Origin of the sequence: Pseudomonas sp. P20, from assembly GCF_016463925.1 — a bacterium.
Classification (GTDB): domain Bacteria; phylum Pseudomonadota; class Gammaproteobacteria; order Pseudomonadales; family Pseudomonadaceae; genus Pseudomonas; species Pseudomonas aeruginosa.
The window spans coordinates 56596-108084 of the sequence record NZ_JAEMVM010000025.1 but is presented as its reverse complement, the minus strand read 5'-3'; the positions used below and the strand labels follow the sequence as shown (position 1 = coordinate 108084).

The following is a 51489-nucleotide window of genomic DNA, read 5'->3' as shown; positions in this document are numbered from 1 at the left end:
CCAAGGGCAAGGAGTACCTCTTCCGTGTGGTTCCCCCGAGCCTCTACCTGGCCCTGGCAATGACCGAGAACGAAGAAAAGAACCAGCGCTACAACATCATGCAAGCCACCGGCTGCGACGAGCTCGAGGCGGCCTTGCAGGTCGCAGCGGATCTCGACAAGGCGCGCGGCCTGCCACCCTTCCCCATTGTTTTCCCAGACCAACCGGCAGTGGAGTGCCAGGACGAATGAGAGCTCTGAATTCGCTGACCCAGAACCTGATCGACAACCTGACCCAGATCCTGCAGAACCCCGAAGAAGATGCCCTGCAGACGCTCAGGATATGCGCTCCTGTACTGATCGAGGAGCTGCAGCAGATTCAACTGAGGGCGGTCGATCGCCGGGACATTGTCCCGCAGATAAAGCAGCTCCTGGATGAATGGCTGCAACAGCATCCACAGCCTGATACGGCCCAACAGGCGCTCATCGAGGCCGTGGACCGTGCGGAGATCCTACAGCGGAGGCAAGCGTGAGACTGTTGAAGGGCGGCTGGGCAGCGAAACGATTTCAAGGTCCCGCCCTGCCCTGGGCGGGGCTGCTGCTGATCTTGCTGGCTGCATCCGCCATAGGGGTAGAGCTTCTGGTGAAGGGGCTGCCAGCCAACCACAGCCTCTACGGCGATGCGAAAGCGCGCTGGACGATCAATGAATACGCTGACCTGGAGTGCCCCTTCTGCAAGGTCTACACCCCACGACTGAAGCGCTGGGTAGACAGCCATCCGGACGTGAACCTGGTTTGGCGGCATCTTCCCCTGCAGATGCATGGCGAGGCGGCCCGCCACCAGGCTCGCCTGGTGGAGTGCGCGGGGATCCAAGGCGGCGCCAAAGCCTTCTGGAGCGCTATCGATGCGATCTTCGCTCAGTCGGCCGGCAACGGGGGCGGACTGCCTGGCGGCACATTGGACTTTCCTGAACTGGACCAGTCTCGACTGGAGAAATGTGCGAAAGACAACGAGCTGGTTGACTCATCCATCAAGTCGGACATCGACATTGCACGGTCGAAGGGCATTACAGCGACCCCGACCCTCGTCATCCAAGACAACCAGACGAAACGAAGCGTGAAGCTGGAGGGCATGGCCGACGAAACCACCTTGCTGTCGGCGATAGACTGGCTAGCGACCTTAGAAGCGAAGAGTGACTGAAGCGAAACACGGATGCCGGACCATGTTGGCTGGTAAGCCTGATGCATCACGAAGCCTACGTACACTAGTACCGGAGCCAGCCCGGAGCGTGAAGCACGTGCATCCCGTAGGCGAAGTACGTATGCTACGCGCCAGGATGATTTAGGAACCACAGGATGCGACGAGTAAGATATCCCGCCTTCATTGCTGGCTCACAACGAAGAAAGAAAAAAAACTTTAATTTTGTCAGCTTATTTTCTGGTGCTGGCATAGGAGATTACGGCCTACACCTTGCAGGCGGAGTGTGTTTGGCTGCCTGCGAGATAGACACCCAAAGAGCTGCCGTACATACTGCCAACTTCAAAAAGCATGTATGGGGTGACATCCGCAAAGAAAAAGTCAAGATAGTAGAAAGTCTTAAAGATAAAAACATAGACCTAATTATTGCGACCCCTCCCTGTCAAAGTTTCAGCACTGCAAACTCCAGAAGGGGACTTAGAGATGATGCAGAGCATGCAAAAGGAGATGAGAGAAACAGCCTTTTTTTCGAAGCACTTTATATAATAAGAGAACTAAACCCCTCGTTCGTTCTATTTGAGAACGTACCAAATTTTCTAATGAAGAAAATAAAATGCGAAGAGGAAAAAGTAACAAGCAGAGTTCATGAATTCATCGAAGCCTCGTTGCAAGACTATCAATCTTGGCAAGGTAATATTTGCTTTTCAAAATTTGGCGTTCCGCAAACACGAAAAAGATCACTTGCATTCTTCGCTAGACGAGACTTGAAAATCAACAAGGACCAGCTCGCACCGAACAACTGGCTTGCTAAAATAGATGGAGCCCCAAGCTGTATTCTGGAAGCAATAAGTGACCTCTCGCCTCTTGACGGGATTTCTCCAACTGTGGCGAGGGATGAGTCTGACCCTTTGCACCAAGTACCTGTATACTCGCACAAACACTACTCATGGATAGCAGGCATACCGGCGGGAAGTGGAAAGTCTGCTTGGGAGAATAACTGCTTAAACTGCGGCTTTAGTGCAGCACCTATATTCACAGTTCATTGCCCTTCCTGTCTTGAACCTATGAAAAATAGGCCACACGTAGAAAGTAAAAACGGCGAGATACGGGCTATCAAGGGTTTCAAGACAAGTTACAAGCGAATGAAGCCAAATGAGCTTGCAAACACTATTACCACATCCAGCGGCACATTCAGCAGCGACGTAAAACTTCATCCACTTCAGAATCGTGTATTAAGTGTAAGAGAGTGCGCCAGGCTCCAGACTATACCCGACAGTTTTAAATGGCCACAAGTCTTAGAGTACCGAAAGGCTCACCTTTTTCGAGAGATGATAGGTGAGGCAGTACCACCACTCGTCACCTATCAACTTGGCCTTACGCTGCAAAGCTTAATTTCACTTAAGACTTCTTGACCGCCTTTACAATCTCGTCAAGCTCAGGGGATGTTTTGGCCATTTGAGCAAGAAAACCAGTAACGCTATGTCCACCAAGGTCACAGACTTGTCTGACTCGAACATCGTTCGGGTCAGCATCTGCCCCTGCAAGCAACCCTCCGAGCAACTGCATGTGGTCTCGACGCGAGAGTTTTAATACATCCTGCCACTTCACATATTCCATGGCATTACTTTTTTGCTCTTGAATTCCAGGGTCAAACTCTCTGGCCAATAATACGCCACGAACTTTTTTAGAAGAATCTCTAGATTGTAAGTATGTCATATATGAGTGGAGCTGCTCGAACTCTGGCCAGCTAGCTACAGCATCCGGACCTTTCAGCTCAACAACCAAGATATGAGTATCTGCAGAGTCCACAAAAAACACAAAATCAGGCTTAGTATAGTCAGCAGGGGAAGCAACATGTACGGGCCTCGCAGTAAAAATCCCCTGCTGCTGCGCCTCCTCACAAATAGTTTTCAGCGCCCGCCGTGGAATGTAGCTTTCGTACTTCTTATCAAGAATCCATGGAAACTGTTCTATTAGAAATTGTAGCTGAGTTTCTTGACCACGCATTATATGGCCTTCAAGCTGCGTCAAAGCGAACACTCGTTGCGAAAAAACCACAGCAAGAGAAAGGCTCTCTGGCACCAACTGCTCGACAAGCCTGTCCATAATTAGGCTAAACTTCTCAGCATCAAATAGCGCAGCTTCCTCCCAAAGCTTCTTAATAAGTCTACGAGCTGGCTCATGCACCCAAGCCTTAACAGTTGCCTCTACTAAACGCTCTTGACTTTCGCCATCTCCTTGCATCCTTGGTGTAATCTCACTCAATAGGTCAACCAAGTGTTCTTTTTCAGAAGGTCTAACGTATAAGCTTTTATCCACAACCACCTTATCTATTAATTTACCACCCTCTTCCTTAGCTGAAAGCTTTAGAGCCTTCTGATACTCTTTAACCCAATCCTTAACGCTACTCGCTCCCCAACTATAGAACCCTTCGAAATTTGGATCATCCCAATTAATGGATGTTCGATCAGTCGAAATTGCATCATACTCTAACTCATCTATCCAATCCGCCTCCACTACGGCATACATATATCTTGAAAATATCTCACTTCCTTTAACTCCAAAGAAAAAAGCTCTGTCCTGAGCAATTTTACCGTGAGCATATACTCCTACACCCGCCTGCTCCTGAGGCCAAGAAGCCTCTTTCACAAAGCCTACCCAATAACTAACTTCTCTACTTCCGTCAGGGGTTTGAACTACTGCTGTTTTTGAACCGCTCTCTGGTATACGTAAATACCAGGCAGGGAAAGCATGACTTTCCTGTAGCTCCTCACCATTAACCCATACTTTAAAATCCGGCCTACATAACGTAACAGTGAAACGTCGACCGAGAGATTCCATTAGATCAGCAGCCAGTATAGCCCTCCGCAGAGTAAGGTCTCCTGCAAGTATTAATGTACCCGATCCATCATCCCCCAGACGCCTCTTAAACGACTCAACGTATTTAGCCCCCTCTCCAGCCAGCGATGAGTCTACCGACGCCAACGGTACATTACTAGCCAAAATATCAGGCTTATATTCTGAGAAGGACTTGTAATCCCCTTCAGACTTAAGCATTCCTTCGTAATTGAACGTAAGCCAAGTCGCCATCCCCTCGGACACCGTTATGAGGCTAACAAGGCGAGCAACTCCAAAAGGAGCAAGTTTTCCAATACCTTTTCGCCCCATCGGCTTACGTTCAGCGAAACCTTCCCTTACACCCTTATTAACTTCACCCTCGTCTCTTTTTGGCTTTCCAACAACTAGGTAGTTATCCCTCAACGATGTGTGTGTCATTCCATGACCGTCGTCGGCTACGGCTATTAGTCTTGGCGCCCCTCCGGAGGTATTGGAAATGTCAATCCATACATTATTTGCGTAAGCATCCCATGAGTTAGAAACCAACTCAGCCAGAACATTCGTAGGCTTATTCTGATAGAGCTTTAAACCTAAATGCTCTAATACATTATGGGAGAATCGGAGTACCAACTCCTCTTGCAAGTCACCTTCAAAAGCTGTCATGGCTTCCCTCCATGAAGATTAAATAGATATCCAACCAAATCTGTTCGAAGAACATGCTCACGAAATAGAGCGTCGCAATCCGCCGATGCCAAGTGGCCACCCGCACGCTGGATTATGCCCTCCGCTACTAAGCTAGTCACCAGAGCGTTCACCTCACATTTTGCGAGTTGAAAAAATACTCTGTCGGCAGGATGATGATTTCCTGCTGCCCCATCGCAAGCGATCCTGTCTCCTGTCTGTACCTTCCTCGAACCGGTACAGACCCATGCCTCTTCATCACTCTCCCCCTGGCTGGCGGCCACAAACGCTGGTCGTTGGCTTACTACTGGTACTGCTGAGCGGCGCGAGCCAGGCCGAAACCTGGGTCATCACCGACAAGGCTCATCCGGTCACCGCCACCGGATCATCGCGAGTCCTGCTCCTGGATGCCCAGCAGCACCTTGAGGAGCAGCTGACTGACGCTCTACCCAAGGATCCTCAACAAGCTCAGGCAGCATTTCAGCAGTTACTACAAAGCCCTGCGGGGCGACGCCTGCAGGCAGAACTGGTTAAGGCACAACAAGACGTCGCCGATGCGTGGAGTCTCGGTGTCGAGAAGATCCCTGCCGTGGTAGTCGACAGGCAGTACGTGGTCTACGGCGAGCCGGATGTACCGCGCGCGCTTGAGCTGATCGCCAAGGCCAGGAGGTCGCGCTGATGACCAGCCACAACCTCCGCCGCCTGGCAGCGGCGGCCGCCACCTTCAGCCTCTCGTTCACGGCCTCGGCCGCGATCAACAGCGCGGCCATCGTCTCCTCCACCCTTTCCCCTCAGTGCCTCGAATACAAGGTCGTCGGGATCTGTTACTGGCTGCTATGCGGCCCGCATGGCTGCAAAGTGAAGACGTCGGTCAAGGTCCGCCACTACGTGCCTGACGCAGTCGTCTCCAGCTACGCGAATACAGGGAGCAACCCCTGGACCGAGGTGTCGGCGCTGGGTACACCGAATCCACTCGCCCAGGCCGGCAATGACGCGACCACCAACTACAAGGCCGAGAACAGCATCGGCCGCTTCAAGGAAGCGGATGTGATCGGCCATCCTGGCGGGGCCACGTTCAGCCGGTTCGCCAGCGCCTCTGGGTACGTTTGCCCTGGTGCCACCTTCCCGCTGGTGCCGTACTTCCTCAGCACACTGGACGCCATTGGCTGGCGGCATGGAATTCCCGAGCAGGTGTACCCCGAAGCGTTGGTCCCAGGGCTGCGCGAGGTGGGGGGAGTCTTCTCCGGCGACATGTGGGGGAACCTCTATCCGCGCAGCGGATTCCTGCACCAGACCGACGACTACAAGACGGCAGCCGTCATCGCCCAGCGCGCCGGCGACATCACCACGCGAGTCGGCCAACTCCACGTCTACCTTCCCATGCGCGCAGCCCCCAAGGACGGCTACTGGCCGGCGGGCGAGCTGAAAGAGGGCGATGCCTCGACCGGGAAATGGCAGGAGCTGACCCCGTCCCTGAGCCTCAACTGCGCGGTGTTTCCCAACTCAGGGCCGAAGACGCAAGCCGTCGACGGCGATTACGCCTGGGCGCTCTGGCGTCCCTACTCCTGCTGCCAGCGCAAGGGGCAGATCTTCCTCGGCAGTACCGACTTCCAATAAGGACACGGAGACGAATCATGCGAATGAACATCACCTCGGTCGCGCTGACGTGCCTGCTCGCAGCGCAACTTGCCCAGGCCGACGACCCGATCAATGTGTCCAAGACCGGCACGGTTCTCAGCGACGAGGTCCTCTACAGCATTGGCGGCGGCAGTGCGGTGAGCATGGGCAGCGCCGGCCAGATGGACTCGATCGGCGTCGGCTTCGGCTGGAACAACGACCTTATGTGCGGAAACATGAACCTGAGCACCACCCTGGAGAACCAGCTCAACGGTGCCACACAGGGTTTCCAGAACATCATGGGCTCAGTCATCCAGAACGCGACCGGCGCAGTCATGTCGCTGCCGGCGTTGATCATCCAGCGCGCGAACCCTCAGCTCTACAACCTGATCACCAATGGCATCCTGCAGGCGCGGATCGACTACGACCGCTCGAAAGGGACTTGCAGAGCGATCGCCGAGAAGATGGCTGACATCGCTGGCGAGCAGACCGGCTGGGGGAAAATCGCCGAAGGCCAGGCCCTGGGTGCCACACTGGCCTCTGGCGGGAAAGACGCCGTATCCGCCCTCGAAGCAGTGGAGAAGAAGGGCGGCAACGATGGCATAACCTGGGTCGGTGGAGACAAGGCCGGCGGCTCCGGCCAGAAGCCCATTCGCATCGTCAACGACGTGACCCGGGCGGGCTACAACCTGTTGACCAGCCGCTCAGTGAATGACTCGTCGAGCGTGCCTTCCGCCACTTGCAACAACGGCCTGGTCTGCAACACCTGGTCCTCCCCCCAGGAAGCCGCCGCGTTCGCCACCCGGGTTCTGGGCGAACAACAGCAACAGACCTGCGAAGGCTGCCAGAAGACGGTGACGGCTGCTGGCGTCGGCCTCACCCCGCTGATCCAGGAAACCTACGACAAGAAGCTCCAGTCGCTGCAGGAGCTGCTGTCGAAGAGCAAACCACTGACTGCAGAGAACCTGGCTGCGGCCGGGACCGATGCTCTGCCAATTACCCGCGGCGTCATCGAGGCGCTGCGCGACGAGCGTGACCAGGACGTCCTGGCGCGCCGCCTGGCGTCCGATGTCTCCCTGATGGACGTGCTCAGCAAGGCACTGCTACTGCAGCGCCTGATGTTCGCCGGCGCCAAGGAGCCCAACGTCGCCGCCAACGGCCTGGCCACCCAAGCCGTCGATCAGCAGACCAGCCTCCTGCAGCAGGAGATCTCCAATCTCAAGACCGAACTGGAACTCCGTCGCGAGTTGGCCAGCAATTCCCCCATGCGGGTCATCGAGCGCGGGCAACAACGCGCCTCAGGATCCAGTGGCGTGTTCGAGTCGGCGCCCGATGCTGATCGCCTCGATCGCCTGCAGGCCCCCTCTGCCGCCGGCGGCAAGTCGGGAGGGAGACCGTGATGGCAGATACGCTCACCACCCGAAAGCTTCTCGGCCAACTGCTGGTCGGAGTGCTGATGGTCATCGGCCTGGCAGTGGTCGGTACGCTGCTCAGCCTCTTCGCCCTGAACCACTTCGGTGGCATCCAGGGCCTGGAGGCCTGGCGGCAAAGCAACTACTGGAGCTTGTTCGCCTGGCGGGCGCTGCTGTACTGCGCCCTGGCCATCGCCTGGTTCCGGCTCAAGCAGCGCAAGGAACTGAGCGCGCATGAGCGGCAGCGCATTCGGCGGATCGAGATCCTGGTGCTGTTGCTGGTCCTGCTCATCGAATTCAGCAAAGCCTACTTCCGCACGGGAGGCGCAGCATGACCTTCATGACCAATGACTACCTGGAGTATTACCTCACCCTCCTCGGCTGGATCATCAACAACGGGATCTGGAACATGATCTCGGACACGGGCCTGTTCGCGGTGCCCTTCGCTGCCATCGTGATGCGCGAATGGCTGAAAGTTCGCGGGGAAGGCGCCGACGAGGGCAACAAGGGAGTGTTGTCTCTGGCCCGCATCGAGACGCATATCTACGTCGGCTACATCGTGGTCGCCCTGGCGGGGATCCCGGTCGTCAACGTGAGCTTCGACACCATCGAGTTCGACCAGGCCCGCGCCCAGCAGTGCCAATACAATCTGCCGGCACCGGCGGACACCGGCTGGTCGAGCTCCTTCAGCAGCCTGGCTGGCAAGAGTGCGCAGATGCCGCTCTGGTGGGCGATGATGCATGCCCTGTCCAAGGGCTTCACCAGCGGCGCCATCGCGGCCATTCCGTGCGGCACGGATCTGCGGCAGATGCGAATGGAAGTGGACAACACGCGCGTGAACAACCCGCTGCTAGCACAGGAAATCGCTGATTTCTCCAGGGACTGCTACGGGCCCTCCCGTGCGCGGCTGTTCATGCGGCAACCCGACCTGGGCTCCGTCGCCGAGGACAACAAGGCGTTGCAAGACCTGAACTGGATCGGCTCCCGATTCCTGTTGAACACCCCGGGGTACTACGACACCGACTACTCGAAGAGTCCCCGTCAGTCGTGGCCCTACAACGCCACCCGCGATGCCGGCCTGCCTCAGGTGGGCGGTGGTGGCGGCTACCCAACCTGCAAGCAGTGGTGGGCTGACTCAGGGATCGGCTTGCGTGATCGGATCAAGGACCAGGTGGATCCGGACCTGATGACCAGCTTCCTCAAGTGGGCGAAATGGCTGAACCAGGACGAGGTAACCGAGGCAGTCATTCGCCAGGTGATCTCCCCCTCCAGCCAGGTCAAGGGCAACGTCTATACCGATTACGGCGGGCAGGTTGGCGGCACCGTCTGGAACGGCATCGCGAGAACCGCAGGAACCTTCGGCGTTGCCCTGGGCAGCCTGGCCTATTTCCCGGCGATGGATATGGTCCGCCAAGCGCTGCCGATGGTGATGTCGTTCCTCAAGATGGCCATGGTCATCTGCATTCCGATGGTCCTGGTCATCGGCACCTATCAACTGAAAGTTGCCATGACGATGACGGTCGTCTTCTTTGCGATGATGTTCGTCGATTTCTGGTTTCAGTTAGCCAGATATATCGATAGCACGATACTTGATGCCTTCTATGGTTCGGGATCACCGCATCTTTCATTTGACCCAGTCATGGGCCTCAATACGGCGACTCAAGATGCAATATTGAACTTCGTTATGGGTTCTATGTTTATTGCACTACCTGTGTTTTGGATAGCGGCGCTTAGTTGGGCAGGCATCAGTGCTGGCAAGGTGCTGGAGGGGCTAACTAGTGGCACAAGGGCGATCGAAAAGGCAGGCGAAAAAGGAGGTCAATTTACTGAAGGAGGGATTAAGAGCATAGGCAACAGCACTATAAAGCCATAACATTACCGCATTGAGCTGGTAGACCCGCGTAGGTCTACCAGCGATGGTGAGGCTCTTCATCTTCAAAAAGGCTATCTACGCGCACTCCATCCACGTAGTAACCATAACCAAAGTCACCGTCTCGATAGCCGCGACTACCAAGGAAATTATTATTTTCCCTGGTGATTCCACTATTTGAGTGGTTTGAGCCACCCTTCACTAGCAGCAATCCAAACAACCCAAACGACATCAAAGTCATGAAAGCGCTGGCCAACCAGGTAAAGTTCTGAGCAAAGATAACGAACAGCACCACGACCAAGCAGGTTCGCTTGACCCAGCGCACGACAGGCCGACGATCATGCAAGCAGAAGCGCACAAGCATACCCAGAGCATAACCGACCCGGGAAGCAAAACCTTTGTTGGCGTGTGCGTTCATCATCAACCTCCTCGCCCCAGAAAAGGGCATACTGCCATCATCTATACGCCGAAACAGCTGAATTGGCAACCTGTGCCCAAAGCATCGAGTAGCCTCGTTGCGACAGACCAGGTGCTCGAGGTGGTTCGCGTGCTTCACGACTCCATGGATCTGGATCAATACCTGCCCCATCGGTGAGCAGCTGTAGCAGGAGCAAATGGCCCAAAGGGGAAATGGGCTTGAAGGGCGAAGGGAATGGTCCACAAGGGTAAAAGCCCTACCCGAAAGGGCCTGCCGGAAGGCAGAAAGGGCTGCGTTCGCGCCGGCGAACACGAAAAGGCTACGGGTGAACATCCACCAGCAGGTGCCCATGGTTGAGCCTGACCCAGTTCCTCCCAGGCAAAGCACAAGACCAAGATGGCACATTGCCAACAAAATACCCTTCCCCGCTACCGTTGTTTTATCGTTGTTGCCAGCCCTGATCTGGCGGAAAAGCCCGCTCCATGAATCGTCATGGAGCCTCCCATGTTTCAACTCCTTTCCTGGATCTCCAGGAAGCCGTCCCCCAGCCAACTAACCAAAGCTGCCCCAGGGGGATTCCTCCCTCCTCTGAGCAGTATGGAGCTGCTCGGCACACCTCGGCGCCGGCAGCTACTGGAGAACATCTGGCAGCGCGCCTCGCTATCCAAGCAGCAATTCGAGGAGATCTACCGGCGGCCACTGGCCAACTATGCCGAGCTGGTCCAGCAGCTCCCTGCTTCGGAAAACCATCACCATGCCCATCCAGGCGGGATGATCGATCACGGCCTGGAGATCGTGGCCTACGCACTCAAGGTACGGCAGACCTACCTGCTCCCGATCGGCGCAGCGCCGGAGTCACAGTCAGCCCAGGCTGAAGCCTGGTCGGCCGCCGCGGCGTATGGCGCCCTGGCTCACGACATAGGCAAGATCGTCGTCGACCTGCAGGTTGAGCTACAGGACGGCAGCACCTGGCACCCTTGGAACGGACCGATCAACCAGCCATACCGCTTCAAGTACGTGAAGCCCCGCGAGTACCAGCTCCACAGCGCTGCCTCAGCACTCCTCATCCACCAACTGCTACCGCGCACTGCACTCGATTGGCTCAGTCGCTTTCCAGAGTTGTGGGCTCAATTGATCTACCTGTTCGCTGGGCAGTACGAGCACGCCGGGATCCTCGGCGAGATCATAGTGAAGGCAGACCAGGCGTCTGTGGCGCAGGAGCTCGGGGGGAATCCTGATCGAGCACTGGCCGCACCGAAGCAGTCGCTGCAGCGGCAACTGGCGGATGGTCTTCGCTTCCTGGTGAAGGACAAGTTCAAGCTGAATCAGCCTGGCGGCCCCTCGGATGGATGGCTGACCCAGGATGCGCTCTGGCTGGTGAGCAAGCCTGCGTCCGACCAGTTGAGGGCCTATCTCCTGGCCCAGGGCATCGAAGGCGTGCCCACCTCAAACGCGACGTTCTTCAACATGCTCCAGGACCAGGCCGTCATCCAGACCAACGCCGAGGACAAAGCCATCTGGACGGCCACGGTGGACAACGGAGCCGGCTGGAGGACCAAGCTCACCTTGCTCAAGATTGCTCCGGCCTTGATCTGGACAGACCCTGCCGAGCGGCCAGCCCCCTACTCCGGCTCGATACAAATCGAGCTGGAGGAAACCTCTTCGGCAGAGGCGGAAACGACTTGCGCTGTGCCCGACGACCCTGCCGTAACGCCCTCGATGCCAGTTTCGCAAGCGAAACTTCGGCAACCCGCGCCAATCGCCGCGAAACCGTCAACGAATCGGCAGGAGGACGTAGACGATTTGTACGCGCTTCTTGGTAATATCACTTCGCCACTAGAAGAGCTAGACACTAGCCACGACTCATCGGCTGCTTCTCCTACGAACACTCGCGGGGAGGAGAACCCACAGCAGCCATTAGGAACCGCGGAGCCAGCAGATTGCGCTCCCGAAACAGTTGAAGACGCTTATATGCCTAGCAGAAGCACTGACCTGGGACAGGGATTCGTTGGCTGGATGAAATCCGGTATCGCGGCCCGTCGCCTGTTCATCAACGACACCAAAGCCTTGGTGCATACCGTCGACGGGACCGCCATGCTGGTCACGCCAGGAATCTTCAAGCGTTATGTCCAGGAGCACCCAGAGCTCGAAAAGCTGGCTCAGGCCAAGGAAACGACCGGTTGGAAGCTGGTGCAGCGCGCGTTCGAGAAACAGGGTCTACACCGGAAGACCAGTAAGAACCTGAACATCTGGACCATCAAGGTATCAGGTCCGCGCAAGACGAAAGAACTCAAGGCCTATCTGCTCCAGGATCCGACCTTGCTGTTCCCTGAGCAGCCCCTGGACAACCCAAGCCTTACCGTCATCAACGATGCTGAAGGGGGTGCACAATGACCCCGCTTCAGCTCACCGAGGAGTACCTCCTCGCGCATGACTTACGCGAGGCCAGCCAGAAGACCTACCGGTCAGCTGCTCGCGCCCTGATCCGCCACTTCGGCCCAGCCGTCTCCGTACAGGAGATAACCCACCGCAACATACTGGAATGGCGCCGCGAAGTCCTGGAGCAGGGATTGTCCAAGCGGAGCTGGAACACCTATTCGAGCCACCTGCGCACCATCTGGGGACATGCCATCGAGTCCGAACTGTTGACGCACACCCAGGTGAATCCTTTCAATAAAACCGGCGTGATTCCACCGAAGCGACCCAGTAAAACCGTGGCGCTCGATGCCATACAGAACGCACGGGCCTGGCTAAAAGTACAGGAGAGCTCCGAGCACTGTACGGGCGAGCGCGCCCAGATCACCCCGGCCTGGTTCTGGCGATGCGTCTTCGAGACGTTCTACGATACCGGCATCCGCCTCAATGCCCTGCTGTGCATTCGCAAATGCGACGTGCAGTGGGACAACCGAATCATCGTGGTGCGCGGCGAGACGGAAAAGACCCACCGGGAATTCTCCATCCCCATCACTGACGGCATGGCTCCCCACATACATCGACTCCTGAATAAAGCCGAGGCTGCGGGAATCAAGGGCAAGGATCAGTTGTTCAACGTCAATCGCTTCTCGCCCCACTACTCGCGCCAGGAAATGAACAGCGATCAGGTCGAAGCCATGTACCGGAAGCTGACGGAGAAAGTCGGCGTGCGCATGACACCGCATCGCTTCAGGCATACGCTGGCGAGTGACCTGATGAAGCAGCCCAAGCGAAACATCCATGTCGCCAAGAGCCTGCTGAACCACTCGAACATTCAAACGACGATGAGCTACATCGAAGTGGACCTGGATCAGATGCAGGCCGTGCTCGACGAAAGGCGACAAGCGCACGATGCGTTGAGACACCGGCACAAAATCGACTACAGCCGCTCGCCACAGGCTGCCGCGCCGGTTCCGCCTTCTCGCTCCGAGCAGCCATCGGCTGCCCGGCCACCCTCTTCACACGCCAAGCAACCATCGGCAACGCGGGCTGCACGACCTGCCGCCCGTGCTCGCGCGCCGGAGTCGGCTCGACCGGCGACGCGCTTGTCTCTCCCCCCTCCTGTCATCAGCGAGATGCCGTGCCATGGGGCCGAGAGCTGGGCTTCGCCATCGCCAGAGCGCTTCGAACAGACGGTCGTGATGGGTTTGATGGCGCAGTACATGGCACGCTCTGCCTCAGCGGTAATGGCCGCGGCAAGGCCGGAACAGGGGCGCTCACCCCGGTGGGAGAGTGCCAGCCAAAGCGGAATGACCTAGCACGATGAAATGCAGGCGACTTTCCGGCGAACGGTAAGGCCGCTGTAACTCGATCGCCCGGCCAGTAGAAAGACGGGGAATGGCCGAGAGCATCTAGTTTCCAGGCGTCGCGGGCTCACATTGGGCGCACAGGTGCGAACAAGATCCAAAAAACACAAGTCATTGAAATATATTGTGATCTTAAAAAAAACCTGACCGCTGCTGGCCATCCTCGCAACCTATATAGCCACGAGGAAGCCCTTCATCTCTGCAGTGAGGCCGCCGATACGAATCCAGGCCGTGATCGAGAACAGCTCTTCTCGCAGCTGAATGCAGCTTTTGCCTGGGCACGCTATGAGGCTGACACTAACCCCGCGCGCCAAGCAATTCGCAAGGCAAGCAGGACGCTCTCAGTCCTCGCAGATGAAAGAAAGCTTTTGGATGCAGAGAGCGGTGAGCTGCAGGAGCGAGTGGCTGAACATCAAAGCAATTCGCACCCATTGGGACGAGATCCTGCGCCTGGCCACCTCGATCAAGCAGGGCACGGTGACGGCCTCGTTGATGCTCAGGAAGCTTGGCAGCTACCCGCGCCAGAACGGCCTGGCCGTGGCACTGCGCGAACTGGGCCGGATCGAACGTACCCTGTTCATCCTCGACTGGCTGCAAAGCGTGGAACTGCGCCGCCGCGTGCATGCCGGGCTGAACAAGGGCGAAGCGCGCAACGCACTTGCCCGTGCCGTGTTCTTCAATCGCCTGGGCGAAATCCGCGACCGCAGTTTCGAGCAGCAGCGCTACCGGGCCAGCGGACTCAACCTGGTCACAGCGGCCATCGTGTTGTGGAACACAGTTTATCTGGAGCGGGCAGCGAATGCCTTGCGTGGTCACGGCCAAGCCGTCGATACCGCGCTGTTGCAGTACCTGTCGCCGCTGGGCTGGGAGCACATCAACCTGACCGGCGATTACCTATGGCGCAGCAGCGCCAAGATAGGCGCGGGCAAGTTCAGACCGCTACGGCCGCTGCAACCGGCTTAGCGTGCTTTATTTTCCGTTTTCTGAGACGACCCCTGTCAGAAGGAATCAGGGGCCCAAAACGAAGAAACCCACCAATTACGGTGGGTTATCTCATATTGACATCACGCCAGAGGGGGCCTAATGTTCGCGGCAGACGGCTGCGTGCGGCTAATATGCGCTTGGCTTCTTCACCCGCTATCATCACACCCGCTTTTCAAAGTGGTGGGTCGTGTAGGATTCGAACCTACGACCAATTGGTTAAAAGCCAACTGCTCTACCGACTGAGCTAACGACCCAAGTATGAGGTGGTCGGGGTAGAGAGATTCGAACTCCCGACATCCTGCTCCCAAAGCAGGCGCGCTACCGGACTGCGCTATACCCCGATTGGAAGTTGGCTCCGCGACCTGGACTCGAACCAGGGACCCAATGATTAACAGTCATTTGCTCTACCGACTGAGCTATCGCGGAACGTCTTTCTTCCAACCCTGGACGCTTCCGGTGTTGCTGGATTCGCGTCTCAGAGGCGCGCCATTTTACGGATGCACGCGGGCATGTCAACCCTCTGATCCAAAAAGTTTTTCTTCTTTTTCCACGAGCGGCAAAACGGCCCTTCCACTGCATGCGGCAGCGCTCTCACTCCCACCGGACGCCCATGAAAAAGCCCCGCCGAAGCGGGGCTTTCCCTGTCCGTCCACGAAGAGGTCAGGCGAAGACGATCTCGTCTCCTTCCAACTTCGCCGAGATACTGGCACCCGGCGCGAATTTGCCGGCCAGGATCAGTTGCGCCAGCGGGTTCTCGATCCAGCGCTGGATGGCCCGCTTCAGCGGGCGTGCGCCATAGACCGGGTCGAAGCCGACGGCGATCAGCTTGTCCAGCGCCTCCTGGCTCAGTTCCAGGCTCAGCTCGCGCTCGGCCAGGCGCTTGCGCAGGCGACCGAGCTGGATCTCGGCGATGCCGGCGATCTGCTCGCGAGCCAGCGGCTCGAATACCACCACTTCGTCGATCCGGTTGATGAATTCCGGACGGAAGTGCGCATTGACCGCGTCCATCACTGCGGCACGTTGCGCCTCGCGGTCGCCGGCCAGCTCCTGGATCTGTGCCGAACCGAGGTTGGAGGTCATCACCACCACGGTGTTGCGGAAGTCCACCGTACGCCCGTGACTGTCGGTCAGGCGTCCGTCCTCGAGCACCTGGAGGAGAATGTTGAATACATCCGGATGGGCCTTCTCCACCTCGTCCAGCAGCACCACCGAGTAAGGCTTGCGGCGGATCGCCTCGGTCAGGTAGCCGCCTTCCTCGAAGCCGACGTAGCCCGGAGGCGCGCCGATCAGGCGGGCCACCGAGTGTTTCTCCATGAACTCGGACATATCGATCCGCACCAGCGCCTCCTCGGTATCGAAGAGGAACTCGGCCAGCGCCTTGCACAACTCGGTCTTGCCCACCCCGGTCGGGCCGAGGAAGAGGAACGAGCCGCTCGGCCGGTTCGGATCGGCGAGGCCGGCGCGCGAACGGCGCACGGCGTTGGACACGGCGACTACCGCCTCGTCCTGGCCGATCACTCGCCGATGCAGCTCCTGCTCCATGCGCAGCAGCTTCTCGCGCTCGCCCTCGAGCATCTTCGACACCGGGATACCGGTCCACTTGGAAACCACTTCGGCGATTTCCTCGTCGGTCACCTTGTTGCGCAGCAACTGGTTCTCGGTCTTGCCGTGCTGGTCGACCATCTGCAGGCTGCGTTCCAGGTCCGGGATGGTCTGGTACTGGATGCGCGCCATGCTCTCGAGGTCGCCCTTGCGCCGCGCCGCCTCCATCTCCTGCTTGGCCTGCTCGATCTTCTGCTGGATCTGCGCCGAGCCCTGCACCTCGGCCTTCTCGGACTTCCAGATCTCCTCGAGGTCGGCGTATTCGCGCTCGAGCTTGACGATATCCTCCTCCAGCTTGGCCAGGCGCTTCCTGGTGGCTTCGTCGTCTTCCTTCTTCAGCGCCTCGCGCTCGATCTTCAGCTGGATCAGGCGACGGTCGAGACGATCCAGTTCCTCCGGCTTGGAGTCGATCTCCATGCGGATGCGGCTGGCGGCCTCGTCGATCAGGTCGATGGCCTTGTCCGGCAGTTGCCGATCGGTGATGTAGCGGTGCGACAGCTTGGCCGCAGCGATGATCGCGCCGTCGGTGATGCTCACCCCATGGTGCACTTCATAGCGTTCCTTGAGGCCACGGAGGATGGCGATGGTGTCTTCCTCGCTCGGCTCGTCCACCAGCACCTTCTGGAAGCGGCGCTCCAGCGCAGCATCCTTCTCGATGTACTGGCGATACTCGTCGAGGGTAGTAGCACCGACGCAGTGCAGCTCGCCGCGCGCCAGAGCCGGCTTGAGCATGTTGCCGGCGTCCATGGCGCCTTCCGCCTTGCCGGCGCCGACCATGGTGTGCAGTTCGTCGATGAACAGGATGACCCGACCTTCCTGCTTGCCCAGTTCGTTGAGGACCGCCTTCAGGCGTTCCTCGAACTCGCCGCGGAACTTGGCGCCGGCGATCAGCGCTCCCATGTCCAGGGCCAGCAGGCGCTTGTCCTTGAGGCCGTCCGGCACTTCGCCGTTGATGATGCGCTGGGCCAGGCCCTCGACGATGGCGGTCTTGCCGACGCCGGGTTCGCCGATCAGCACCGGGTTGTTCTTGGTCCGCCGCTGCAGGACCTGGATGGTCCGGCGGATCTCGTCGTCGCGACCGATCACCGGGTCGAGCTTGCCTTCCTCGGCGCGCTTGGTCATGTCGACGGTGTACTTGTCCAGCGCCTGGCGCGACTCCTCGACGTTCGGGTCGTTCACCGCTTCGCCGCCGCGCAGGTTGGCCACGGCATTCTCCAGCGCCTTGCGCGACACGCCCTGGCCGAGCAGCAGCTTGCCGAGCCTGGTGTTCTCGTCCATCGCGGCCAGCAATACCAGCTCGCTGGAGATGAACTGGTCGCCCTTCTGCTGGGCCAGGCGGTCAGCCTGGTTGAGCAGGCGTGCGAGATCCTGGGACAGGTTCACGTCGCCGGTCGGGCTCTGGATCTTCGGCAGCGCGTCGAGTTCTTTGTTGAGGCCGCTGCGCAGGGCGGCGATATCGAAGCCGACCTGCATCAGCAGGGGCTTGATCGAACCGCCTTGCTGCTCGAGCAGGGCGGAAAGCAGGTGCACCGGCTCGATGGCCGGATGGTCATGGCCAACGGCCAGGGACTGGGCGTCGGAGAGCGCCAGTTGCAGCTTGCTGGTCAAACGGTCTATTCGCATGGGTCGTCCTTCCTTCTATAGAGCGGGCCGGAACGATGGGTGTCCCTGATGAAGAAAAGCCCGCCGAGATGACTCAGTAGATAAGGGCGATTTTCCGCGGTTCAAGCGACCGGGCCGTGACATCGGTCAGTTGCCGCCGGATAACCTGCGCGGGCCTAGTCCTGGAGCCAGACCAGGCTGGCAAAACGGCCGGTACGCGACGAGCGGCGGTAGGAATAGAAGCGCGCGGTATCGCTGAAGGTGCAGAAGCCACCGCCATGCACGGCGGTGACGCCATGGGCGCCCAGGCGGATCCGCGCGAGTCGGTAGATGTCGGCCATGAAGCGGCCCGGATTGGCGCTAGGTACGAAAGCCGAGCGCGCCTCGGCGTGCGCAGCGACGAATGCATCGCGGACCTCGCCGCCGACCTCGAAGGCCAGCGGGCCGATCGCCGGCCCCAGCCAGACCAGCAGTTCGTCGCCGGGCACGCCCAGGCTGTCCACCGTCGCCTCCAGCACGCCCGCCGCCAGCCCGCGCCAGCCGGCATGGGCCGCGGCCACGCGGGTGCCCGAGCGGTCGCAGAACAACGCCGGCAGGCAGTCGGCGGTCATGATCGTACAGGCGACGCCCGGCATCGCGCTCCAGCTGGCGTCGGCCCTGAGCACCCGGCTCGGGTCGGCCTCCACCACCGTCACTCCGTGCACCTGGTCCAACCAGCTCGGCCGGCATTCCAGACGCTCGGTCAGGCGTCGGCGGTTTTCTTCCACGGCGCGCGGATCGTCGTCGACGTGGGCGCCAAGGTTCAGACTGTCGAAGGGTGCCTGGCTGACCCCGCCACTGCGCGTGGTCACGCAGGCCCGCACACGGGCCGGCGCCGGCCAGTCGGGGGTCAGCCAGGCGTTCATCCGACGAACGCCTCGCGATCCTGGCGCAACAGGCTGAGCAGCCAGAGGAAGTCTTCCGGCAGCGGCGACTCCCACTTCATGCGCACGCCGGTGGCCGGGTGATCCAGTTCGAGGAAGCGCGCGTGCAGCGCCTGCCGGGGGAACTCGCGAAGAGTCTGGACCAGGGTCTGGCTGGCCACCGGGGGAATCCTGAAGCGCCCACCGTAGACCGGATCGCCGACCAGGGGATAGCCGATATGGCTCATGTGCACGCGGATCTGGTGGGTACGCCCGGTCTCCAGCTTGACCCGGGTATGGGTGTGCGCACGGAAGCGTTCCAGCACGCGGTAATGGCTGACCGCCACCTTGCCGGCGTCGACCACCGCCATCTTCTGCCGCTGCACGCCATGCCGTCCGATCGGCGCATCGATGGTGCCGCCGGAGGTGATCACGCCGATCACGATCGCCTCGTAGATGCGGCTGACCGACCGTGCCTGCAGTTGCGCCACCAGCTTGGTGTGGGCCTCCAGCGTCTTGGCCACCACCATCAGGCCGGTCGTGTCCTTGTCCAGGCGGTGGACGATCCCGGCGCGCGGCACATTGGCGATGTCCGGGACATGGTAGAGCAAGGCATTCAGCAGGGTGCCGTCCTGATGGCCGGCAGCCGGATGGACCACCAGGCCGGCGGGCTTGTCGATCACCAGGATGTGCTCGTCCTCGTAGACGATTTCCAGCTCGATGTCCTGTGCGAGCCACTCGCCCTGGGCTTCCTGCTCGGCCTCCAGGACCAGTTGCGCGCCGCTGTGGACGATGTCGCGCGGGCGCAGCACGGCGCCGTCGACGGTCAGGCGTCCGTCCTTGATCCAGCCGGCCAGACGGGAGCGGGAGTGTTCGGGAAAAAGCTGGGCGGCGATCTGGTCGAGACGCTGGCCACCCAGCTCGAACGGCACCTCGGCCGCGCGTTGAATCATATCGGACATGAGTAGGAGACGATGCTCAGCGCGGCTTTTGGAATCGGCTACGCGCTGTGGTTAAATACGGGGTCTTTGTCCCAGGGGGTGCCTGGGGCGCCAATCATAACAGACGGTTGAGGCCAAGCCGACCGTCCCAGGGACGCAAGCCGCCATGCAAGTGAAACACCTGCTGCTGATCGCCATCCTCGCCCTCACCGCAGCCTGCTCCTCGAACAAGGAGACTGTCGACGAGAACCTGAGCGAGAGCCAGCTGTACCAGCAGGCGCAGGACGACCTCAACAACAAGAGCTACAACAGCGCCGTCACCAAGCTGAAAGCCCTCGAATCGCGCTATCCCTTCGGCCGCTACGCCGAGCAGGCCCAGCTCGAGCTGATCTACGCCAACTACAAGAACATGGAGCCCGAAGCCGCCCGCGCCGCCGCCGAACGCTTCATCCGCCTGCATCCGCAGCACCCCAACGTCGACTACGCCTACTACCTCAAGGGCCTGTCCTCCTTCGACCAGGACCGCGGCCTGCTGGCGCGCTTCCTGCCGCTGGACATGACCAAGCGCGACCCGGGCGCCGCCCGCGACTCCTTCAACGAGTTCGCCCAGCTCACCAGCCGCTTCCCCAACAGCCGCTACGCCCCGGACGCCAAGGCGCGCATGGTGTACCTGCGCAACCTGCTGGCGGCCTACGAAGTGCACGTCGGCCACTACTACCTGAAGCGCCAGGCCTATGTCGCCGCCGCCAACCGCGGTCGCTACGTGGTAGAGAACTTCCAGGAAACCCCGGCCGTCGGCGATGGCCTGGCGATCATGGTCGAAGCCTACCGTCGCCTGGGTCTCGACGACCTGGCCAGCACCAGCCTGGAAACCCTCAAGCTCAACTATCCGGATAACGCCAGCCTCAAGGATGGCGAGTTCGTCGCCCGCGAAAGCGAGGCCGACACCCGCTCCTGGCTGGCCAAGGCCACCCTGGGCCTGATCGAAGGCGGCGAGCCGCCGCCGCACATGGAAACCCAGGCCGCCAAGGACGTGATCAAGCAGTACGAGGATGCCGAGCGGGAGATCCCCGCCGAACTGAAGCCGGAAAACCAGGATCACAGCGCCGACGACGAGAAGCCGGAGAGCGATGACGACGAAGACTCCGGCCGCTCCTGGTGGAGCTACATGACCTTCGGTCTCTTCGACTGATCGCACGAAACACCGAAGGGAGGCGCAGGCCTCCCTTCTTTTTGCCCGCCGCCATGCCTCTCCCAGCGCCAAACGCCGCACAGCCTGGACCTTCCCGGCTGGGATCGAGCCGGCGGCTTGGCTAAACTGCAGCTTTCTCCAGCCTCCGAGATCACCATGGGCCTTTTCCGCCTCCTGTTCTGGATCGCCCTGATCGCCATCGCGTTCTGGCTCTGGCGTCGCTTTACCCGTCCCACTCCGCGCCAGCAGCAACGTCCGCAGGACGAGCCGAGCGCATCGCCGATGGTCCGCTGCGCCCATTGCGGAGTCCACGTGCCGCAGGCCAACGCCCTCGCCCACGAACAACGCTGGTATTGCAGCCAGGCGCACCTGCGCCAGGACCAGGGCGACCGTGCGCGCTGAACGGCTACGGCTGAGCGAGGAGCAGGGGCAACGCATCCTCCGTCTGTACCACCTGTACCGCCTGACCATCGGCCTGGTACTGGTCCTGCTGATCTCCAGCGAACTGGAAGATCAGGTCCTCAAGCTCGTCCACCCTGAACTGTTCCATGTCGGCAGTTGGTGCTACCTGGTCTTCAACATCCTGGTCGCGCTGTTCCTGCCGCCGTCACGGCAATTGCTGCCGATCTTCATCCTCGCGCTCACCGACGTACTGATGCTTTGCGGCCTGTTCTACGCAGGTGGCGGCGTACCCAGCGGCATCGGCAGCCTGCTGGTGGTGGCGGTGGCCATTGCCAACATCCTGCTGCGCGGGCGCATCGGCCTGGTCATCGCGGCGGCGGCCAGCCTCGGCCTGCTCTACCTGACTTTCTTCCTCAGCCTGAGCAGTCCGGACGCCACCAACCACTACGTCCAGGCCGGCGGCCTCGGCACCCTGTGCTTCGCCGCCGCGCTGGTGATCCAGGCTCTGGTGCGGCGCCAGGAGCAGACCGAAACGCTGGCCGAAGAACGCGCCGAGACGGTCGCCAACCTGGAGGAACTCAACGCATTGATCCTGCAGCGCATGCGCACCGGCATCCTCGTGGTCGATAGCCGTCAGGCCATCCTCCTCGCCAACCAGGCCGCCCTCGGCCTGCTCAGGCAGGACGACGTGCAGGGCGCCAGCCTGGGCCGCCACAGCCCGATGCTGATGCACTGCATGAAGCAATGGCGCCTGAATCCCAGCCTCCGTCCGCCGACGCTCAAGGTGGTGCCGGATGGCCCGACGGTGCAACCCAGCTTTATCAGCCTCAACCGCGAAGACGACCAGCACGTGCTGATCTTCCTCGAAGACATTTCGCAGATCGCCCAGCAGGCGCAGCAGATGAAGCTGGCCGGTCTCGGCCGCCTGACCGCCGGCATCGCCCATGAGATCCGCAACCCGCTGGGCGCGATCAGCCACGCCGCCCAACTGCTGCAGGAGTCAGAGGAACTGGATGCCCCGGACCGACGCCTGACGCAGATCATCCAGGACCAGTCGAAGCGGATGAACCTGGTCATCGAGAACGTCCTGCAGCTCTCCCGTCGCCGCCAGGCCGAACCGCAGCAGCTCGACCTGAAGGAGTGGCTTCAGCGGTTCGTCGACGAATACCCCGGCAGGCTGCGCAACGACAGCCAACTGCACCTGCAGCTCGGTGCCGGCGACATCCAGACCCGCATGGACCCACACCAGTTGAACCAGGTGCTGAGCAACCTGGTGCAGAACGGTCTTCGCTACAGCGCCCAGGCGCACGGGCGCGGCCAGGTCTGGCTGAGCCTCGCGCGCGACCCGGAGAGCGACCTGCCGGTGCTGGAAGTCATCGACGACGGTCCCGGCGTACCGGCGGACAAACTGAACAACCTGTTCGAACCCTTCTTTACTACAGAAAGCAAAGGCACCGGCCTGGGCCTCTATCTCTCCCGCGAGCTCTGCGAGAGCAACCAGGCACGGATCGACTACCGCAATCGCGAGGAAGGCGGCGGCTGCTTCCGCATCACCTTCGCCCACCCGCGCAAACTCAGCTGACGGAAGCCGCACGCATGAGCCGACAAAAAGCCCTGATCGTCGACGATGAACCGGATATCCGCGAACTGCTGGAAATCACTCTCGGCCGCATGAAGCTGGACACCCGCAGCGCCCGCAACGTCAAGGAAGCCCGCGAGTTGCTGGCCCGCGAGCCGTTCGACCTGTGCCTCACCGACATGCGCCTGCCGGACGGCAGCGGCCTCGATCTGGTCCAGTACATCCAGCAGCGCCATCCACAGACCCCGGTGGCCATGATCACCGCGTACGGCAGCCTGGACACCGCGATCCAGGCGCTCAAGGCCGGTGCCTTCGACTTCCTCACCAAACCGGTCGACCTCGGTCGCTTGCGGGAGCTGGTGGCAACCGCCCTGCGCTTGCGCAACCCGGAAGCCGAGGAAGCGCCGGTGGACAACCGCCTGCTCGGCGAGTCGCCGCCGATGCGCGCCCTGCGCAACCAGATCGGCAAGCTGGCGCGCAGCCAGGCGCCGGTCTACATCAGTGGCGAGTCCGGTAGCGGCAAGGAGCTGGTGGCGCGCCTGATCCACGAGCAGGGGCCACGTATCGAGCGGCCGTTCGTGCCGGTGAACTGCGGCGCGATTCCCTCCGAACTGATGGAAAGCGAGTTCTTCGGCCACAAGAAAGGCAGCTTCACTGGCGCTATCGAAGACAAGCAGGGCCTGTTCCAGGCCGCCAGCGGCGGCACCCTGTTCCTCGACGAAGTCGCCGACCTGCCGATGGCCATGCAGGTCAAACTGCTCCGGGCGATCCAGGAAAAGGCCGTGCGCGCGGTCGGCGGCCAGCAGGAGGTCGCCGTCGACGTGCGCATCCTCTGCGCCACCCACAAGGACCTCGCCGCCGAAGTCGGCGCCGGGCGCTTCCGCCAGGACCTCTACTACCGCCTCAACGTCATCGAGCTGCGCGTACCGCCGCTGCGCGAACGCCGCGAGGACATCCCGCTGCTCGCCGATCGCATCCTCAAGCGCCTGGCCGGCGACACCGGCCTGCCGGCCGCCAGGCTGACCGGCGACGCACAGGAGAAGCTGAAGAACTACCGCTTCCCGGGCAACGTCCGCGAGCTGGAAAACATGCTGGAGCGCGCCTATACCCTGTGCGAAGACGACCAGATCCAGCCTCACGACCTGCGCCTGGCCGATGCGCCGGGTGCCAGCCAGGAAGGCGCGGCGAGCCTGAGCGAAATCGACAACCTCGAGGACTACCTGGAAGATATCGAGCGCAAGCTGATCATGCAGGCGCTCGAGGAGACCCGCTGGAACCGCACCGCCGCGGCCCAGCGCCTGGGCCTGACGTTCCGCTCGATGCGCTACCGCCTGAAAAAGCTGGGCATCGACTGAAAGTGAAAAGGCCTGTCCGAAGACAGGCCTTTTGGTTTTCGCTCCTCAGAGGCGACCAGCCGGGGCGTAGGGGACCGGGTCGATGATCGCTTCCCGCCCGCTCATGAGATCCGCCAGCAGACGGCACGACGCCGGTGCCAGGACCAGCCCGTTGCGGTAGTGCCCGGTATTCAGCCAGAGCCCGTCGAAGCCAGGCACCGGACCGATATAGGGGATGCCTTCGGGAGAGCCCGGGCGCAACCCTGCCCAGTGGGCCACCGGCTGCATGTCCGCCAGTTCCGGCAACAGTTCTGCCGCAGACGCCCTGAGGCTTTCCAGCGCCTCGTCGGTCGGCGTCTTGTCGAAGCCCGAATGTTCCAAGGTGCTGCCGATCAGGATGTGGCCGTCGCGCCGCGGAATCGCGTAGCGCCCCTTGGCCAGCACCATGCGCGGCAGGAAATCCGCCGCGCACTTGTAGAGGATCATCTGCCCTTTCACCGGTACCACGGGCAGTTCCAGGCCAAGCGGCTTCAACAACTCGCCGCTCCAGGCGCCCGCCGCCAGCAGCACCTTGTCGCCACGAATCTCGCCACGCGAGGTCGCCACGCCGACCACTCGATCGCCGTCGCGCAACCAGCCGCGCACCTCCGTCTGTTCATGCAGTTCGAGATTGGCGAATTGTTGCAGGGATGCCCGCAATGAGCGCGCCAGGCGAGGATTGCGCACATTGGCCACGCCCGACATGTAGACCGCCCGCTGGAAGCCGGCGCCCAGCCCGGGCACCGCCGCGTAGGCCTCCTCGATCGGCACGTCCCTCAACGGCCGAGTGTGCTTGCGTGCCCACTGCAGTGCCTCGGTCTGGTCGTCCAGGTCCAGCCAGTACAGGCCAACGGTATGGACCTCGGGATCGAGCCCGGTCTCGTCGAGCAAACGCTGCCCCAGGGCCGGGTAGAAGTCCTGCGACCAGTGCGCCAGGGCGGTCACCGCCGGGCTGTAGCGCCACGGATAGAGCGGCGAGACGATCCCGCCTCCCGCCCAGGATGCCTCACGCCCACTCTCGCCCCGCTCCACCAGGGTCACCCGCAGTCCGGCGAGCGCCAGCTCCCGGGCGGTCAACAGGCCGATGACGCCAGCGCCCACTACCACAACTCTTTCCGACACCAGGGCCTCCACGATCACACAGGGGTTGCAGAAAAGTCGGTCATACGCCTCATCCCGCAGCTGATTGAGGCAACGGGGAAAATCCGGCGAGATACGACCGTCGCGGAATGATACGAGCAAAAGGACCGCCTGCCATGGTCGAAAGGTCGCAGAGAGCGTTCACGCTCACCGAGCTGCTGTTTGCGCTGGCTCTGCTGGGGATACTGGGAAGCCTGGCGCTGCCCGGGATGGCAGCCTGGCTGGACGGCAGTCGCCAGCGAAGCGTGTTGCACGAGCTGAGCGCGAGCATCCAGCTGGGCAGAGCGCATGCCGTCGCCTACCAGCGCCCGGTGACGCTCTGTCCGTCGACCGATGGCCGTCACTGCGGCAACGACTGGGGAGAGGGCTGGCTGCTTGCGGAAGACGGTGGGGAACGGCTTCTCGTGGGACGCGCGCTTGCAAAGAAGGAAAGGCTCCGCTGGAACCGTTCGAACCGCCTCAGGTTCCTCCCCAGCGGCCAGCTCAACATTCACAACGGGCGGTTTCTGCTCTGCGGAAGGCATACCGTTGCCTGGCAACTGATCCTCAACCGGCAGGGCCGGCTCCGTACCGCGAGCGCCAGGGAGAACCGAGAGAAACGTGAGCTATGCAGCACTTCCGGATGATCATGGACCAGTTGTCCTGCCCCACGGGCCGACCGTCAACGACCGCAAGACGCTCCCAGGCCCGTTTGGCATGCTTTCCAGGCGTAGACCCCCTGGAGCAACCGCATGTCATATCGTTCCAACTCGACCGGCTTCACCCTGATCGAGTTGCTGATCATCGTCGTCCTGCTGGCCATCATGGCGAGCTTCGCCATTCCGAACTTCAAGCAGCTGACAGAACGCAACGAACTGCAGAGCGCCGCCGAGGAACTCAATGCGATGCTGCAGTACGCTCGCAGCGAAGCCGTGTCCCAGAGGCGCGCGATCAGCATCCAGGCGCTGAAGGACAAGGACTGGGGCAAGGGCCTGAGCATAGGTGTCCTGGCCTCCGGCTCGATCGCCGCGCCCCTGCGCAAGCACGACGGCTTCCGTGCCGCCACGCTGACAGCGAAGGAAAAGAGCGCCGTGGAACATCTGACCTTCACGGCCAACGGTACCCTCGTACCGCCAACGGAACGAACCTTCGCCATCTGCCAGAACGGCAAGACCGACGGCGGCCGCGTGCTGAGCATCAGCCAGGCCGGCCGGATCCAACTCGAACCTTCCTCCAAGGCGCCCCAGTCATGCTATTGAAATCGCGGCACAAGCCGCTGTACCAATCCGGCTTCAGCATGATCGAAGTGCTGGTCGCCCTGCTGCTGATCAGCATCGGCGTGCTGGGCATGATCGCCATGCAGGGCAAGACCATCCAGTACACCGCCGACTCGGTCGAGCGCAACAAGGCAGCCATGCTCGGCAGCAACCTGCTGGAAAGCATGCGGGCGAGCCCGAAGGCGCTGTACGACGTCAAGGACCAGATGGCCACGCAATCCGACTTCTTCAAGGCCAAGGGGTCGGCGTTCCCCACCGCGCCGTCCTCCTGCACGCCATTGCCCGACGCGATCAAAGACCGCCTGGGATGCTGGGCGGAACAGGTGAAGAACGAACTGCCAGGCGCTGGCGACCTGCTGAAGAGCGACTACTACATCTGCCGCAGCTCGAAGCCGGGCGACTGCGACGGCAAGGGCTCCATGCTGGAAATCCGCCTGGCCTGGCGCGGCAAGCAAGGCGCCTGCGTCAACGCCGCCGACAGCAGCGCCGACACATCCCTCTGCTACTACACCCTCAGGGTCGAGCCATGAGCATGAACAACCGCTCCCGACGGCAATCGGGCCTGTCCATGATCGAACTACTGGTGGCCCTCGCCATCAGCAGCTTCCTGATTCTCGGGATTACCCAGATCTACCTGGACAACAAGCGCAACTACCTGTTCCAGCAAGGCCAGGCAGGCAACCAGGAAAACGGACGCTTCGCCATGATGTTCCTGGACCAGCAACTGGCCAAGGTGGGTTTCCGTCGGCGTGCGGACGATCCCAACGAGTTTGCCTTCAAAGCGCTGGCCAAGTCCGCATTTTGCGAGGAGTTCAAGGCCGGAGCCACCCTGGTGCCCGCGATAGCCAAGACCGGCCAAGCCGGCTTCTGCTACCGCTACCAGCCGGCGCCCGGCGAGGCCTACGACTGCGAAGGCAATTCGATCACCACGCCCAGCGATCCATTCGGGACTGCCGACGCCATAATCGCCCGCATTCTCTTTATACCCTCAACCGCCGATGCTCCCGGAACGCTTACCTGCTCGGCGCAGAGCCTCAAGGACAGAGGCCAGGAGATCGTCAGCGGCCTGGTCGACTTCAAGCTCGAGTACGGCGTCGGCCCGACCATGGCCGGCAAACGCGAGGTGGAAAGCTTCGTCGAACAGGCCAACATCGCCGACCGTCCGGTGCGTGCCCTGCGCTACTCCGCGCTGATGGCCAGCGACAAGAACCTGCGCCAGGGCGACAGCAAGACCCTGGACGATTGGATCACGCTCTACCCCTCGTCCAAGACCAGCCTGCAAGGCAACGACAAGGACCGCCTCTACCAGATCGCCAAGGGCAGCCAGACACTCAGGAATCTCGTGCCATGAACAACTTCCCTGCACAACAGCGCGGCGCCACGCTGGTCATCGCCCTGGCGATCCTGGTGATCGTCACCCTGCTGGCGGTCTCGAGCATGCGCGAAGTGGTACTGGAAAGCCGCATCACCGGCAACGTCATCGAACAGACTCGCTTGCAGAACGCCGCCGAGTCCGGACTCCGCGAAGGCGAGCGGCGCTTCGTCAACACCCTGCGTCCGCCGGAGCCCGGCACCGGTTGTACGGCCGACAACGTGGCCCGCCCCTGCCTGCTGGACCTCGCCGCGCTGAACCTGAAGCTGGCGGACACCCACCAGAATCCGGTCGGCGTGCTGAAGGGCATCGCCAATACCTGGATGAGTTACCGCGGCAGCGACATCAGCAGCGCGACCACCGCGGGCACGCTCTACAGCGTGCAGTGGAACAACCTGCCCATTCCCTCGGGCGGCCAGGTCAACGAAGCGGAAAGCCCCGAATACGGCAACCTGATGCGCGGCATCGGCACCTTCTACTACGAGACCAATAGCGTCGCGCGCAACCAGACCAACAGCGAAACCGTCCTGCAGACCGTTCTCGCCCGTCTCTATACCAACTGATCGAGCCTCGCATGAAATCGGTACTCCACCAGATCGGCAAGACCTCGCTGGCAGCCGCGCTCAGCGGCGCCGTCCTGCTCTCCGCCCAGACCACCCACGCCGCCGCCCTGTCGGTCAGCCAGCAGCCGCTGATGCTGATCCAGGGCGTCGCCCCGAACATGCTGGTGACTCTCGACGACTCGGGCAGTATGGCTTATGCCTATGCACCGGATAGCCTGGTCAACAGCCGCAACAACGTCTATTTCGCGTCGAACAGCTACAACCCGATGTACTTCGACCCGAATACCCAGTACAAGCTGCCGAAAAAGGTGACCCTTTCCAATGGCCAGATCCAGGTGCAGGACTATTCCAAGCCCAGCTTCACCGCGGCATGGCGCAACGGTTTCACTCAGGAAGGCCGGGTAAACCTTTCCCGTGACTACAGGCCAACGGTGCAGTACCAGGGCGGATCGGGAGCAGGCACCGAGTCCAGCATCGACTGGTACGGGGCTCCTGCCTTCTACTACCAATACAGCGGGGGCCGCGGTTGCAGCCTCACCACTTCGAGTTGCTACACCCGTGTGGAAATCAGCGGCGCGGCCCAGCAGCAGAACTTCGCCAACTGGTACTCCTTCTATCGTACCCGCGCCCTGGCCACCCAGACCGCCGCTAACCTGGCGTTCTACAGCCTGCCTGAAAACGCCCGGATCAGTTGGCAACTACTGAACAGTTCCTCGTGCCTGATCGGCAGTGGCTCCAGTAACTGTTACAACAACTACCTGAGAGACTTCACCGGGCAACATCGGGTGAACTTCTTCAACTGGCTGGAGAACCTGTCGGTCGGAGGTGGTACTCCGCTGCGTCAGGCCATGACTCGAGCAGGGGAGTTTCTCAAGAAGACCGGCGTCAACGGCCCCTATGCCTATCGACCTGGTACCCAGACCTCGCCGGAATACAGCTGCCGTGGCAGCTATCACATTCTGATGACCGATGGTCTTTGGAACAACGACTCGGCCAGCGTAGGCAATGCCGACAGCACGAGTCGTAGCCTCCCCGATGGCAAGAGCTACAGCAGCCAGACGCCTTACAGGGATGCTGCGTCCAATACCCTGGCCGACCAGGCCTTCCATTACTGGGCCACCGATGCCCGGCCGGATATCGACGACAATATCAAGCCGTACATTCCCTACCCGGACCAGGCCAATCCCTCGGCGGAGTACTGGAATCCGCGCAACGATCCGGCGACCTGGCAGCACATGGTGACCTATACCCTGGGCCTGGGCCTGACCACCAGCCTCACCAGCCCGAAGTGGGAGGGTTCCACCTACTCCGGCGGCTATGACGAAATCGCCGCCGGGCGCCTCAGCTGGCCGAACGCTTCGAATAACCATAGCAACAACGTCTATGACCTGTGGCACGCCGCAGTGAACTCCCGGGGCGAGTTCTTCAGCGCCGACTCGCCGGACCAACTGGTCGCGGCCTTCCAGGACATCCTCAACCGAATTTCGGGCAAGGACCTGCCGGCATCCCGCCCCGCCATCAGCTCGTCCCTGCAGGAAGACGACACTGGCGACAAGCTGACCCGCTTCGCCTACCAGACCAGCTTCGCCAGCGACAAGAACTGGGCTGGCGACCTGACCCGCTACAGCCTGACCACCCAGGACAAGGCCACCGTGCAGACCAAGCTGTGGAGCGCGCAGAGTATCCTCGACGCGATGCCCAACGGTGGAGCTGGCCGCAAGATCATGATGGCCGGATCCGGTACCTCGGGCCTCAAGGAGTTCACCTGGGGCAGCCTCAGCGCCGACCAGCAGCGGCAGTTGAACCGCGATCCGGACCGCAACGATGTCGCCGACACCAAGGGCCAGGACCGAGTGGCCTTCCTGCGTGGCGATCGCAGCAAGGAGAACAGCGACAACTTCCGCACCCGCAACTCGATCCTCGGCGATATCATCAACTCCTCGCCGGCGACGGTCGGCAAGGCCCAGTACCTGACCTACCTGGCCCAGCCGATCGAGCCCAGCGGCAACTACTCCACGTTCGCAGAAGCACAGAAAACCCGTGCCCCGCGGGTATACGTCGGCGCCAACGACGGCATGCTGCACGGTTTCGATACCGACGGTAACGAGACCTTCGCCTTCATCCCAAGCGCGGTCTTCGAGAAGCTCCACAAGTTGACCGCCCGCGGCTACCAGGGCGGCGCCCACCAGTTCTACGTCGACGGCTCGCCGGTGGTCGCCGACGCCTTCTTCGGCGGCGCCTGGCATACCGTGCTGATCGGCAGCCTGCGCGCCGGCGGCAAGGGTCTGTTCGCCCTCGACGTGACCGACCCCGCCAACATCAAGCTGCTCTGGGAAATCGGCGTGGACCAGGAGCCCGACCTTGGCTACAGCTTCCCCAAACCCACGGTCGCCCGGCTGCACAACGGCAAGTGGGCCGTGGTCACCGGAAACGGTTATTCCAGCCTGAACGACAAGGCCGCGCTGCTGATCATCGACCTGGAGACCGGGGCCATCACCCGCAAACTGGAAGTCACCGGCAGGACCGGCGTACCCAACGGTCTATCCAGCCCTCGCCTGGCAGACAACAACAGCGACGGCGTAGCCGACTACGCCTACGCCGGCGACCTGCAAGGCAACCTCTGGCGCTTCGACCTGATCGCCGGCAAGGTCAACCAGGACGATCCGTTCAGCCGAGCCAACGACGGCCCGGCGGTGGCCTCGAGCTTCAGGGTGTCTTTCGGTGGCCAGCCGCTCTATTCGGCGGTCGACTCCGCCGGCGCGGCGCAAGCGATCACCGCCGCGCCCTCGCTGGTTCGCCATCCGACACGCAAGGGCTACATCGTGATCTTCGGTACCGGCAAGTACTTCGAGAACAGCGACGCCCGGGCCGATACCAGCCGCGCCCAGACGCTCTACGGCATCTGGGACCAGCAAACCAAGGGCGAAGCCGCGGGCAGCACACCCCGACTGACGCGCGGCAACCTGCAGCAGCAGACCCTGGACCTCCAGGCCGACTCGACCTTCGCCTCGACCGCTCGCACCATTCGCATCGCCAGTCAGAACCCGGTCAACTGGCTGAACAATGACGGCAGCACCAAGCAGTCCGGCTGGTATCTGGACTTCATGGTCAACGGCACCCTGAAGGGCGAGATGCTGATCGAGGACATGATCGCCATCGGCCAGGTGGTGCTGCTGCAAACCATCACCCCGAACGATGACCCCTGTGCCGACGGCGCCAGCAACTGGACCTATGGCCTCGATCCCTATACCGGCGGTCGCACCAGCTTCACCGTGTTCGACCTGGCACGCCAGGGCGTCGTGGACTCGAAATCCGACTACAGCTACAACAAGCAGAACGTCGCGGTATCCGGTACCGAGCAGAAAGGCCTGGGAGGCTTGACGCTGAGCACCAACGAACAGGGCAATCCGGAAGTCTGCTCCTCGGGCGAATGCCTGACCGTGAACCCCGGTCCGAACACCCGTGGCCGCCAGAACTGGCGCCCCATCGAAGGAAAGAACTGATATGAAAGTGCTGCCTATGCTGCTGGCCCTGGCCGTTCCCGGCCTCTGCTGGGCCGAAGATCCCCAGACCTTCGAAGGCGCTGGCGTGGTCTTCGAAGTCCAGGTCGAGAAGAACCTGGTGGACATCGACCACCGGCTCTACCGCCTGCCCAACAGCACCGTCAGGAACGGCATGCCCAGCCTGTTTCAGGTCAAGCCGGGCTCCGTGGTGTCCTACTCTGGCACCGTCAGCCAGCCGTGGTCCACCATCACCGATATCTACATTCACAAACAGATGAGCGAACAGGAGCTGGCCGAGATGATCGAGAAAGAACAGCCCCGCCAGGACGGGGAGGAGCAGCCCCGATGAGGACAAGACAGAAGGGCTTCACGTTGCTGGAAATGGTGGTGGTAGTGGCGGTGATCGGCATCCTCCTCGGCATCGCCATTCCCAGTTACCAGAACTACGTGATCCGCTCCAACCGCACCGAGGGCCAGGCCCTGCTCTCGGACGCGGCCGCGCGCCAGGAACGCTACTACTCGCAGAACCCCGGGGTCGGCTACACCAAGGACGTGGCCAAGCTGGGCATGAGTTCGGCCAACTCGCCGAACAACCTGTACAATCTCACCATAGCGACGCCCACCAGCACCACCTATACCCTGACCGCCACGCCGATCAACTCGCAGACCCGCGACAAGACCTGCGGCAAGCTGACCCTCAATCAGCTCGGCGAACGCGGCGCAGCCGGCAAGACCGGCAACAACAGCACCGTCAACGACTGCTGGCGCTGAAACGAAAGAGCCCCTCTACAAGAGGGGCTCTTTCATTGCGCACGGTTCACAAAGCCTTGACCCGCAGTTCCTTGGGCATCGAGAAGGTAATGTTCTCCTCCCGCCCCTCCAGTTCCTGCTCCTCCGACGCCCCCCACTCGCGTAGCTGGGCGATCACGCCGCGCACCAGCACTTCCGGCGCGGAAGCGCCTGCGGTGATTCCGATGCGACGCACACCGTCGAACCAGCCGCGTTGCATGTCCTCGGCGCCGTCGATCAGGTAGGCCGGCGTGCCCATCCGCTCGGCGAGTTCGCGCAGGCGGTTGGAGTTGGAACTGTTGGGGCTGCCCACCACCAGGACCATGTCGCACTGGTCGGCCAGTTCCTTCACGGCATCCTGGCGGTTCTGGGTGGCATAGCAGATGTCGTTCTTGCGCGGTCCCTGGATCTGCGGGAACTTGGCGCGCAGGGCATCGATGACCTTCGAGGTGTCGTCCATCGACAGGGTCGTCTGGGTCACGTAGTGCAGGGCTTCGGGCTTGCGCACCTCCAGCGCGGCGACGTCGGCCTCGTCCTCCACCAGGTAGATGGCACCACCGTTGCTGGCATCGTACTGGCCCATGGTGCCTTCCACCTCGGGGTGCCCTTCATGCCCGATCAGCACGCATTCGTGGCCGTCGCGGCTGTAGCGCACCACTTCCATGTGCACCTTGGTCACCAGCGGACAGGTCGCGTCGAAAACCTTCAGGCCGCGCCCCTCGGCTTCCTTGCGGACCGCCTGGGAAACGCCGTGGGCGCTGAAGATGACGATGACGTTGTCCGGCACCTGATCGAGTTCCTCGACGAAGATGGCGCCGCGCTGGCGCAGGTTGTCCACGACGAACTTGTTGTGCACCACCTCGTGACGCACGTAGATCGGCGGGCCGAAGACATCGAGGGCACGGTTGACGATCTCGATGGCGCGATCCACGCCGGCGCAGAAGCCGCGGGGATTGGCGAGTTTGATTTGCATGGCGGTCTCGTGGGCGACGCGGTGATTGGACGAATGAACCTTGCTACCGCCCTCCCCGCTTGGGAAGGGCGCAGCGACCGACGGTTCAGGCCGGCTGGACGTCGATGATCTCGACTTCGAAGGCCAGGGTCTTGCCGGCCAGCGGATGATTGAAGTCGACGGTCACCTGCTGCTCATCGAACGCCTTGACCACGCCCGGCAGTTCGGTCTTGGCCGCGTCGTTGAAGATCACCAGCAGGCCCTCGGCCAGCTCCATGTCCTGGAACTGGTCGCGCGGCATGATCTGCACGTTCTGCGGATTCGGCTGGCCGAAGCCCTGTTCGGGAAGAATGCTCAGGGTGCGCTTGTCGCCAGCCTTCAAGCCGAACAGCGCCTGTTCGAAGCCCGGCAGCAGGTTGCCGTCGCCGACCTTGAACGAGGCCGGCTGCTTGTCGAAGGTGCTGTCGACGACGTTGCCGTCCTCCAGCTTGAGGGCGAAATGCAGGGTGACGCGGCTCTCCTGGCCAATGCGGGTCGACTCAGCCATGGGCGGCTTCTCCGGATTTCTTCGATCTGAACATGTCGAGCGCCAGCATGACGGCGCCGACGGTGATGGCGCTATCGGCCAGGTTGAACGCCGGGAAGTACCAGCGGTTCTGCCAGTGCACCAGGATGAAGTCCACCACGTGGCCAAGGACCATGCGGTCGTAGAGGTTGCCCAAGGCGCCGCCGAGCACCAGCGCCAGGGCGATGGCCAACCAGGTCTCGCCTTTCTTCAGGCGTTTCAGCCAGACCACCAGGATCGCGCTGACGACGATGGCGATCAGGGCGAATAGCCAGCGCTGCCAGCCCGAGCTGTCGGCCAGGAAGCTGAAGGCGGCACCGGTGTTGTAGGCCAGGGTCCAGCTGAACAGATCGGGGATCACCACGATCTGCTGGTACATGCTCAGTTCGGCCTGGAAGAACGCCTTGCTGAGCTGGTCGAGGACGAACACCAGCACGGTGATCCACAACCAGGGCAAGCGCCCGAAACGATCGACGTCAGGCATAGTGGCGAACCTCGCCGCTGCCTTCGATGTTCTCGATGCAGCGACCGCACAGGTCAGGATGCGCAGCGTGCTGACCGACGTCCTCGCGATGGTGCCAGCAACGACCGCACTTGGCGTGGGTCGACTTGACCACTTTCAGCTTGAGGCCGGCGACTTCGCTGTCCACCGCGTCGGCCGGAGCCGCCGACAGCGGCGCCAGGGTCGCGGTCGAGGTGATCAGGACGAAGCGTAGCTCGTTGCCCAGCTTGGCCAATTGGGCCTGCAGCGCGTCTTCCGCATACAGGGTGACCTCGGCCTGCAGGTTGCCGCCCACGGCCTTGGCCGCGCGCTGGTTCTCCAGCTCCTTGTTGACCGCGGCCTTCACCGCCATGACCTGTTCCCAGTACTGGCGATTCAGTGTCACGTCGGCCGGCAGTTCGCTGAGGCCGTCGTACCAGGTGGCGAGCATTACCGACTCGGCGCGCTCGCCGGGCAGGAACTTCCAGACTTCCTCGGCGGTGAACGCCAGGATCGGGGCGATCCAGCGCACGAGGGCCTCGGCGATGTGGAACAGTGCGGTCTGGCAGGAGCGCCGGGCGACGCTGTTGGCGCCGGTGGTGTACTGGCGGTCCTTGATGATGTCCAGATAGAACCCGCCCAGCTCCTGTACGCAGAAGTTGTGCACCTTGGAATAGACGTTCCAGAAGCGGTACTCGCGATACGCCTCTTCGATCTCGCGCTGCAAGAGCAGGGCGCGATCGACCGCCCAGCGATCCAGGGCCAGCATTTCCTGGGGCGGCAGCAGATCCGTGGCCGGATCGAAACCGTTCAGGTTGGACAGCAGGAAGCGCGTGGTATTGCGGATCCGCCGGTAGGCATCGGCGCTACGCTGGAGAATCTGCTGGGATACCGCGATCTCGCCCGAGTAATCGGTCGAAGCCACCCACAGGCGCAGGATGTCGGCGCCCAGGGTATCGATGACGGTTTGCGGCACCACGGTGTTGCCCAGCGACTTGGACATCTTGCGGCCGGACTCGTCGACGGTGAAACCGTGGGTCAGCAACTGGCGGTACGGCGCATGGTTGTCGATCGCGCAGCCGGTCAGCAGCGAGGAGTGGAACCAGCCGCGGTGCTGGTCGGAACCTTCCAGGTAGAGATCGGCGACCGGGCCGCTGGCATGGCCGATCCGGTGGGAACCACGCAGCACGTGCCAATGGGTGGTGCCGGAGTCGAACCAGACGTCCAGGGTGTCGTTGATCTTCTCGTACTGCGCGGCGTCCTCGCCGAGCAGCTCGGCGGCGTCGAGCTTGAACCAGGCTTCGATGCCTTCCTTCTCGACTCGCTGCGCGACCTCTTCCATCAGCTCCACGGTGCGTGGATGCAGTTCGCCACTGGCCTTGTGCAGGAAGAACGGGATCGGTACGCCCCAGTTGCGCTGGCGCGAGATGCACCAGTCGGGACGCCCGGCGATCATTCCGTGCAGACGCGCCTGGCCCCAGCCCGGGACGAATTCGGTCTGGGTGATGGCTTCCAGCGCTCGCTCGCGCAGGGAAGCACCCTGCCTGGGCTGCTTGTCCATGCCGACGAACCACTGCGCGGTGGCGCGATAGATCAGCGGCGTCTTGTGCCGCCAGCAGTGCATGTAGCTGTGATTGATGGTTTCGTGGGCCAGCAGGCTGCCGACCTCTTCCAGCTTGGCCACCACGTTGGGGTTGGCCTTCCAGATGAACTGGCCGCCGAAGAACGGCAACGAGTCGACGTAGACGCCGTTGCTCTGCACCGGGCTGAGGATGTCGTCGTTGCTCATCCCGTAGCGCTTGCAGGTATAGAAGTCGTCTTCGCCGTAGGCCGGCGACGAGTGGACGATACCGGTGCCGGCATCGAGGGCCACGTAGTCGGCCAGGTACACCGGCGACAGGCGCTCGTAGAACGGATGGCGGAAGTTGATCAGCTCCAGCGCCTCGCCCTTGGCGGTGGCGACCACCTTGCCCTCGCGCTGGTAGCGCGCCAGGCAGGACTCGACCAGGGCCTCGGCCAGCACCAGGTAGCGATCGCCGGCATCGACCAGCGCGTAGTCGATCTCCGGATGCACGTTCAGCGCCTGGTTGGCGGGGATGGTCCAGGGCGTGGTGGTCCAGATGACGATCTGCGCCGGCTTGTCCAAGGCCGCCAGGCCGAAGGCCGCGGCCAGCTTGTCGGCATCCGCCACCGGGAAGCCGACGTCGATGGTCGGCGACTTCTTGTCGGCGTACTCGACCTCGGCCTCGGCCAGCGCCGAACCACAGTCGAAGCACCAGTTGACCGGCTTCAGGCCCTTGAACACGAAGTCCTGCTTGACCATTTCCGCGAGGGCGCGGATTTCGTTCGCCTCGTTGGCGAAATTCATGGTCTTGTAGGGGTTGTCCCACTCGCCGAGCACGCCCAGGCGGATGAAGTCGGCCTTCTGCCCTTCGATCTGCTCGGCCGCGTATTCGCGGCACAGTTCGCGGGTCTTGTCCGCCGGAAGATTCTTGCCGTGGGTGGTCTCGACCTTGTGCTCGATGGGCAGGCCGTGGCAATCCCAGCCCGGCACATAGGGCGCGTCGTAGCCCGCCAGGGTCTTGGAGCGGACAATGATGTCCTTGAGAATCTTGTTGACCGCGTGACCGATGTGAATGCTGCCGTTGGCGTACGGAGGGCCATCGTGCAGGACGAACTTCGGACGGTCGCCGCCAATGGCCCGCAGCTTCTGGTACAGACCGATGTCGTTCCAGAACTTCAGGGTTTCCGGCTCGCGCTGGGGCAGGCCGGCTTTCATTGGGAAGGCGGTTTCCGGAAGGTTTAGCGTCGCTTTGTAGTCGGTCATCTCAGGGCCTGTTCAGGATCTCTTCAATCAAGCGGTTGGCCCAGCCAGTAGGCCCGGGCGGCGGCGATATCCGCGAGAATCGCCGCCTTGAGTGCCTCCAGGGAGGCAAAACGCTGCTCGTCGCGCAGCTTCTGGTGGAAGGTCACCTGCAGATGCCGGCCGTATAGATCGCCGGCGAAATCGAGCAGGTGCACTTCCAGATGGGGACGGCCGTCGCCGTTCACCGAAGGGCGGGTGCCGATGTTCGCCACCCCCTGGCAACGCTGGCCATCGACCAGCGTACTGACCAGGTAGACCCCGTTCAACGGCGCCTTGCGCCGTTTCAGTTGAATGTTGGCCGTGGGCGAGCCCAGTTGCCGGCCGAGTTTCTGTCCATGCAGGACCCGTCCGCTCAGGCTGAAGGGACGCCCCAGAAGGCGCTCGGCGAGATGCAGGTCGCCCTCGGCCAGGGCCTGGCGGACCCGCGTGCTGCTCACCCGCACACCGTCCAGTTCGACGGTGGTGGCCGCCTCGACGGTGAACCCCTGCTCGCGACTGGCGTTCACCAGGAAGGCGAAGTCACCGGAGCGGTCGCAGCCGAAACGGAAATCGTCGCCCACTTCAAGATGCCGCACCGCCAGTCCATCGACCAGGACCTGGCGGACGAACTCGGCTGCCGACAGCTCGCGCAAGCGGCGGTTGAAGGCCAGGCAGAGCACCACGTCGACGCCCTGCCCACGCAGCAACTCGAGTTTCTCGCGCAGGCGGGTCAGGCGCACCGGCGCCGAATCGGGGGAGAAGAACTCGCGCGGCTGCGGCTCGAAAATCACCACGCAGCTGGGTACGCCCAGCTCCAGCGAGCGCTCGCGCAGACGCGCCAGGATAGCCTGGTGCCCGAGGTGGACGCCGTCGAAGTTACCGATGGTGGCGACGCAGCCCCCGGCCAGGGGCTGCAGGTTGTGTAGTCCGCGAAGCAGCTGCATAGCACGCTTATTGCTCAGAAAGTGGTCGATTATACGCGTACCGGGCGCCGGACAACAGGCAAAACGGCATGATCCCGCCGCCAGCCCGGACGCGCTTCACAGCACCGCCCGGCGGGAAAAGTCGCGCAGGCGGAAACCCAGCAGCGCGAGCATACCGAAATAGGCCAGGAGACCGGCAACCACCAGCAGGCCGAGGCGCAGGAATCGCTCCAGCATGGCGCCCTGCTCCCAGGCCGGCAGCCAGTGCATCGTGGCCAGCAGCACCGCCGACATCGCCAGCACCGCGACCACCAGCTTGACCAGGAACTTCGCCCAGCCCGGTTGCGGCAGGTACAGACGCTGCTTGCGCAGTTGCCAGTAGAGCAGGCCGGCATTCAGGCAGGCGGCCAGGCCGATGGACAGGGCCAGGCCGGCATGCTGAAGCGGGCCGATGAAGGCCAGGTTCATCAGTTGGGTGGAAACCAGGGTGAAGAGCGCGATCTTCACTGGCGTACGGATGTTCTGCTGGGCATAGAAGCCCGGCGCCAGAACCTTGACCAGGATGATGCCGAGCAGGCCGACGGAGTAGGCGACCAGCGCGCGCTGGGTCATCGCCGCGTCCACCGTGGTGAACTTGCCGTACTGGAACAGCGAGACGGTCAGAGGTTCGGCGAGGATCGCCAGGGCCAGCGAACACGGCAGCACCAGCAGGAAGCACAGGCGCAGGCCCCAGTCGAGCAGGCGCGAGTACTCATGGCGATCCTTGTTCGAATAGGTCTTCGCCAGCATCGGCAGGAGGATCGTCCCCAGCGCCACGCCCAATACGCCGGAAGGCAGCTCCATCAGGCGGTCGGCGTAGTACATCCAGGACACCGAACCGGCTGCCAGGAACGAGGCGAAGATGGTGTTGATGATCAGCGAGATCTGGCTCACCGAGACCCCCAGGATCGCCGGCAGCATCAGCTTCATCACCCGCCAGACGCCGCTGTCCCTGAGGTTCAGGCGCGGCAGCACGAGCATGCCGATCTTCCTCAGGTGCGGCAGTTGATAGAGGAGCTGCAACAGGCCGCCGGCCAGCACCGCCCAGCCCAGCACCATGACCGGCGGATCGAAATAAGGCGTGAGGAACAGCGCGAAGCCGATCATTGCGACGTTCAGCAGGGTCGGCACGAAGGCCGGCACCGAGAAGCGGTTCCAGGTGTTGAGGATCGCGCCGGCCAGGGACGACAGCGAGATCAGCAATATATAAGGAAAGGTCACCCGCAGCAGGTCGGTGGTCAGGGCGAACTTTTCCGGGGTATCGGCGAAGCCCGGCGCGGTGACCCAGATAACCCAGGGCGCGGCGAGGATGCCGAGCGCCGTGACCAGCGCCAGCACCAGCGTGAGCAAGCCGGAAACGTAGGCGATGAAGGTCCGCGTCGCCTCCTCGCCCTGCTGGTTCTTGTACTCTGCCAGGATCGGCACGAAAGCCTGGGAAAACGCCCCCTCGGCGAAGATCCGCCGCAACAGGTTGGGCAGCTTGAAGGCGACGAAAAAGGCGTCGGTGGCGAGGCCGGCACCGAAGATCCGCGCCAGGATGGTATCGCGGACGAAGCCGAGGACCCGCGACAGCATGGTGATGGAACTCACCGCCGCCAATGATTTGAGAAGATTCATGGATGTCGGGCTGCCGGCATGTCGAAATTGATCCTGTCCAAGACCGCGACCGGCCGGGCCGGTTCATCGCGCGAGTACGCCCTCGCCGCCGAACGGCGGTCCGCAAGGGCGCGCCGAGTGTAGAATGCGCGCCGGAATAAATCACCCGCAAGAAAGCAGGCGACATCCGTCGCCGATCTTTCCGGCCGCATGCGCAGCCCCTTGACAACCCCTGGAGGCGACGGCATTATTCGCGGCCTTAATTTGTTCGCTATTTACCCAGTTTTTTTCGAGGAGCTCGACGGTGGCCAACACACCTTCCGCCAAAAAACGCGCCAAACAGGCTGAGAAGCGTCGCAGCCACAACGCCAGCCTGCGCTCCATGGTGCGCACCTACATCAAGAACGTCGTGAAAGCCATCGACGCCAAGGACCTGGAAAAAGCCCAGGCCGCCTTCACCGCCGCTGTACCGGTGATCGACCGCATGGCTGACAAAGGCATCATCCACAAGAACAAGGCTGCTCGTCACAAGAGCCGTCTGAGCGGCCACATCAAGGCCCTCAGCACCGCTGCCGCCTAAGGCACGCCTTGCTCGAATAAAAAACCGGCCAATGGCCGGTTTTTTATTGCCCGCGACTCGCTCGCTTCAGCGAGCGGTCGGCCATGGCATGAGGGGAATCGCCGTCACCGCGTTCTGCGGACTACCTTCGATCACCCGGTCGCTGTAGACCAGATAGACCAAGGCATTGCGCTTGCGATCGAAGAAGCGCACCACCTGCATGCTTTTGAACACCAGCGAAGTGCGCTGCTTGAACACCTCTTCGCCATCCTTGAGTTCGCCACTGAACTGGATCGGCCCCACCTGGCGACAGGCGATCGACGCCTCGGCGCGATCCTCCGCCAGCCCCAGGCCGCCCTTGACCCCACCGGTCTTGGCGCGCGACAGATAGCAGGTCACGCCCTGCACCTTGGGATCGTCGAAAGCCTCGACGACAATCTTGTCGTTCGGCCCGACCCACTTGAACACCGTGGAAACCTCGCCGATCTCCTCCGCCCCGGCAAGCGCCGGCAACAGCAGCAGACCACCCAGCAACCCCGCGAGCTTGCGCATTCGCCCTCTCCTCAGACCAGAACCAGATTGTCGCGATGCACCAGCTCCGGCCCATCCACGTAGCCGAGCAAGGCCTCGATGGCATCCGTCGGCTGACCGAGGATCTTCTGCGCCTCCAACGCACTGTAGTTGACCAGGCCGCGCGCCACTTCGCGCCCGCCCTGGTCCACACAGACCACCATCTCGCCGCGACGGAAGCTGCCCTGGACCGCCTTGACCCCAACCGGCAACAGGCTCTTGTGATCCTGGCTCACCGCCTTCACCGCACCATCGTCCAGCACCAGGGTGCCGCGCATCTGCAAGTGGCCGGCCAGCCATTGCTTGCGCGCCGCCTTGCGACTGCGATCAGGGGTCAACAGGGTGCCGAGGCGTTCGCCGGCGCGCAGGCGGTCGAGGACACGCTCGATACGCCCGCCGACGATCACCGTATGCCCGCCGGAACGCGCCGCCAGGCGCGCCGCCCGCAGCTTGGTCTGCATTCCGCCGCGCCCCAGGGCGCCGGCACTGCCGCCGGCCACCGCATCGAGCTGCGGATCATCGGCACGCGCCTCGTAGATCAGTTGGGCATCGGGATTGTTGCGCGGATCGGCGTCGAACATACCGTCGCGATCGGTAAGGATCACCAGCAGGTCGGCCTCGACCAGGTTGGCCACCAGTGCCGCCAGGGTGTCGTTGTCGCCGAAGCGGATCTCGTCGGTGACCACCGTGTCGTTCTCGTTGATCACCGGGACCACGCCCAGCTCGACCAGGGTCCGCAGGGTGCTGCGGGCGTTCAGGTAGCGTTTGCGGTCGGAGAGGTCGTCATGGGTCAGCAACACCTGGGCGGTCTGCAGGCCATGCAGGGCGAAGCTGGACTCCCAGGCCTGCACCAACCCCATTTGTCCCACCGAGGCGGCGGCCTGGAGTTCGTGCATCGCGCTAGGTCGGGACACCCAGCCCAGGCGGCTCATACCGGCGGCGACGGCGCCGGACGACACCAGCACCAGCTCGATGCCGGCGCAATGCAGCGCCACCATCTGCTCGACCCAAACGGCCATGGCATTGCGATCCAGCCCACGGCCATCGGCCGTCAGCAGGGCGCTACCGATCTTCACCACCCAGCGCCGCGCGCCAGTCACCTTGTCCCGCATACCCTCAACCTTAGAAGCCCAGGCTTCGACTCTTCAGCCCCGCCGGCCCGCCCGGCGGGGTATCACGCCATCAGGGAACGTAGAAGATCTCCGGACCGTCGCCGTCGTCTTCCTCATCATCGAAATCATCGTCATCCACCGCACCGGCGTTCTTCAGACCCGAACGCCGCAGCGCGCGCGCATCGTCCAGGGCCTGCAGACGGGCCCGCGCCTCGTCCTCGATACGCCGGTCGAGTTCGGCCAGTTCCTCGGCATACTGCGGATCTTCTTCCAGGCGCAGGGTACGCTCGTCGAGATAGCGCATGATGTCCTGGCTGAGCGCCTCGGTGCCATCGCGCTCCAGGGCGGAGATCACATAGACCGGGCCTTCCCAGCCCAACCGCTCGATCACCGCCTGCTTGCGCGCCTCGCGCTCGGCCGGATCGAGGATCTGGTCCATCTTGTTCAGCACCAGCCAGCGCTCGCGCTCGGTCAGCGCCGGACTGAAGCGACCCAGCTCGCGAACGATGACCTCGGCGGCATCGGCCGGATCGCTTTCGTCCAGCGGCGCCATGTCCACCAGATGCAGAAGGATGCGAGTCCGCGCCAGATGCTTGAGGAAGCGAATGCCCAGCCCGGCGCCTTCGGCGGCACCTTCGATCAGGCCGGGAATGTCGGCGACCACGAAGCTCTTGTAGCGACCGACGCTGACCACGCCGAGGTTCGGCACCAGGGTGGTGAACGGATAGTCGGCCACCTTCGGCTTGGCCGCGGACACTGCGCGGATGAAAGTGCTCTTGCCGGCATTCGGCAGTCCCAGCAGGCCGACGTCGGCCAGCACCTTCAGTTCCAGCTTGAGGTCACGCGCCTCGCCCGGCTTGCCCGGGGTGGTCTGGCGCGGCGCCCGATTGGTACTGGATTTGAAACGGGTGTTACCGAGGCCGTGCCAGCCGCCCTGAGCGACCATCAGCCGCTGACCGGGCTCGGTCAGGTCGCCGATGATTTCCTGGGTATTGGCGTCGATCACGGTGGTACCGACCGGCACCGGCAGGATCAGGTCGTCGCCCTTGGCCCCGGTGCAGTCCTTGCTGCCGCCGTTCTCGCCGCGCTGGGCATCGAAACGGCGGGTGTAGCGATAGTCGACCAGGGTGTTCAGGTTGACGTCGGCTTCCAGATAGATGGAACCGCCGTCGCCACCGTCGCCGCCGTTGGGACCGCCCTTTTCGATGAACTTCTCGCGACGAAAGCTCATGAGGCCATTGCCGCCGTCACCGGCTTTCACGTGGATTGATACTTCATCGACGAATTTCATGGATACGCCTCCCACCACGAGGGCGGGTTAACAGAAAAAAACATAGGATACAGGATGCCCCGAAAGCAGGGCACGGCCGGAAGCCGGCGCAGAAACAAAAAAGCCCCGTCGCGAGACAGGGCTTTTTCAGCGAGCTATTGCTTAGGCAGCAACGATGCTCACGTATTTGCGACCAAAGGCGCCTTTGGTCTCAAACTTGACCACGCCGTCCACTTTCGCGAACAGGGTGTGGTCCTTGCCCAGGCCAACGCCGTAACCGGCGTGGAATTTGGTGCCGCGCTGACGAACCAGGATGTTGCCAGCCTTTACAGCCTGGCCGCCGAACAGTTTCACGCCAAGGCGTTTACTTTCTGAGTCGCGGCCGTTGCGGGTAGAACCGCCAGCTTTTTTGTGTGCCATGAGTCATATCCTCCAGAAAGGAATTAGGCCTGAATGCCGGTGATCTTGATTTCAGTGAACCACTGGCGGTGGCCCTGACGCTTCATGTGGTGCTTACGACGGCGGAACTTGATGATGCGGACCTTGTCGTGACGGCCGTGGGAAACCACTTCAGCGGTAACCTTCGCACCTTCGACGACCGGCAGGCCGATTTTCACGTCTTCGCCATTGGCAACCAGCAGGACGCGGTCGAAATCGATCGCTTCGCCGGTAGCGACGTCGAGTTTCTCGACCTTGAGGAATTCGCCTTCGGTGACCTTGTGCTGCTTGCCACCGGTAACAATCACTGCGTACATGTGTATCTCCGTTAAACCTGCTCACCCGACGCTTTATAGAAGTAGGAATCGGCCGGCATGGCTGCATGGGGTCGGATCGGACGCCCGTGCAATTGCGTAAGGCAGGGTATGCCAAGGAAGTTCAGGGCCCGCGATTGTACGGAAAGGTCCAGGCCGAGGCAAGTGCCACGGGCCTTTCCTTGACAGTCCCCCCCCTGCCACCTAGCATGCCGCGCAATCTTTGTGGAGCTATTGTCACTGATGCAACCCCAGGCCTTCTACCGCGTGGTGGCGGAAGATTTCACCGCCGTCGACGGGATCATCCGTCGCCAACTCACCTCCCGCGTTCCCCTGGTGGAAAAGATCGGCGACTACATCATCTCCGCCGGCGGCAAGCGCCTGCGCCCGCTGCTGGTCCTGCTCGCCGGCAAGACCCTGGGCTACAAGGGCGACGACCTCTGCCTGCTGGCCGCCACCATCGAATTCCTGCACACCTCCACTCTGCTGCACGACGACGTGGTCGACGCCTCCGGCCTGCGCCGCGGCCGCTCCACCGCCAATGCCCTGTGGGGCAACGCGCCGAGCGTGCTGGTAGGCGACTTCCTTTATGCCCGCTCCTTCGAAATGATGGTCGAGCTGGGTTCCATGCCGGTCATGCGCATCATATCCCAGGCCACCCGGGTGATCGCCGAGGGCGAAGTGCTGCAATTGTCCAAGGTACGCGACGCCAGCACTACCGAAGAGACCTACATGGAAGTGATCCGCGGCAAGACCGCGATGCTTTTCGAGGCCTCGACCCACAGCGCCGCCGCGCTGTGCCAGGCCGGCGAGGAACAGTCCGAGGCACTGCGCCGCTTCGGCGACTACCTGGGAATCGCCTTCCAGCTGGTGGACGACCTGCTCGACTACCGCGGCGACGCCGCGACCCTCGGCAAGAACGTCGGCGACGACCTCGCCGAAGGCAAGCCCACCCTGCCGCTGATCGTCACCATGCGCGACGGCACCGAGGAACAGGCCGCGCTGGTACGCAAAGCCATCCAGCAAGGTGGCAGCCAGGACCTGGAGAGCGTCTGTGCCGCCGTCGAGGCAGCCGGCGCCCTGGACTATACCGCCAACCTCGCCCGCGACTACGCCGCCCGCGCCATCGCCTGCCTGGATACGCTGCCGGACAACGAATACCGCTCCGCCCTGGTCGAACTCAGCGAATTCGCTGTCGCCCGTACCCACTGAACCGGGCTCGACTTGTGACGAACGCCGCCGTTTTCACGGCGGCGTTTTCGTTTTGCGACGAAAGGCACGATCAAGACTTGCTATTAAGATAATAAGAATTATTCTCATCTCACAGTCTTGTCACGGAGATGAGCGCCATGACTTATTTGATCGATGCCTGGCTTGATCGGCCACACCCCTACCTGCGGATCCTGCACCGGGAAACCGGGGAAATCTGCGCAGTCCTGGAAGAAGACGCGCTGGACGAACTGCGTGACCAGGGCGGCCTGGACCTGCACGAGTTGAACTCGAGCGAACCGCTGATCCTCAAGGAGCTGGTACGCAACCTGTTCCTCTTCTGCTACGCCCGCGCCCTGCGCTGAGCCTTTGCGATGACGCCAGGACGCGTCATCCGTGCGCCGCTGCCCGGGAGGCGGATCGCACGAACGGAGGCAAAGGCGCCTCCGGCCGGTTCCGGGAAGGTCACGGACGACCTTCCCGGAGTCACTTTCCTCATGTCCCGTTCTTTCCGCAACGCCTCGCCCGAGCACGCCGGCAGCCCCTCGCCGCGATAGGGATTCCTGCCTGATCCACATCAAGCCGACCTCGCCTGAAAGCCGTTACAACAGCGGCGTGACCGTCGTCCTGTCGACGGCCGCATAACGAAAAAAAGAATGGACCGTGGCCGAGGGGACCGCCCCAGGCCTACGCCTAAGGATGAGGAAATGCCTGCTTCTTTCCCGCGCCTCGGCTTGCTCGGCGCGCTGTGCTCCATCGTTCCCCTGCTCCATGCCAGCGAACCGACCACGGACGCTGCGCTCATCGAAAAAGGCCGCTACGTGGCCCAGCTCGGCGACTGCATCGCCTGCCATACCGGCCCGCAGGGCGCGCCGATGGCCGGCGGCCTGGAGCTGAAGACGCCAATGGGTACCATCTACTCGACCAACATCACTCCCGACCGGGAGACCGGCATCGGCCGCTACAGCTTCGAAGAGTTCGACCGCGCCATGCGCAAGGGGGTGACCGCCGAGGGAGTGAATCTCTATCCGGCGATGCCCTACCCGTCCTACGCCAAGATCAGCGAAGAAGACATGCGTGCGCTGTACGCCTACCTGATGCACGGCGTGCAACCCGTCACCCAGGCGAATACGCCGAGCGCGATGAGCTGGCCGTTCAACCAGCGCTGGGGCCTGTCGCTGTGGAACTGGGCGTTCCTCGACGACGCGCCGTTCACCCCCTCCAGCGACGCGGACCCGGCGATCAACCGCGGCGCCTACCTGGTACAGGGACTCGGCCACTGCGGCGCCTGCCATACTCCGCGCGGCATCGCCTTCCAGGAAAAAGCCATGAGCGAAGCCGGTCGTTCCGGGCAGCTCTACCTCGCCGGCGAAACCGTCGAACAATGGCAAGCGCTGAGCCTGCGCAACCTGTGGACGGTGGAGGACACCGTGCAGTTGCTGAAGACCGGGCAGAACCGCTTCGCCACGGTGTCCGGCAGCATGACCGATGTCATCCACCACAGCACCCAGCACTTCAGCGACGACGATCTGCTGGCCATCGCCAGCTACCTGAAGTCCCTGCCGGCCGGCAAGGACGACCTGCCCATGCCCGACAGCGAACGCCCACTGGCAGCACCGGTCGACCTGTACAGCTCGCGGGGCGGTCTCGGCTACGCGCAGTTCTGCTCCGACTGCCACCGCAAGGACGGCAGCGGCGTCCCGGGTATGTTCCCGCCGCTGGCCGGCAACCCCACGGTCGCTTCGGCCAACCCGAGCACGCTACTGCATATCACCCTTACCGGCTGGAAAACCGCGGAGACCGCAACCCACTCGCGGGTCTACACCATGCCCGGCTTCGCCCAGCTGGAAGACCGCGAAATCGCCGAGATCCTCAGCTTCGTCCGCAGCAGTTGGGGCAACCAGGGTTCGTCGATCGATGCCGGCCAGGTGAAGAAACTGCGCCAGCGGATCGAGGCCGGCAACGGCCCGGCCACGACCTTCGTCTCTCCACGCCTGGCGGACATGCTCGCGGCGCCGAACGCCGAACAGGTGGTACGCGGCATGCGCCTGCACCTGGAGACCCGCGAGCTGCTGCCGGCGAACGTCGGCAACCAGTTGAACTGCACCAGTTGCCACCTGAACGCCGGAACCGTAGCCGACGGCTCGCCCTTCGTCGGCGTCTCGGCGTTCTTCCCCAGCTACGCGCCCCGGGCGGGCAAGGTCATCGGCCTGGAGGAACGCATCAACGGCTGCTTCCGGCGCTCGATGAACGGTAAGCCTCTGCCACCGGACTCTGCCGACATGCAGGCGATGGTGGCCTACTTCGACTGGATGAAGAACAACACCCGGCCGCAGGACAAGGTCGCCGGCCGCGGCGTCGGCAAGGTCGACCCGGCGCTGAAGCCCGACCCGGAGAACGGCCGCAAGGTCTACGCCCGACAATGCGCGGTGTGTCATGGCGAGAATGGCGAGGGGCTGAGGAACAGTGCCGGCGAGATGCTCTTCCCACCGCTGTGGGGCGACGAGTCGTTCAATATCGGCGCCGGCATGGCGCGGACCTTCACCGCTGCCGCCTTCGTCAAGCACAACATGCCGATCGGCTTCCAGGAACGCTTCCCGCTCGGCCAGGGCGGCCTCAGCGACCAGGACGCAGTGGACGTCGCGGAGTACTTTTCGCACCAGCCGCGCCCGGATTTCCCGGACAAGATCAAGGACTGGCCGAAGGACAAGCGTCCGCTGGATGCCCGCTACTGATGCCGCCATGAAAAACGCCCCGTCGATGCGTCGACGGGGCGTTTCGCTCCTTCCTGGGGCCGATGCGCCTCAGAGGATTTCCAGCAGTTCGACGTCGAACACCAGCACGCTGTGCGGGGGAATGCTGCCGACGGCCTGGCCGCCATAGGCCAGTTCGCTCGGTACGTGCAGGCGCCACTTGGAGCCGGCGTTCATCAGTTGCAGCGCTTCGACCCAGCCGGCGATCACGCCGCCCACCGGGAACTCGGCCGGCTGGCCGCGCTGGTAGGAGCTGTCGAATACGGTGCCGTCGATCAGGGTGCCGTGGTAGTGGGTGCGCACGGTATCCTCGCGGGAAGGCTTGGCGCCCTCGCCAGTGCTCAGCACTTCGAACTGCAGGCCCGAGGGCAGCACGGTCACGCCTTCGCGCTTGGCGTTCTCGGCCAGGTAGGCGCGGCCTTCGCCAGCGGCGGCTTCGGCCTTGGCCTGGGCTTCGGCCTGCATGCGCTCGCGGATCACCTGGAAGCTGGCCGACAGCGCCTCGCCGGAAACCCGGCTGTCGATACCTGCGAACGCATCGGACAGGCCGGCCAGGACTGCGTCCAGGGTCATGCCCGGAACCGGATTCTCGCGCAGTTGGTCGCCCAGTTGACGGCCGATGCCGTAGCTGACACGGGCTTCGTCAGTGGTCAGGTTGAGTTCGCTCATGGCGCTGCTCCGCTGTGGGGTCGAAAAAGGGCGGCCAGCCTAGCACAGAAGGCCCTTCCCCCCTACCGGCGCAGCCGCTTGTGCTCAACCCTGGCGGATCGACAGCGGCAGCCCGCCGATAAACGAACCCGACTCGGCCAGGAGTCCACACATCTCGTCATCGACATCGGCGCACACCAACTCCACCGGAACCCTGTCCAGCCCGCGCAGTACCTGGCGCGCATGCTCCACGGAGCGCAGGCTGACCGGCTGGCCGAGATCGTCCTCCACCGGATAGGCGCGGTCGCCCATCTGCGCCTCCAGGACATAGATGCCGCCCTCCAGCGACACCAGGTGCAAGGCGTCGATATGTCCGGCCTGGACCCGGCCGGCGAGATCCTGCATGTTCATCGCGAACCTCTCGAGGTTGCGCAGGCAGCGGAAGCCTCCAGGTTTCCGCCAACCGCCTCGGTCCCGACAGCGCCGGCCCGATTCCCGGCATCGTCCGGCCGGCAGGCCCCGACGATGCGAAGGACGCCCGCTCCCGGCGTCCGCCCGATATCACAGGAAAGTCTTGCCCAGGCGGCAGGCAACGCAAGCCGGAAACGCCGCCGCCCGTCCGTTTTACAACGGCCGGGCGGCGCGAGCGAAACACTGGAGAGGGTCGTCAGTGACGGGTCTGCTTATCCAGGTAGCCCATGGCGAACGCCGAGAGCACGAAGGTCATGTGGATGATCACGTACCACATCAGCTTGTTGTCCGGCACATTCTTCGCGTCCATGAAGATGCGCAACAGGTGGATCGAAGAGATCGCCACGATGGAGGCGGCCACCTTGTTCTTCAGCGAGCCGGAATCCATCTTGCCCAACCAGCTGAGCTTTTCCTTGCCTTCGTCGATGTCCAGTTGCGAAACGAAGTTCTCGTAGCCGGAGATCATCACCATGACCAACAGGCCGCCAACCAGAGCCATGTCGATCAGTGAGAGCAGGACCAGGATCAGGTCGGCCTCGGCCATCGCGAAGATGTTCGGGATGACGTGGAATATTTCCTGGAAGAACTTGATGGTCAACGCCAGCAGCGCCAGCGACAGGCCCATGTAGATGGGAGCCAGCAGCCAGCGCGAGGCGTACATGGCGTTTTCGAAAAAGCGTTCCATGGTCTCTTGTGTGTATGTGCAGGGGAAAATGGGGCGGCGAGTATAACGCAGCGGCCGGCGGTTTTTATCCAGAAAATCTGTGGATAAATATGTGCACCGAGCCGGGATGGATCCCGCCAGCGATGATGGCACGGGGCCTCGGCCGGATTGCTCAGGCTTTGCCCAGGCGCCGCTCAGGATTCCGGGCGAAACAGGTAGTCGCCGACATGCGGCCGTCGTTCGCCATTGAGTCGGCGCAGTTCGCCCTGCAGGTGCAGGCGCCAGATCGGCGGGTCGACGGCTTCGATATAGCCTTGCTGGGCCAGGCAGTCGGCAATCGCCTGCAACACCCCTTCGGCCACCAGCGGTCCGTGGAAGGGGCCCTGGGCCTTGATCGCCGAAGGCTGGGAGCCGGACATGCCGGCGGCGCAAAGCAGGGTCCAGAGTCCGTTCTCTCCGGCCAGCGGCCTGACCACGCATTCGATTCGCGTGGTCAGCCCCAGACAAGGGCGGATGAGGCAGAGGTTACGCGGCATGGCGGCATCCTCACGGGGGTTCCCAGTTTTGAGCCTACACCTGCCGCCAGGTTCCGCATAGCGCCGGCGGGAACTTGTCCACAGGGCTGAAACGCACGAGGGCGGGGCTTTCCAGCCCCGCCCTCGACAGGTTCCGACAGCGCGCCAGGCTCAGTCCTTCTTCGCCGCGGCCTTGTCCTTCGCCACGACGGTCTCTTTCTCCGCCGGCTTGTCCTTTTCCTTGTCGTCCTCTTCCATGCCGAGTTCGGATATCTCCTGCAAGCGCGCCACGACCAGATCGTTCACGCTGCCCTTCGGGAAGCGTCCCTTCTCGTCCTGGGCACCGACCGGCTTGCCCACCAGCAGCGCCAGCGCCTCGTCCACCTCGCGCACCGCGTAGACGTGGAACTGCCCGGCGCGCACCGCCTGCAACACGCGCTCGTCGAGCATCAGGGTAGTGACGTTGGCGCGCGGGATGATCACACCCTGCTCGCCGGTCAGGCCGCGCGCTTCGCAGAGGCGGAAGAAGCCCTCGATCTTCTCGTTGACGCCGCCGACCGCCTGCACCTCGCCG

At 62.5% G+C, this 51489-nt stretch carries 50 protein-coding genes, 3 tRNA genes and 1 pseudogene (1 of these 54 only partly in view); 29 read left to right on the top strand and 25 right to left on the bottom strand.

Translation table 11 applies throughout. From position 1 onward, the window contains the following. The 4 genes from JHD77_RS25380 to JHD77_RS25365 all read left to right on the top strand — a co-directional run. Positions 1 to 230, top strand: a 230-nt coding sequence (locus JHD77_RS25380; RefSeq protein WP_199506536.1) for a hypothetical protein, incomplete at its 5' end; no start/stop codon positions are given. Then, positions 227 to 511 (top strand): hypothetical protein, encoded by a 285-nt coding sequence (locus JHD77_RS25375; protein WP_003086159.1) that lies wholly within the window; start codon positions 227 to 229, stop codon positions 509 to 511. The genes JHD77_RS25380 and JHD77_RS25375, both read left to right, overlap by 4 nt. Continuing rightward, on the top strand, positions 508 to 1179 hold the full coding sequence (locus JHD77_RS25370) for a DsbA family protein (protein WP_023092929.1): 672 nt from the start codon (positions 508 to 510) through the stop codon (positions 1177 to 1179). Before JHD77_RS25375 ends, JHD77_RS25370 begins: the two co-directional genes overlap by 4 nt. 155 nt (positions 1180 to 1334) lie before the next feature. Then, a complete protein-coding gene (locus tag JHD77_RS25365; protein ID WP_003151440.1) occupies positions 1335 to 2588 on the top strand; it encodes a DNA cytosine methyltransferase in 1254 nt (417 codons plus the stop codon). Here the strand turns inward: JHD77_RS25365 and JHD77_RS25360 are convergent. Then, a complete protein-coding gene (locus tag JHD77_RS25360) occupies positions 2575 to 4677 on the bottom strand; it encodes an ATP-binding protein (protein ID WP_023092930.1) in 2103 nt (700 codons plus the stop codon). The two genes, JHD77_RS25365 and JHD77_RS25360, sit on opposite strands and share 14 nt — an antisense overlap. Before the next feature lie 265 nt (positions 4678 to 4942). Between JHD77_RS25360 and JHD77_RS25355 the strand changes: the two genes are divergently transcribed. From JHD77_RS25355 to JHD77_RS25335, 5 genes are read left to right on the top strand one after another with little or no spacing between them, the layout of a single operon-like run. Next, complete coding sequence (locus JHD77_RS25355) at positions 4943 to 5374, top strand: TIGR03757 family integrating conjugative element protein (protein ID WP_023518409.1); 432 nt, start codon at positions 4943 to 4945, stop codon at positions 5372 to 5374. Further along, on the top strand, positions 5374 to 6312 hold the full coding sequence (locus JHD77_RS25350; protein WP_012076879.1) for a TIGR03756 family integrating conjugative element protein: 939 nt from the start codon (positions 5374 to 5376) through the stop codon (positions 6310 to 6312). Before JHD77_RS25355 ends, JHD77_RS25350 begins: the two co-directional genes overlap by 1 nt. A 17-nt stretch (positions 6313 to 6329) precedes the next feature. Continuing rightward, the gene (locus JHD77_RS25345) at positions 6330 to 7712 is read left to right on the top strand and encodes an integrating conjugative element protein (RefSeq protein ID WP_050413521.1); all 1383 of its coding nucleotides are present in this window, start codon (positions 6330 to 6332) and stop codon (positions 7710 to 7712) included. Next, complete coding sequence (locus JHD77_RS25340; protein ID WP_003099870.1) at positions 7712 to 8059, top strand: hypothetical protein; 348 nt, start codon at positions 7712 to 7714, stop codon at positions 8057 to 8059. Before JHD77_RS25345 ends, JHD77_RS25340 begins: the two co-directional genes overlap by 1 nt. After that, complete coding sequence (locus JHD77_RS25335; RefSeq protein WP_196994396.1) at positions 8056 to 9597, top strand: conjugal transfer protein TraG N-terminal domain-containing protein; 1542 nt, start codon at positions 8056 to 8058, stop codon at positions 9595 to 9597. The genes JHD77_RS25340 and JHD77_RS25335 overlap by 4 nt, the downstream gene beginning before the upstream one ends. A 34-nt stretch (positions 9598 to 9631) precedes the next feature. Here JHD77_RS25335 and JHD77_RS32480 read toward each other — a convergent pair whose 3' ends face one another. Further along, on the bottom strand, positions 9632 to 10012 hold the full coding sequence (locus JHD77_RS32480; RefSeq protein ID WP_020750390.1) for a DUF3742 family protein: 381 nt from the start codon (positions 10010 to 10012) through the stop codon (positions 9632 to 9634). Between the two features lie 96 nt (positions 10013 to 10108). Here JHD77_RS32480 and JHD77_RS32475 point away from each other — a divergent pair. The 4 genes and pseudogenes from JHD77_RS32475 to JHD77_RS25315 form a co-directional block, all read left to right on the top strand. After that, positions 10109 to 10189 (top strand): annotated as a pseudogene (locus JHD77_RS32475) (type II toxin-antitoxin system RelE/ParE family toxin); the annotation flags it as partial. A gap of 327 nt (positions 10190 to 10516) precedes the next feature. Then, entirely contained in the window at positions 10517 to 12406 is a 1890-nt protein-coding gene (mobH, locus tag JHD77_RS25325) for a MobH family relaxase (protein WP_196994397.1), read from the top strand. Continuing rightward, a complete protein-coding gene (locus JHD77_RS25320; protein WP_003099879.1) occupies positions 12403 to 13743 on the top strand; it encodes a site-specific integrase in 1341 nt (446 codons plus the stop codon). Before mobH ends, JHD77_RS25320 begins: the two co-directional genes overlap by 4 nt. 309 nt (positions 13744 to 14052) lie before the next feature. Then, complete coding sequence (locus JHD77_RS25315) at positions 14053 to 14754, top strand: Tn3 family transposase (RefSeq protein WP_223699419.1); 702 nt, start codon at positions 14053 to 14055, stop codon at positions 14752 to 14754. Between the two features lie 199 nt (positions 14755 to 14953). Here JHD77_RS25315 and JHD77_RS25310 read toward each other — a convergent pair. The 6 genes from JHD77_RS25310 to rluD all read right to left on the bottom strand — a co-directional run bounded on the left by JHD77_RS25310 (position 14954) and on the right by rluD (position 19843). Beyond that, positions 14954 to 15029: transfer RNA gene (locus JHD77_RS25310), tRNA-Lys, on the bottom strand. A 10-nt stretch (positions 15030 to 15039) separates the two neighbouring features. Continuing rightward, positions 15040 to 15116: transfer RNA gene (locus tag JHD77_RS25305), tRNA-Pro, on the bottom strand. A gap of 9 nt (positions 15117 to 15125) precedes the next feature. Further along, positions 15126 to 15201: transfer RNA gene (locus JHD77_RS25300), tRNA-Asn, on the bottom strand. Positions 15202 to 15435: 234 nt separating this feature from the next. Then, complete coding sequence (clpB, locus tag JHD77_RS25295; protein WP_003145976.1) at positions 15436 to 18000, bottom strand: ATP-dependent chaperone ClpB; 2565 nt, start codon at positions 17998 to 18000, stop codon at positions 15436 to 15438. A gap of 155 nt (positions 18001 to 18155) precedes the next feature. Beyond that, entirely contained in the window at positions 18156 to 18884 is a 729-nt protein-coding gene (gene pgeF / locus JHD77_RS25290) for a peptidoglycan editing factor PgeF (protein ID WP_003116257.1), read from the bottom strand. Beyond that, complete coding sequence (gene rluD, locus JHD77_RS25285; RefSeq protein ID WP_003094686.1) at positions 18881 to 19843, bottom strand: 23S rRNA pseudouridine(1911/1915/1917) synthase RluD; 963 nt, start codon at positions 19841 to 19843, stop codon at positions 18881 to 18883. The genes pgeF and rluD overlap by 4 nt, the downstream gene beginning before the upstream one ends. A gap of 145 nt (positions 19844 to 19988) precedes the next feature. Between rluD and JHD77_RS25280 the strand changes: the two genes are divergently transcribed. The 4 genes from JHD77_RS25280 (at position 19989) to pilR (ending at position 24350) form a co-directional block, all read left to right on the top strand. Further along, complete coding sequence (locus JHD77_RS25280; protein WP_003102590.1) at positions 19989 to 21014, top strand: outer membrane protein assembly factor BamD; 1026 nt, start codon at positions 19989 to 19991, stop codon at positions 21012 to 21014. 156 nt (positions 21015 to 21170) lie between these two features. After that, the gene (locus tag JHD77_RS25275; protein ID WP_003102591.1) at positions 21171 to 21416 is read left to right on the top strand and encodes a PP0621 family protein; all 246 of its coding nucleotides are present in this window, start codon (positions 21171 to 21173) and stop codon (positions 21414 to 21416) included. Further along, positions 21406 to 22998, top strand: coding sequence for a two-component system sensor histidine kinase PilS (gene pilS / locus JHD77_RS25270; RefSeq protein ID WP_003094692.1), 1593 nt, complete (start codon positions 21406 to 21408; stop codon positions 22996 to 22998). Before JHD77_RS25275 ends, pilS begins: the two co-directional genes overlap by 11 nt. Before the next feature lie 14 nt (positions 22999 to 23012). After that, on the top strand, positions 23013 to 24350 hold the full coding sequence (gene pilR / locus JHD77_RS25265) for a two-component system response regulator PilR (RefSeq protein ID WP_003110427.1): 1338 nt from the start codon (positions 23013 to 23015) through the stop codon (positions 24348 to 24350). A gap of 45 nt (positions 24351 to 24395) precedes the next feature. Here the strand turns inward: pilR and thiO are convergent, their stop codons facing one another. Then, the gene (thiO, locus tag JHD77_RS25260; RefSeq protein WP_191519341.1) at positions 24396 to 25490 is read right to left on the bottom strand and encodes a glycine oxidase ThiO; all 1095 of its coding nucleotides are present in this window, start codon (positions 25488 to 25490) and stop codon (positions 24396 to 24398) included. Between the two features lie 134 nt (positions 25491 to 25624). Between thiO and JHD77_RS25255 the strand changes: the two genes are divergently transcribed. The 8 genes from JHD77_RS25255 to pilE all read left to right on the top strand — a co-directional run bounded on the left by JHD77_RS25255 (position 25625) and on the right by pilE (position 32973). Further along, positions 25625 to 26134: a GspH/FimT family pseudopilin gene (locus tag JHD77_RS25255; RefSeq protein WP_023088572.1), complete on the top strand. Its 510-nt coding sequence runs from the start codon at positions 25625 to 25627 to the stop codon at positions 26132 to 26134. 105 nt (positions 26135 to 26239) lie between these two features. Next, a complete protein-coding gene (locus JHD77_RS25250) occupies positions 26240 to 26746 on the top strand; it encodes a GspH/FimT family pseudopilin (protein ID WP_003102598.1) in 507 nt (168 codons plus the stop codon). After that, entirely contained in the window at positions 26737 to 27294 is a 558-nt protein-coding gene (gene pilV, locus JHD77_RS25245; protein ID WP_003094697.1) for a type 4a pilus minor pilin PilV, read from the top strand. Before JHD77_RS25250 ends, pilV begins: the two co-directional genes overlap by 10 nt. Next, positions 27291 to 28115, top strand: coding sequence for a type 4a pilus minor pilin PilW (gene pilW / locus JHD77_RS25240; protein WP_023114841.1), 825 nt, complete (start codon positions 27291 to 27293; stop codon positions 28113 to 28115). Before pilV ends, pilW begins: the two co-directional genes overlap by 4 nt. Continuing rightward, complete coding sequence (gene pilX / locus JHD77_RS25235; RefSeq protein ID WP_003112826.1) at positions 28112 to 28699, top strand: type 4a pilus minor pilin PilX; 588 nt, start codon at positions 28112 to 28114, stop codon at positions 28697 to 28699. Before pilW ends, pilX begins: the two co-directional genes overlap by 4 nt. An 11-nt stretch (positions 28700 to 28710) precedes the next feature. Beyond that, on the top strand, positions 28711 to 32202 hold the full coding sequence (gene pilY1, locus JHD77_RS25230) for a type 4a pilus biogenesis protein PilY1 (protein WP_003102607.1): 3492 nt from the start codon (positions 28711 to 28713) through the stop codon (positions 32200 to 32202). A gap of 1 nt (position 32203) precedes the next feature. Next, on the top strand, positions 32204 to 32551 hold the full coding sequence (pilY2, locus tag JHD77_RS25225; RefSeq protein ID WP_003102609.1) for a type 4a fimbrial biogenesis protein PilY2: 348 nt from the start codon (positions 32204 to 32206) through the stop codon (positions 32549 to 32551). Further along, complete coding sequence (gene pilE, locus JHD77_RS25220) at positions 32548 to 32973, top strand: type 4a pilus minor pilin PilE (protein WP_003094721.1); 426 nt, start codon at positions 32548 to 32550, stop codon at positions 32971 to 32973. Before pilY2 ends, pilE begins: the two co-directional genes overlap by 4 nt. Positions 32974 to 33019: 46 nt before the next feature. On the opposite strand, the gene ispH is transcribed toward pilE, so the two are convergent. From ispH to murJ, 6 genes are all read right to left on the bottom strand, one after another. Continuing rightward, a complete protein-coding gene (ispH, locus tag JHD77_RS25215; RefSeq protein ID WP_003094724.1) occupies positions 33020 to 33964 on the bottom strand; it encodes a 4-hydroxy-3-methylbut-2-enyl diphosphate reductase in 945 nt (314 codons plus the stop codon). Positions 33965 to 34049: 85 nt separating this feature from the next. Continuing rightward, complete coding sequence (fkpB, locus tag JHD77_RS25210) at positions 34050 to 34490, bottom strand: FKBP-type peptidyl-prolyl cis-trans isomerase (RefSeq protein WP_003102613.1); 441 nt, start codon at positions 34488 to 34490, stop codon at positions 34050 to 34052. Next, entirely contained in the window at positions 34483 to 34992 is a 510-nt protein-coding gene (gene lspA, locus JHD77_RS25205; protein ID WP_003110420.1) for a signal peptidase II, read from the bottom strand. Before lspA ends, fkpB begins: the two co-directional genes overlap by 8 nt. Further along, complete coding sequence (gene ileS / locus JHD77_RS25200) at positions 34985 to 37816, bottom strand: isoleucine--tRNA ligase (protein WP_023103515.1); 2832 nt, start codon at positions 37814 to 37816, stop codon at positions 34985 to 34987. The genes lspA and ileS overlap by 8 nt, the downstream gene beginning before the upstream one ends. Before the next feature lie 23 nt (positions 37817 to 37839). Then, positions 37840 to 38778, bottom strand: a complete 939-nt coding sequence (ribF, locus tag JHD77_RS25195) for a bifunctional riboflavin kinase/FAD synthetase (RefSeq protein WP_003102619.1) — start codon at positions 38776 to 38778, stop codon at positions 37840 to 37842. 96 nt (positions 38779 to 38874) lie between these two features. Continuing rightward, the gene (gene murJ, locus JHD77_RS25190; protein ID WP_003102622.1) at positions 38875 to 40413 is read right to left on the bottom strand and encodes a murein biosynthesis integral membrane protein MurJ; all 1539 of its coding nucleotides are present in this window, start codon (positions 40411 to 40413) and stop codon (positions 38875 to 38877) included. Between the two features lie 283 nt (positions 40414 to 40696). On the opposite strand from murJ, the gene rpsT reads away from it, so the two are divergent. After that, positions 40697 to 40972: a 30S ribosomal protein S20 gene (gene rpsT / locus JHD77_RS25185; RefSeq protein WP_003094744.1), complete on the top strand. Its 276-nt coding sequence runs from the start codon at positions 40697 to 40699 to the stop codon at positions 40970 to 40972. Positions 40973 to 41038: 66 nt separating this feature from the next. Here rpsT and JHD77_RS25180 read toward each other — a convergent pair whose 3' ends face one another. The 5 genes from JHD77_RS25180 to rplU form a co-directional block, all read right to left on the bottom strand. Beyond that, on the bottom strand, positions 41039 to 41503 hold the full coding sequence (locus tag JHD77_RS25180) for a CreA family protein (protein WP_003094746.1): 465 nt from the start codon (positions 41501 to 41503) through the stop codon (positions 41039 to 41041). A gap of 11 nt (positions 41504 to 41514) precedes the next feature. Continuing rightward, positions 41515 to 42633, bottom strand: a complete 1119-nt coding sequence (proB, locus tag JHD77_RS25175) for a glutamate 5-kinase (RefSeq protein WP_003094756.1) — start codon at positions 42631 to 42633, stop codon at positions 41515 to 41517. Between the two features lie 70 nt (positions 42634 to 42703). Next, positions 42704 to 43924, bottom strand: a complete 1221-nt coding sequence (cgtA, locus tag JHD77_RS25170; RefSeq protein WP_003094758.1) for an Obg family GTPase CgtA — start codon at positions 43922 to 43924, stop codon at positions 42704 to 42706. Positions 43925 to 44065: 141 nt separating this feature from the next. Continuing rightward, positions 44066 to 44323 carry a 50S ribosomal protein L27 gene (gene rpmA / locus JHD77_RS25165; RefSeq protein WP_003094760.1) on the bottom strand — a complete coding sequence of 86 codons (258 nt, stop codon included), beginning with the start codon at positions 44321 to 44323 and terminating at the stop codon, positions 44066 to 44068. A gap of 23 nt (positions 44324 to 44346) precedes the next feature. Continuing rightward, positions 44347 to 44658 (bottom strand): 50S ribosomal protein L21, encoded by a 312-nt coding sequence (gene rplU, locus JHD77_RS25160; protein WP_003094761.1) that lies wholly within the window; start codon positions 44656 to 44658, stop codon positions 44347 to 44349. 240 nt (positions 44659 to 44898) lie between these two features. Between rplU and JHD77_RS25155 the strand changes: the two genes are divergently transcribed. The 3 genes from JHD77_RS25155 to JHD77_RS25145 all read left to right on the top strand — a co-directional run bounded on the left by JHD77_RS25155 (position 44899) and on the right by JHD77_RS25145 (position 48599). Further along, positions 44899 to 45867, top strand: a complete 969-nt coding sequence (locus tag JHD77_RS25155) for a polyprenyl synthetase family protein (protein ID WP_003094763.1) — start codon at positions 44899 to 44901, stop codon at positions 45865 to 45867. A 137-nt stretch (positions 45868 to 46004) separates the two neighbouring features. Next, positions 46005 to 46229 carry a PA4570 family protein gene (locus JHD77_RS25150; RefSeq protein WP_003094765.1) on the top strand — a complete coding sequence of 75 codons (225 nt, stop codon included), beginning with the start codon at positions 46005 to 46007 and terminating at the stop codon, positions 46227 to 46229. Positions 46230 to 46571: 342 nt separating this feature from the next. Then, positions 46572 to 48599, top strand: coding sequence for a c-type cytochrome (locus JHD77_RS25145; protein WP_003105121.1), 2028 nt, complete (start codon positions 46572 to 46574; stop codon positions 48597 to 48599). A 69-nt stretch (positions 48600 to 48668) separates the two neighbouring features. On the opposite strand, the gene JHD77_RS25140 is transcribed toward JHD77_RS25145, so the two are convergent. The 5 genes from JHD77_RS25140 to JHD77_RS25120 form a co-directional block, all read right to left on the bottom strand. Further along, the gene (locus JHD77_RS25140; RefSeq protein WP_003094769.1) at positions 48669 to 49286 is read right to left on the bottom strand and encodes an FKBP-type peptidyl-prolyl cis-trans isomerase; all 618 of its coding nucleotides are present in this window, start codon (positions 49284 to 49286) and stop codon (positions 48669 to 48671) included. An 84-nt stretch (positions 49287 to 49370) separates the two neighbouring features. Further along, complete coding sequence (locus tag JHD77_RS25135) at positions 49371 to 49676, bottom strand: DUF6482 family protein (protein ID WP_003105116.1); 306 nt, start codon at positions 49674 to 49676, stop codon at positions 49371 to 49373. Between the two features lie 256 nt (positions 49677 to 49932). Beyond that, positions 49933 to 50421: a TIGR00645 family protein gene (locus tag JHD77_RS25130; RefSeq protein ID WP_003094773.1), complete on the bottom strand. Its 489-nt coding sequence runs from the start codon at positions 50419 to 50421 to the stop codon at positions 49933 to 49935. A 173-nt stretch (positions 50422 to 50594) separates the two neighbouring features. Then, a complete protein-coding gene (locus JHD77_RS25125) occupies positions 50595 to 50936 on the bottom strand; it encodes a PA4575 family protein (protein WP_003094775.1) in 342 nt (113 codons plus the stop codon). A gap of 150 nt (positions 50937 to 51086) precedes the next feature. Continuing rightward, on the bottom strand, positions 51087 to 51489 hold the 3' end of the coding sequence (locus JHD77_RS25120) for a Lon protease family protein (RefSeq protein ID WP_003105114.1). It continues 2051 nt past the right edge of the window; only the last 403 of its 2454 coding nucleotides appear in the window; the start codon falls outside the window, past its right edge; its stop codon occupies positions 51087 to 51089.

Bases quoted from the DNA above. Each gene is read 5' to 3' on its own strand.
- pilR (WP_003110427.1), top strand. From the start codon at position 23,013: ATGAGCCGACAAAAAGCCCTGATCGTCGACGATGAACCGGATATCCGC.
- pilE (WP_003094721.1), top strand. From the start codon at position 32,548: ATGAGGACAAGACAGAAGGGCTTCACGTTGCTGGAAATGGTGGTGGTA.
- JHD77_RS25275 (WP_003102591.1), top strand. From the start codon at position 21,171: ATGGGCCTTTTCCGCCTCCTGTTCTGGATCGCCCTGATCGCCATCGCG.
- JHD77_RS25320 (WP_003099879.1), top strand. From the start codon at position 12,403: ATGACCCCGCTTCAGCTCACCGAGGAGTACCTCCTCGCGCATGACTTA.
- murJ (WP_003102622.1), bottom strand. From the start codon at position 40,413: ATGAATCTTCTCAAATCATTGGCGGCGGTGAGTTCCATCACCATGCTG.
- JHD77_RS25375 (WP_003086159.1), top strand. From the start codon at position 227: ATGAGAGCTCTGAATTCGCTGACCCAGAACCTGATCGACAACCTGACC.
- cgtA (WP_003094758.1), bottom strand. From the start codon at position 43,924: ATGAAATTCGTCGATGAAGTATCAATCCACGTGAAAGCCGGTGACGGC.
- ispH (WP_003094724.1), bottom strand. From the start codon at position 33,964: ATGCAAATCAAACTCGCCAATCCCCGCGGCTTCTGCGCCGGCGTGGAT.
- JHD77_RS25360 (WP_023092930.1), bottom strand. From the start codon at position 4,677: ATGACAGCTTTTGAAGGTGACTTGCAAGAGGAGTTGGTACTCCGATTC.
- pgeF (WP_003116257.1), bottom strand. From the start codon at position 18,884: ATGAACGCCTGGCTGACCCCCGACTGGCCGGCGCCGGCCCGTGTGCGG.
- pilW (WP_023114841.1), top strand. From the start codon at position 27,291: ATGAGCATGAACAACCGCTCCCGACGGCAATCGGGCCTGTCCATGATC.
- JHD77_RS25345 (WP_050413521.1), top strand. From the start codon at position 6,330: ATGCGAATGAACATCACCTCGGTCGCGCTGACGTGCCTGCTCGCAGCG.
- fkpB (WP_003102613.1), bottom strand. From the start codon at position 34,490: ATGGCTGAGTCGACCCGCATTGGCCAGGAGAGCCGCGTCACCCTGCAT.
- JHD77_RS25155 (WP_003094763.1), top strand. From the start codon at position 44,899: ATGCAACCCCAGGCCTTCTACCGCGTGGTGGCGGAAGATTTCACCGCC.
- proB (WP_003094756.1), bottom strand. From the start codon at position 42,633: ATGCGGGACAAGGTGACTGGCGCGCGGCGCTGGGTGGTGAAGATCGGT.
- JHD77_RS25145 (WP_003105121.1), top strand. From the start codon at position 46,572: ATGCCTGCTTCTTTCCCGCGCCTCGGCTTGCTCGGCGCGCTGTGCTCC.
- rplU (WP_003094761.1), bottom strand. From the start codon at position 44,658: ATGTACGCAGTGATTGTTACCGGTGGCAAGCAGCACAAGGTCACCGAA.
- clpB (WP_003145976.1), bottom strand. From the start codon at position 18,000: ATGCGAATAGACCGTTTGACCAGCAAGCTGCAACTGGCGCTCTCCGAC.
- JHD77_RS25255 (WP_023088572.1), top strand. From the start codon at position 25,625: ATGGTCGAAAGGTCGCAGAGAGCGTTCACGCTCACCGAGCTGCTGTTT.
- JHD77_RS25180 (WP_003094746.1), bottom strand. From the start codon at position 41,503: ATGCGCAAGCTCGCGGGGTTGCTGGGTGGTCTGCTGCTGTTGCCGGCG.
- JHD77_RS25350 (WP_012076879.1), top strand. From the start codon at position 5,374: ATGACCAGCCACAACCTCCGCCGCCTGGCAGCGGCGGCCGCCACCTTC.
- JHD77_RS25140 (WP_003094769.1), bottom strand. From the start codon at position 49,286: ATGAGCGAACTCAACCTGACCACTGACGAAGCCCGTGTCAGCTACGGC.
- lspA (WP_003110420.1), bottom strand. From the start codon at position 34,992: ATGCCTGACGTCGATCGTTTCGGGCGCTTGCCCTGGTTGTGGATCACC.
- pilY1 (WP_003102607.1), top strand. From the start codon at position 28,711: ATGAAATCGGTACTCCACCAGATCGGCAAGACCTCGCTGGCAGCCGCG.
- JHD77_RS25315 (WP_223699419.1), top strand. From the start codon at position 14,053: ATGCAGCTTTTGCCTGGGCACGCTATGAGGCTGACACTAACCCCGCGC.
- JHD77_RS25355 (WP_023518409.1), top strand. From the start codon at position 4,943: ATGCCTCTTCATCACTCTCCCCCTGGCTGGCGGCCACAAACGCTGGTC.
- JHD77_RS25130 (WP_003094773.1), bottom strand. From the start codon at position 50,421: ATGGAACGCTTTTTCGAAAACGCCATGTACGCCTCGCGCTGGCTGCTG.
- pilV (WP_003094697.1), top strand. From the start codon at position 26,737: ATGCTATTGAAATCGCGGCACAAGCCGCTGTACCAATCCGGCTTCAGC.
- JHD77_RS25135 (WP_003105116.1), bottom strand. From the start codon at position 49,676: ATGAACATGCAGGATCTCGCCGGCCGGGTCCAGGCCGGACATATCGAC.
- ileS (WP_023103515.1), bottom strand. From the start codon at position 37,816: ATGACCGACTACAAAGCGACGCTAAACCTTCCGGAAACCGCCTTCCCA.
- JHD77_RS32480 (WP_020750390.1), bottom strand. From the start codon at position 10,012: ATGAACGCACACGCCAACAAAGGTTTTGCTTCCCGGGTCGGTTATGCT.
- JHD77_RS25340 (WP_003099870.1), top strand. From the start codon at position 7,712: ATGGCAGATACGCTCACCACCCGAAAGCTTCTCGGCCAACTGCTGGTC.
- JHD77_RS25365 (WP_003151440.1), top strand. From the start codon at position 1,335: ATGCGACGAGTAAGATATCCCGCCTTCATTGCTGGCTCACAACGAAGA.
- mobH (WP_196994397.1), top strand. From the start codon at position 10,517: ATGTTTCAACTCCTTTCCTGGATCTCCAGGAAGCCGTCCCCCAGCCAA.
- pilY2 (WP_003102609.1), top strand. From the start codon at position 32,204: ATGAAAGTGCTGCCTATGCTGCTGGCCCTGGCCGTTCCCGGCCTCTGC.
- JHD77_RS25335 (WP_196994396.1), top strand. From the start codon at position 8,056: ATGACCTTCATGACCAATGACTACCTGGAGTATTACCTCACCCTCCTC.
- pilX (WP_003112826.1), top strand. From the start codon at position 28,112: ATGAACAACTTCCCTGCACAACAGCGCGGCGCCACGCTGGTCATCGCC.
- JHD77_RS25250 (WP_003102598.1), top strand. From the start codon at position 26,240: ATGTCATATCGTTCCAACTCGACCGGCTTCACCCTGATCGAGTTGCTG.
- ribF (WP_003102619.1), bottom strand. From the start codon at position 38,778: ATGCAGCTGCTTCGCGGACTACACAACCTGCAGCCCCTGGCCGGGGGC.
- JHD77_RS25280 (WP_003102590.1), top strand. From the start codon at position 19,989: ATGCAAGTGAAACACCTGCTGCTGATCGCCATCCTCGCCCTCACCGCA.
- JHD77_RS25125 (WP_003094775.1), bottom strand. From the start codon at position 50,936: ATGCCGCGTAACCTCTGCCTCATCCGCCCTTGTCTGGGGCTGACCACG.
- JHD77_RS25150 (WP_003094765.1), top strand. From the start codon at position 46,005: ATGACTTATTTGATCGATGCCTGGCTTGATCGGCCACACCCCTACCTG.
- rpmA (WP_003094760.1), bottom strand. From the start codon at position 44,323: ATGGCACACAAAAAAGCTGGCGGTTCTACCCGCAACGGCCGCGACTCA.
- rluD (WP_003094686.1), bottom strand. From the start codon at position 19,843: ATGTCCGATATGATTCAACGCGCGGCCGAGGTGCCGTTCGAGCTGGGT.